General features: G+C 75.0%; 44 protein-coding genes and 1 pseudogene. 24 read left to right on the top strand and 21 right to left on the bottom strand.

The genetic code is table 11. The features are described from left to right. Window positions 1-135 precede the first annotated feature (135 nt). Window positions 136-1,020, top strand: a complete 885-nt coding sequence (locus tag ACIPLC_RS35365; protein ID WP_400477154.1) for a helix-turn-helix transcriptional regulator — start codon at window positions 136-138, stop codon at window positions 1,018-1,020. Window positions 1,021-1,101: 81 nt separating this feature from the next. On the opposite strand, the gene ACIPLC_RS35360 is transcribed toward ACIPLC_RS35365, so the two are convergent. The 5 genes from ACIPLC_RS35360 to ACIPLC_RS35340 all read right to left on the bottom strand — a co-directional run bounded on the left by ACIPLC_RS35360 (window position 1,102) and on the right by ACIPLC_RS35340 (window position 4,549). Beyond that, window positions 1,102-1,668: a DUF4253 domain-containing protein gene (locus ACIPLC_RS35360; protein ID WP_400477150.1), complete on the bottom strand. Its 567-nt coding sequence runs from the start codon at window positions 1,666-1,668 to the stop codon at window positions 1,102-1,104. 76 nt (window positions 1,669-1,744) lie between these two features. Continuing rightward, on the bottom strand, window positions 1,745-2,743 hold the full coding sequence (locus tag ACIPLC_RS35355) for an aldo/keto reductase (protein WP_400477149.1): 999 nt from the start codon (window positions 2,741-2,743) through the stop codon (window positions 1,745-1,747). Window positions 2,744-2,820: 77 nt separating this feature from the next. Next, window positions 2,821-3,651, bottom strand: a complete 831-nt coding sequence (locus tag ACIPLC_RS35350; RefSeq protein ID WP_400477148.1) for a S1 family peptidase — start codon at window positions 3,649-3,651, stop codon at window positions 2,821-2,823. Window positions 3,652-3,772: 121 nt separating this feature from the next. Further along, on the bottom strand, window positions 3,773-4,345 hold the full coding sequence (locus ACIPLC_RS35345; RefSeq protein WP_400477147.1) for a hypothetical protein: 573 nt from the start codon (window positions 4,343-4,345) through the stop codon (window positions 3,773-3,775). An 81-nt stretch (window positions 4,346-4,426) separates the two neighbouring features. Next, window positions 4,427-4,549 (bottom strand): hypothetical protein, encoded by a 123-nt coding sequence (locus tag ACIPLC_RS35340; RefSeq protein ID WP_400477146.1) that lies wholly within the window; start codon window positions 4,547-4,549, stop codon window positions 4,427-4,429. Window positions 4,550-4,748: 199 nt separating this feature from the next. Between ACIPLC_RS35340 and ACIPLC_RS35335 the strand changes: the two genes are divergently transcribed. The 3 genes from ACIPLC_RS35335 to ACIPLC_RS35325 all read left to right on the top strand — a co-directional run bounded on the left by ACIPLC_RS35335 (window position 4,749) and on the right by ACIPLC_RS35325 (window position 7,329). Continuing rightward, window positions 4,749-5,198, top strand: coding sequence for an XRE family transcriptional regulator (locus tag ACIPLC_RS35335; protein WP_400477145.1), 450 nt, complete (start codon window positions 4,749-4,751; stop codon window positions 5,196-5,198). A 182-nt stretch (window positions 5,199-5,380) separates the two neighbouring features. Beyond that, window positions 5,381-5,935: a ParH-like protein gene (locus ACIPLC_RS35330; protein WP_400477144.1), complete on the top strand. Its 555-nt coding sequence runs from the start codon at window positions 5,381-5,383 to the stop codon at window positions 5,933-5,935. Next, on the top strand, window positions 5,932-7,329 hold the full coding sequence (locus ACIPLC_RS35325; protein WP_400477143.1) for an MAB_1171c family putative transporter: 1,398 nt from the start codon (window positions 5,932-5,934) through the stop codon (window positions 7,327-7,329). The genes ACIPLC_RS35330 and ACIPLC_RS35325 overlap by 4 nt, the downstream gene beginning before the upstream one ends. A gap of 53 nt (window positions 7,330-7,382) precedes the next feature. On the opposite strand, the gene ACIPLC_RS35320 is transcribed toward ACIPLC_RS35325, so the two are convergent. From ACIPLC_RS35320 to ACIPLC_RS35310, 3 genes are all read right to left on the bottom strand, one after another. After that, the gene (locus ACIPLC_RS35320; RefSeq protein ID WP_400477142.1) at window positions 7,383-7,814 is read right to left on the bottom strand and encodes a sigma factor-like helix-turn-helix DNA-binding protein; all 432 of its coding nucleotides are present in this window, start codon (window positions 7,812-7,814) and stop codon (window positions 7,383-7,385) included. A gap of 79 nt (window positions 7,815-7,893) precedes the next feature. Further along, on the bottom strand, window positions 7,894-8,685 hold the full coding sequence (locus ACIPLC_RS35315; RefSeq protein ID WP_400477141.1) for a helix-turn-helix domain-containing protein: 792 nt from the start codon (window positions 8,683-8,685) through the stop codon (window positions 7,894-7,896). Window positions 8,686-8,701: 16 nt separating this feature from the next. Further along, on the bottom strand, window positions 8,702-8,938 hold the full coding sequence (locus tag ACIPLC_RS35310; RefSeq protein ID WP_400477140.1) for a hypothetical protein: 237 nt from the start codon (window positions 8,936-8,938) through the stop codon (window positions 8,702-8,704). Between the two features lie 628 nt (window positions 8,939-9,566). Here ACIPLC_RS35310 and ACIPLC_RS35305 point away from each other — a divergent pair. The 3 genes from ACIPLC_RS35305 (at window position 9,567) to ACIPLC_RS35295 (ending at window position 12,368) form a co-directional block, all read left to right on the top strand. Then, on the top strand, window positions 9,567-10,331 hold the full coding sequence (locus tag ACIPLC_RS35305; protein ID WP_400477139.1) for a hypothetical protein: 765 nt from the start codon (window positions 9,567-9,569) through the stop codon (window positions 10,329-10,331). A gap of 349 nt (window positions 10,332-10,680) precedes the next feature. Further along, window positions 10,681-11,286 carry a hypothetical protein gene (locus tag ACIPLC_RS35300; RefSeq protein ID WP_400477138.1) on the top strand — a complete coding sequence of 202 codons (606 nt, stop codon included), beginning with the start codon at window positions 10,681-10,683 and terminating at the stop codon, window positions 11,284-11,286. A gap of 269 nt (window positions 11,287-11,555) precedes the next feature. After that, the gene (locus tag ACIPLC_RS35295; protein ID WP_400477137.1) at window positions 11,556-12,368 is read left to right on the top strand and encodes a BPL-N domain-containing protein; all 813 of its coding nucleotides are present in this window, start codon (window positions 11,556-11,558) and stop codon (window positions 12,366-12,368) included. Between the two features lie 76 nt (window positions 12,369-12,444). Here the strand turns inward: ACIPLC_RS35295 and ACIPLC_RS35290 are convergent, their stop codons facing one another. After that, on the bottom strand, window positions 12,445-13,308 hold the full coding sequence (locus ACIPLC_RS35290) for an alpha/beta fold hydrolase (RefSeq protein ID WP_400477136.1): 864 nt from the start codon (window positions 13,306-13,308) through the stop codon (window positions 12,445-12,447). 48 nt (window positions 13,309-13,356) lie between these two features. On the opposite strand from ACIPLC_RS35290, the gene ACIPLC_RS35285 reads away from it, so the two are divergent. From ACIPLC_RS35285 to ACIPLC_RS35270, 4 genes are all read left to right on the top strand, one after another. Next, window positions 13,357-13,995 carry a TetR/AcrR family transcriptional regulator gene (locus ACIPLC_RS35285; protein WP_400477135.1) on the top strand — a complete coding sequence of 213 codons (639 nt, stop codon included), beginning with the start codon at window positions 13,357-13,359 and terminating at the stop codon, window positions 13,993-13,995. 174 nt (window positions 13,996-14,169) lie between these two features. Continuing rightward, window positions 14,170-14,955 (top strand): hypothetical protein, encoded by a 786-nt coding sequence (locus ACIPLC_RS35280; RefSeq protein ID WP_400477134.1) that lies wholly within the window; start codon window positions 14,170-14,172, stop codon window positions 14,953-14,955. Window positions 14,956-15,208: 253 nt separating this feature from the next. Further along, window positions 15,209-16,426 (top strand): FAD-dependent monooxygenase, encoded by a 1,218-nt coding sequence (locus tag ACIPLC_RS35275; RefSeq protein WP_400477133.1) that lies wholly within the window; start codon window positions 15,209-15,211, stop codon window positions 16,424-16,426. Window positions 16,427-16,674: 248 nt separating this feature from the next. Next, window positions 16,675-17,712, top strand: coding sequence for a PP2C family protein-serine/threonine phosphatase (locus ACIPLC_RS35270; RefSeq protein WP_400477132.1), 1,038 nt, complete (start codon window positions 16,675-16,677; stop codon window positions 17,710-17,712). A 45-nt stretch (window positions 17,713-17,757) separates the two neighbouring features. Here the strand turns inward: ACIPLC_RS35270 and ACIPLC_RS35265 are convergent, their stop codons facing one another. The 3 genes from ACIPLC_RS35265 to ACIPLC_RS35255 all read right to left on the bottom strand — a co-directional run bounded on the left by ACIPLC_RS35265 (window position 17,758) and on the right by ACIPLC_RS35255 (window position 21,719). Beyond that, window positions 17,758-18,585 (bottom strand): alpha/beta fold hydrolase, encoded by an 828-nt coding sequence (locus ACIPLC_RS35265; protein ID WP_400477131.1) that lies wholly within the window; start codon window positions 18,583-18,585, stop codon window positions 17,758-17,760. Between the two features lie 245 nt (window positions 18,586-18,830). Continuing rightward, window positions 18,831-20,153 (bottom strand): cryptochrome/photolyase family protein, encoded by a 1,323-nt coding sequence (locus ACIPLC_RS35260; protein ID WP_400477130.1) that lies wholly within the window; start codon window positions 20,151-20,153, stop codon window positions 18,831-18,833. 54 nt (window positions 20,154-20,207) lie between these two features. Then, entirely contained in the window at window positions 20,208-21,719 is a 1,512-nt protein-coding gene (locus ACIPLC_RS35255) for an SDR family oxidoreductase (RefSeq protein WP_400477129.1), read from the bottom strand. A 425-nt stretch (window positions 21,720-22,144) separates the two neighbouring features. Here ACIPLC_RS35255 and sigK (ACIPLC_RS35250) point away from each other — a divergent pair, with 425 nt between their 5' ends. From sigK (ACIPLC_RS35250) to ACIPLC_RS35235, 4 genes are all read left to right on the top strand, one after another. After that, the gene (gene sigK / locus ACIPLC_RS35250; RefSeq protein WP_400477128.1) at window positions 22,145-22,729 is read left to right on the top strand and encodes an ECF RNA polymerase sigma factor SigK; all 585 of its coding nucleotides are present in this window, start codon (window positions 22,145-22,147) and stop codon (window positions 22,727-22,729) included. Beyond that, a complete protein-coding gene (locus ACIPLC_RS35245) occupies window positions 22,726-23,475 on the top strand; it encodes an anti-sigma factor domain-containing protein (protein WP_400477127.1) in 750 nt (249 codons plus the stop codon). Before sigK (ACIPLC_RS35250) ends, ACIPLC_RS35245 begins: the two co-directional genes overlap by 4 nt. 277 nt (window positions 23,476-23,752) lie before the next feature. Beyond that, window positions 23,753-25,366: a molybdopterin-dependent oxidoreductase gene (locus ACIPLC_RS35240; protein WP_400477126.1), complete on the top strand. Its 1,614-nt coding sequence runs from the start codon at window positions 23,753-23,755 to the stop codon at window positions 25,364-25,366. Between the two features lie 73 nt (window positions 25,367-25,439). Continuing rightward, window positions 25,440-26,135 carry a fasciclin domain-containing protein gene (locus tag ACIPLC_RS35235; protein WP_400477125.1) on the top strand — a complete coding sequence of 232 codons (696 nt, stop codon included), beginning with the start codon at window positions 25,440-25,442 and terminating at the stop codon, window positions 26,133-26,135. Between the two features lie 448 nt (window positions 26,136-26,583). Here ACIPLC_RS35235 and ACIPLC_RS35230 read toward each other — a convergent pair whose 3' ends face one another. Next, entirely contained in the window at window positions 26,584-27,528 is a 945-nt protein-coding gene (locus tag ACIPLC_RS35230) for a MerR family transcriptional regulator (RefSeq protein ID WP_400477153.1), read from the bottom strand. Between the two features lie 277 nt (window positions 27,529-27,805). Further along, entirely contained in the window at window positions 27,806-28,399 is a 594-nt protein-coding gene (sigK, locus tag ACIPLC_RS35225; RefSeq protein WP_400477152.1) for an ECF RNA polymerase sigma factor SigK, read from the bottom strand. A gap of 334 nt (window positions 28,400-28,733) precedes the next feature. Here sigK (ACIPLC_RS35225) and ACIPLC_RS35220 point away from each other — a divergent pair, with 334 nt between their 5' ends. The 4 genes from ACIPLC_RS35220 (at window position 28,734) to ACIPLC_RS35205 (ending at window position 31,848) form a co-directional block, all read left to right on the top strand. After that, window positions 28,734-29,273 (top strand): SigE family RNA polymerase sigma factor, encoded by a 540-nt coding sequence (locus tag ACIPLC_RS35220; RefSeq protein ID WP_400477151.1) that lies wholly within the window; start codon window positions 28,734-28,736, stop codon window positions 29,271-29,273. Then, a complete protein-coding gene (locus ACIPLC_RS35215) occupies window positions 29,273-29,923 on the top strand; it encodes a PASTA domain-containing protein (protein ID WP_400477124.1) in 651 nt (216 codons plus the stop codon). The genes ACIPLC_RS35220 and ACIPLC_RS35215 overlap by 1 nt, the downstream gene beginning before the upstream one ends. 406 nt (window positions 29,924-30,329) lie before the next feature. Next, complete coding sequence (locus ACIPLC_RS35210) at window positions 30,330-30,962, top strand: carbonic anhydrase (RefSeq protein ID WP_400477123.1); 633 nt, start codon at window positions 30,330-30,332, stop codon at window positions 30,960-30,962. Between the two features lie 250 nt (window positions 30,963-31,212). Continuing rightward, window positions 31,213-31,848: a flavin reductase family protein gene (locus ACIPLC_RS35205; protein WP_400477122.1), complete on the top strand. Its 636-nt coding sequence runs from the start codon at window positions 31,213-31,215 to the stop codon at window positions 31,846-31,848. A gap of 318 nt (window positions 31,849-32,166) precedes the next feature. Here ACIPLC_RS35205 and ACIPLC_RS35200 read toward each other — a convergent pair whose 3' ends face one another. The 3 genes from ACIPLC_RS35200 to ACIPLC_RS35190 form a co-directional block, all read right to left on the bottom strand. Next, window positions 32,167-32,754 carry a hypothetical protein gene (locus ACIPLC_RS35200; RefSeq protein ID WP_400477121.1) on the bottom strand — a complete coding sequence of 196 codons (588 nt, stop codon included), beginning with the start codon at window positions 32,752-32,754 and terminating at the stop codon, window positions 32,167-32,169. Window positions 32,755-33,080: 326 nt separating this feature from the next. After that, window positions 33,081-33,293 (bottom strand): DUF4287 domain-containing protein, encoded by a 213-nt coding sequence (locus ACIPLC_RS35195; protein ID WP_063352910.1) that lies wholly within the window; start codon window positions 33,291-33,293, stop codon window positions 33,081-33,083. A 97-nt stretch (window positions 33,294-33,390) separates the two neighbouring features. Beyond that, the gene (locus ACIPLC_RS35190; protein WP_400477120.1) at window positions 33,391-37,368 is read right to left on the bottom strand and encodes a Pls/PosA family non-ribosomal peptide synthetase; all 3,978 of its coding nucleotides are present in this window, start codon (window positions 37,366-37,368) and stop codon (window positions 33,391-33,393) included. Window positions 37,369-37,687: 319 nt separating this feature from the next. Between ACIPLC_RS35190 and ACIPLC_RS35185 the strand changes: the two genes are divergently transcribed. Next, the gene (locus tag ACIPLC_RS35185) at window positions 37,688-38,398 is read left to right on the top strand and encodes a histone deacetylase (RefSeq protein WP_400477119.1); all 711 of its coding nucleotides are present in this window, start codon (window positions 37,688-37,690) and stop codon (window positions 38,396-38,398) included. A 185-nt stretch (window positions 38,399-38,583) separates the two neighbouring features. On the opposite strand, the gene ACIPLC_RS35180 is transcribed toward ACIPLC_RS35185, so the two are convergent. From ACIPLC_RS35180 to ACIPLC_RS35170, 3 genes are all read right to left on the bottom strand, one after another. After that, window positions 38,584-39,057: an NUDIX domain-containing protein gene (locus ACIPLC_RS35180; RefSeq protein ID WP_400477118.1), complete on the bottom strand. Its 474-nt coding sequence runs from the start codon at window positions 39,055-39,057 to the stop codon at window positions 38,584-38,586. Window positions 39,058-39,132: 75 nt separating this feature from the next. Further along, window positions 39,133-39,381, bottom strand: coding sequence for a hypothetical protein (locus tag ACIPLC_RS35175; protein WP_400477117.1), 249 nt, complete (start codon window positions 39,379-39,381; stop codon window positions 39,133-39,135). Continuing rightward, window positions 39,381-39,581, bottom strand: coding sequence for a hypothetical protein (locus ACIPLC_RS35170; RefSeq protein WP_363378178.1), 201 nt, complete (start codon window positions 39,579-39,581; stop codon window positions 39,381-39,383). Before ACIPLC_RS35170 ends, ACIPLC_RS35175 begins: the two co-directional genes overlap by 1 nt. Before the next feature lie 116 nt (window positions 39,582-39,697). Here ACIPLC_RS35170 and ACIPLC_RS35165 point away from each other — a divergent pair, with 116 nt between their 5' ends. From ACIPLC_RS35165 to ACIPLC_RS35155, 3 genes and pseudogenes are all read left to right on the top strand, one after another. Beyond that, window positions 39,698-40,537: a helix-turn-helix transcriptional regulator gene (locus tag ACIPLC_RS35165; RefSeq protein ID WP_363624006.1), complete on the top strand. Its 840-nt coding sequence runs from the start codon at window positions 39,698-39,700 to the stop codon at window positions 40,535-40,537. Beyond that, window positions 40,521-40,733 carry a DUF397 domain-containing protein gene (locus tag ACIPLC_RS35160; protein WP_400477116.1) on the top strand — a complete coding sequence of 71 codons (213 nt, stop codon included), beginning with the start codon at window positions 40,521-40,523 and terminating at the stop codon, window positions 40,731-40,733. The genes ACIPLC_RS35165 and ACIPLC_RS35160 overlap by 17 nt, the downstream gene beginning before the upstream one ends. 156 nt (window positions 40,734-40,889) lie before the next feature. Then, a pseudogene (locus ACIPLC_RS35155) lies at window positions 40,890-41,033 on the top strand (RidA family protein); the annotation flags it as partial. 214 nt (window positions 41,034-41,247) lie between these two features. Here the strand turns inward: ACIPLC_RS35155 and ACIPLC_RS35150 are convergent. Beyond that, window positions 41,248-41,520 carry a hypothetical protein gene (locus ACIPLC_RS35150; RefSeq protein ID WP_400477115.1) on the bottom strand — a complete coding sequence of 91 codons (273 nt, stop codon included), beginning with the start codon at window positions 41,518-41,520 and terminating at the stop codon, window positions 41,248-41,250. 263 nt (window positions 41,521-41,783) lie between these two features. Here ACIPLC_RS35150 and ACIPLC_RS35145 point away from each other — a divergent pair, with 263 nt between their 5' ends. Continuing rightward, the gene (locus ACIPLC_RS35145) at window positions 41,784-42,227 is read left to right on the top strand and encodes a GPI anchored serine-threonine rich family protein (RefSeq protein ID WP_400477114.1); all 444 of its coding nucleotides are present in this window, start codon (window positions 41,784-41,786) and stop codon (window positions 42,225-42,227) included. Window positions 42,228-42,318: the final 91 nt, after the last annotated feature.

The following is a 42,318-nucleotide window of genomic DNA, read 5'->3' as shown; positions in this document are numbered from 1 at the left end:
CCCACTGGAGACGTCGTCATCAAGCCCGTTCCCAGGCCAGTCACTACAGACGCCAAGCCGCGACCCAAGCATGATCGTGATCTACAGCTGGAGTATTAGACTGCGGGACGCGCTTACGGTGAGGGGATGGCCACGATGGATCTACGCGCCGAGATCCGGGAGTTCCTCAGTTCGCGTCGCGCCCGCATCACACCCGCGCAGGCGGGCCTGCCCGCTTACGGCGGCAACCGTCGGGTCAAAGGTCTGCGCCGCGAGGAGGTGGCGCTACTGGCGGGGGTATCGGTCGACTACTACGTGCGCATGGAGCGCGGCCGCCTCGTCGGTGCCTCCGATGGCGTGCTCGACGCGTTGGCCTCCGCCCTGCGACTCGACGAGGCCGAGCGCGACCACCTGTTCCACCTCGCGCGCCAATCCACGGCGCCCAGCGGCCCACGCCGGCGTAGGCCTGCCGTGACGGTGCGCTCGACGCTGCAGCAGGTGCTCGACGCGATCTCCGGTGCGCCGGCCTGGATCGGTAACGGCCGTTTTGACGTGCTCGCCACGAACCAACTCGCTCGCGCGCTGTATTCACCGGTCCTGGCCGACTCGCGACGGCCCGCGAACACAGCGCGGTTCGTCTATCTGAACCCCGAGGCGGCCAGAGATTTCTTTGTCGACTACGACCAAATCGCCGGTGCCGTGGCCGCGAAGCTACGTATGGAAGCCGGCCGCGATCCGCACGACGAGGAGCTGATCGCCCTGGTCGGCGAACTGTCGACGTCCAGTGAGCTATTTCGGCAGCGGTGGGCATCTCAGGACGTGCGGCTGCACCGATCCGGCCGCAAGCGTGTGCACCACCCGATCGTGGGCCAGCTCGACTTGGACGTCGAGTCCCTGGAACTGCCCGCCGAACCCGGCCTGCACCTCAACGTCTACACCGCGCCCGCAGGCACACCGGCCACTGACAATCTGGCGCTCCTGGCGTCGTGGGCGGCCACCCAACAGGCGCCGGCGACCGAGCTCGAAGCACACAACGGATAGTCCAACCCCTTCAGCCGTACTGGTCAGCGGAGACAAAAATCAGTGTGGATCCGGGCTCGGTGGCGGGAAAGGGTGCCGGGGTCAGTCCCACCAGAACGACCACTGGTGGGCGGCGACGAGGCGTTCGGCGTAGGCGGTCAGGGTGCCGGTGCCCTGGAAGACGAGGTCGGGGCAGAAGGCGGTGTGCTCGGCGGCCAGCGGGAGGGCCTCGATGCCGGGGGCGCCGTCGGGGACGGCCGCGGCGGGGGCGGTGCCGGGCCAGGCGGGGCCGTAGGGGGCCAGGGCGGCGCGGAGTTCGGCGGCGTCCTCGGGGCCGGGCTGGCCCTCGGGCGCGTCCTCGTCGGTGCCGCCGAGCTGCTGCCACCAGCGGCGCAGCAGGGCGTCGGGGTCGTAGAGGGTGGGGTCGGAGACGGGGGCCGGGAAGAGTTCGCCGGACAGCCAGGGGCGGTAGTCGGCGCCGTCGCCGAGGGGGACGAGCAGCAGCGGCCACAGGCCGGACTGCGGGTGGGCGCGGTGGAGTTGCTGCCACAGGCCGGCGGGGGCGGGGGCGTCGCTGATCCACAGCAGCGGCTTCGGCCCGTCCTCGCCGCCGACCAGGCGGCCGGGCGGGAGGGTGGCGGGCAGGAGACGGGACAGGTCCGAGCTCATGCGGCCACCGTAGAGGCGGTCACTGACACGGGAGTTCGGGCGGCGGGGTTCGGACCCGCGGTGCGACGGGGGCGGTTCAGGCCCAGGGCAGGGCTGCGCGGGTGCGCCAGTACTCCGGGGCGGGTTCGGCCAGGGTGGCGAGGGCGGCCAGGTCGTCGGGGGTGGGGTGCAGGGTGGCGGCGGTGAGGTTGGAGGCGAGCTGGTCGACGGTCGCCGCGCCGGACAGGACGAGGTCGGCCCAGGGCTGGGCGGCGGCCGCGGCCAGGGCGAGGGCGTCGAGGGGCGCGCCGGTGCGGGCGGCGAGGGCGCGCAGCGCGGCGGTGTCGTCCCCGGTGGCGTTGCGCCCGGCGAGGCGGCCGTTGGCCATGCCCTCCTTGACGACGACCAGCCAGCCGGCGGCGTGGGCTTCGGCCAGGGCGGGGGCGGCGGAGGGTTCGAGCAGGTTCCAAGTGGCCTGGACGGCGGTGAACAGCGGGCGGCCGTCCACGGTGACCGCCAGGGCGGCGCGGATGGTGTCCGCCTGGGCCGGGCCGCTGGTGGACAGGCCGACCCGCACGCCCTGCCCGGCCAGGTCGGCCAGGCGGGCGTGCAGGGCGGTGTCGGTCAGGGCGGGGCTGTCGGGGGTGACGGAGTGGACCAGGTAGACGTCCAGGTGCGGGCCCAGCAGGGAGCGGGTCTCGTGGAGCTGGCGGTCGAAGACCGCCGTGGAGTGCTCCTTGACCTCGTGCGCGGCCACCCCGGTGGTCTGCCAGCCGGCCGTGTAGGTGTAGCCCCACTTACTGCCGACCGTCATCTCGGCCGCGGCCGCGGGGTGTTCGGCGAGCCACTGGGCGACGAACTCCTCGGCGCGGCCGTAGGAGCGGGCGGTGTCGAGGTAGCGCACGCCCGCGGCGTAGGCGGCGTCGAGCAGGGCGTGGGTGCGGTCGCGCAGCGCCTCGACGGTGCGTTCGGCGGGCAGGTCGCCGTCACGCCCGAGGGTGATGTAGCCGGGCCGGCCGACGGCCGCGGTGCCCAGGCCGTACCGCGCGATCGGCGGGCGGTCGGCGGCGGCTCCGGTGGCGGGGTCGGTCGGCATGGCGGGGTCTCCTCGGGCGCGACGGTGCTCACCTGGGACTTTACCGGCGGGTCGGCCGGTGGAGTCCCGCCGTCGCGTCAGCCGGCGGCGATGGTGGCCCGGATCCAGTCGGCGTAGGCGCGCACGTCGGTGTACAGGCCCGGACCTCCGGTGCAGGGGACGCCCGGGGCGCCGGGGCCGGAGGTGGTGCCGATGAGCTCCCAGCGGCCGCCGCGGCCGCGCTGGAGCTGCGGGCCGCCGGAGTCGCCGACGCAGGCCATGGCCTTCGGGGTGGGGCTGGTCGTGCACAGGCGGGTGGGGCCGGCGTAGCCGGGGGCGCAGTCGGCCACGGCGCCGCGGCGGGTGTCGAGCTCCTGGAGGCGGTCGGGGAAGACCATCTCCTCGAACTTGGGGGTGTCGACGACGGTGCCGAAGCCGAGCAGCCGGGTCGGGGTGCCGGGCGGGCCGGGGCGCTGGGCGACGGGGATGGGCCGCTGGGCGACCGGGCGGTCCAGGCGCACCAGGGCGAGGTCGTCGTAGTTGGGGCGGGTCTGGCCGTCGCCGAAGCTGAAGCCGGGGTGGACCACGGTGCGGGTGATGGCCCGGACGGTGCCGCCGCTCTTGCGGTGCGCGCTGCCGATGCGCACGATGCCGTCGAGCTTCAGTTCGTTCTCCGGGGGGCTCGTGACGCAGTGGGCGGCGGTGAGGACCCACTGGGGGTCGATCAGGGTGGCGCCGCAGGTGCCGTCGTCTATCTGCTTGGCGCTCATCGGGATCGTGGCCATGAACGGGTAGCGCTCGGTGGAGTCGTGGCCGTTGACGATCGCCTGGGCGCTTCCGGTCATGGCGGTGGCGCCCAGGGCTGCGGCGAGGGCGGCGACGGCGGTGGCGCGGGCGGCGCGGCGGCGGACGGTCTTGCGCAGGAGCACGGGTGACGGCCTTTCGGATCGGTTGGTTCGGATGCGTCCAGCCAACCCTGCGGCGCCCGTCCGGAACATCCGGGCAGCGGGCCGCCGGGCCCGGGGGTTGTCCCCCGGGCCCGGCGGCTGGCTACCAGGGGGTCGCGGCGGGCCGGGCGTTGGTGCCCGGGGCCTGCGCCGGCCGGGACGCGGGGGTGGCCGGCCGGGACACGGGAGCGGCCGCGGGCCTGGAGGCGGGGGTGGCTGCCGGCCGGGACGCGGGGGTGGGCGCGCCGAGGCCGCCGGAGGAGGAGGTGCGGATGGCCCGGGGCGCGGAGGGCGGCAGGGCGTCGACGGGGCGCGCGGCCCGGACCGGGGCGAGGACGGGGGCCGGGGCGCAGCTCTGGTCGAGGCGGACGACGAAGTTGACGTAGTCCAAGGGCTTGTCGGGCCAGTGGCAGTCGTTGCTGGTCAGCAGGCGACTGCGGACGCCGTCGCGTTCGGTGACGGGACCGGGGGTGACGCGCAGGTTCGGCTGCCAGCTGCGGCCCCACAGGTGGTGTTCCAGGCTCAGCGTCCAGCTTTCCTCGTCGATTTCCAGGGTGGCGCCGACCCGGCCGGGCAGCAGCCGGGTGCCGTAGGGGCCGCGTACCACCGCGCGCTGGTCGAAGCTGGCGTTCTTGCCGACCACGGTGATCCGCCACGCGCCGTGGAACCTGAGCATGGCCGCACTCCTGACGTCCTGGCGCGCCGTCCGGGCGGGCGCGCATCCGTCGGGGTCAACGGCTGCGGGGCGGTGGGCGGCTCAAACGGCGGGCCGGGCGGGCAGGGCGGGCCGGTCCGGGCGGTCGTCGAAGGGGACGCCGTGGCGCCGGAGCAGGTCGAACAGTTCGGCGGATCCGAGGGAAGTGTCAAATGTCGTCGGCACGAACTGATCTGACGATTCGCCAGTTCGACCGGCCCGCCTGCCGTCCGGGATGTCGACCACCGGTGGAGGGGTCAACTGGCATGGATCAGCGGTAATCTTCTGATCCACGCCAGCTGATGCCATTGGGTTATCGTGACCTGGCCGGCCCTGCCCGCCCATCAGGAGGAGGCGCGCGGGGCCCCGGTGAGGAGGGCGGGCCATGGCGGAGGAGTCGAACCGGGAGGACGGGCCGGTGGAACTGTCCGGACTCGCGGCCAGGATCGAGGCGCTGTTCCACACCGTCCGCAGACCCGACCGCGAGCAGTACACCAACGAGGAGGTGGCCCGGGCCTGCCGCGAGGCGACCGGGGAGTCGTTCTCCACCACCTACCTGTGGCAGCTGCGCACCGGGCGCCGGGACAACCCGACCAAGCGCCATCTGGAGGCGCTCGCCCAGTTCTTCCAGGTCCCGCCCGCGTACTTCTTCGACGAGCAGCAGGGCGCCGAGATCGCGAAGGAGCTCGCCCTGCTCGGCGCGCTGCGCGACGCGGGCGTGCGCAGCCTGGCGCTGCGCGCGGTCGGCCTCTCCTCCGAGGGCCTGGACACGGTCAGCGAGCTGATCGACGTCATCGCCCGCCGGGACGCGGCCCGCCGGCACCCGGCTCCCTGACGCCGGCGGCAGGGGCCGCGGGCGGGACGGACGGGGACCGCAGGCGGGACGGACGGGACCGCAGCAGGACGGACGGGGTACGGGGCCGGGGCGCGGAGGCGGGGGCCGGGCACGGAGGCGGAGGCACGGCGATCGGGGGGAACGGGGGGAACGGGGCCGCTGATCAAAGAGGGGAACACAGCGTGCGGGACGACAGGCGCTACCGATCGGTGCTGCGCCGCTGCCGGCGGATGGCCGAACAGCTGGAGCTGCCAAGCCCGTTCGACACCACCGTGCTACTGGAGCAGCTCGCCCGCCGGCGGGGCCGGCCGATCGACCTGCTGCCGGTGGCCGCCCGGCCCAACACGCCCTGCGGGCTGGTGGTGTCCACCCGGGAGGCGGACTACATCCTGTACGCCGCCGACACCAGCGCGCTGCACCGCCGGCACATCCTGGTCCACGAGATCGCCCACCTGCTCCTCGACCACGCCGGCTCCGCACCCCTCGGCCCGGCCGCGGCCCTCCTGCCGCACCTGTCCCCCGACCTGGTCCGGCGGGTGCTCGGGCGCACCGGCTACGACGAACCCCAGGAACGCGAGGCCGAGCTGCTGGCCTCCCTCATCCTCAGCCGGGCCGCCAAGGCCGACGCCGCGCACCCGCCCGGCCCCGCCCCGCACCCGGACGCGCTGGACGTCCTGGACGTCCTGCTCGCCGGCGGGCCCGGGCCCGCCGGCGCGCGGGAGGCGGGGCGCCCGTGAGCGACCTCGCCCTCTACGGCGTCGCGCTGTTCTTCGCCCTGAGCGCCTGCCACTTCGCCCGCGGCCGCCGGACCAACCCGCGCGCCATCGCCCGCTACAGCTGCTACGCCACCGCGCTGCTCGCCGCCGCCCTGCTGCTGCTCGCCCCGGCCACCGTCCAGGCCGCCGACCGGCTGCGCCAGCTCGGGATCGCGCCCGCCCTGCCCGTCCTGCTCGGCGACACGCTGCGCATCGGCGCGGCCTGCGCGATCCGGCTGCTGGCCCTCGCCCTGCGCGCCCCCGAGGGCGTGTCCGAGAAGTCGCGGCGGATCGGCGCGCGGCGTCGGGCGCCCCTGGGGGCACCTCCCGGCCGCCAGGCTGGGGGAGCGTCGCGCGCCCGGCGGGAATCGTCGGACACGCCCGGGCCCGCCCGCCGCGCGGTGCGGCGCCAGCTCGCCCTGCTGGCCGGCGTCCTGGCGGTACGGGCGGTCCTGCTCGCCGCCGCCGCGCCGGGCCTGGCCGCCACCGACCTCACCGCCGCGCCCTCCACCGGCGCCCGCCTGGCGCTGGCCGGGTACACCGCCGCCGGCGTGCTCTACCTCGCCCACTGCCTCGCCGCCCTGCTGCGCCAACTCGCCCGGCTCGCCCGCGCCGCCGCGCCCGGCCGGCAGCGCACCGGGCTGCGGCTGCTCACCCTGAGCCTGGCCACGGGCCTGCTGTGGAACGCCTGGGGCGTCGACGACGTCGTCCAGGCGGCCTCCACCGGCACCCAGGCCGGCGCCGAGGACGCCCTGTGCAGCGTCCTGGGCCTGCTGTGCGTGGCGCTGCTCGCGACAGGCCTGGGCACCACCGTGTGGCCGGCCGCGCACGCCGCCGTCCGCGGCTGGCTACGCGCCCACCGCCGCTACCGGGCGCTGGCCCCGCTCTGGCGGGACCTGCACACCGTGCTGCCGGAGATCGCGCTCGCCCCGGCCCGCCGCCTGCCGCTGCTGCCGCCGCGCGACCCGCAGTTCGCCCTGTACCGGCGGATCATCGAGATCCACGACGCCCGGCTGATCCTGCGCCACCACCTCGACCCGCGCACCCCGCAGTGGCTCGTCGGCGCCACCCGGCGCTTCCCCCCGCCCGCCGCCCGGGCCGACGCCACCGCCGAGGCCGCCGCGCTGGCCGCCGCCCTGGAACGTGCGGCGGCCGGCGCCCGGCCCAACCCCGACACCCCGCGCACCGCCCTGGCGGCCGAACCGCCGCGCGCCCTGGGACAGGACCTGGAGTCCGAGGCCGACGACCTGGCCCGCCTCACCCGCGTCTACGCCACCTGCCCGGCCGTCGCCGAGGTCCGCACCCGCGCCCGCGCCGCCCGCACCGCGGCCCCCTCTCCCACCGCCCCCGACCCGATCGCGAGCCCCGCGCGATGAGCCGGGGCACCGGCCGGGGCACAGCGGGCGGGAGCAGGCCGGGGCAGCGACCGCTACCGGCGGACGGCCGCCAGCGAGCGCAACTGCACGTGGACGGCGCCCGGTTCGGTACCGGTCAGGGCGGCGACCTCGGCGGCGGGCAGGTCGAGGACCAGGTGCAGCAGCAGGACGTCCTGCTGGGGGGCGGTGAGGTGGGCGACCGGACCGAGCGGGCGCGGGCCGGCCAGGGCGCAGACGCGTCGGCGCACCGCCTGCCAGGCGCAGGCGGCCGGGCTGGCCGTGGCCAGGGCGTCGAGCCAGTGGCCGCTGAGGTCGTCGAAGGCGCCCTGGACGGCCAGCGGGGCGTCGGCCGGGGAGAGCAGCAGGGCGGCGTAGTCGAGGTAGTGGCGCAGGTGGAGGTCGTACAGCGCCCACAGGCCCAGCGCCGGTCCGGTGGCGGTGGTCGTGGCGGTGGTGGTGGTCGGCTGTCGTGGTGGTGTCGGCATGGTTGTTTCCCGAGGTGGCGCGGGTGGGTGCTGGTCCGCGGACGGGGCGCTGGTGGCGCGTTCCCGTCCGCGGACCCGGTCACACGAGCACCGGCGGGCTGTCGCCGGTGCCGTCGCGGCCCGCCGCGGCGGGATGGCCGGGGTGGCCGGCGTCCTCGGCGCGGTCGGCGGCCAGGCTGTTGCGCAGGGTCACCCACAGTTTGAACAGGATGTCCGTCGAGGTGCCGCTGCTGGAGGACTGCATGGCCCGGGTGAACTCCCGTTGATACGTACGGGAGTTCACCTGCACCGGGACACGGGCGCTGTTCGTCCGCTCCCAGGCCGCCGCCCACAGCGCGCGGCGGGCCTCCTTGACCCCGCAGACCTCCATGTAGGTGAGGAACACCGCCTTGCGCAGCGGGGCCTCACCCCTGAGGACCAGCGCCAGGGTGCTGGAGGGCAGGCGCCCTCCCCCGGCCCGGGCCCGGCGGTCCAGCTCCTCCAGGGAGGGCCAGTCGGCCTTGCGCCGCATCTCGTGCATCGCCCGTCGCAGGTCGGCGAGGGAGTCGACCTGCTCGGGGTTGAGCCGTCGGGGCGCTCGGCGCTGGGTCCCGGAGGGTCGCGGCACGTGGGCCCAGTAGTTGGCGTGGGTCCACTTGCGGCGGGCCGTCTTGAGGTCGCCGTCGCAGGCCCGGGTGAGGGCCTCGACGACCTCCCAGTTCGGCATGGTCCGGCCGCTGGTGGCCCGTTGCAGGGTGGTCGGATGGTAGTTGGTCCGGACGGCGAGCTGACGGTAGGTCAGTTCGGCCCGTTCACGCTGCTCGCGCAGCCACGCGGCGAGGCGGCCCAGGGCCGGCTCGGTCGCCGCGATCGGTTTCTCCTGGCGTCCCATCGCGGTCGGGCGTTCTCTACCAGGCCCGCTCCCGCCGGAGCCTGGCGTTCAACACCAGCCCGCCGGTGGCGAGTTCGAGCGCCGCTCCGACCGACATGCCCGCCCTCGCCAGGGCGGCGGCCACGACGACCACGACGACGACCACGGCCGTCTGCGCGGGGCCGGACGGCCAGGGCAGCCCCGGGCGCGGCGGCGCCGGGTGGCCTGCGGCACAGTGGGCGGGGGCGCGCTTCTTCTTCCGCTTCCTCGTCATCGAGGAGACCTCCTATATCACCGTCTACTCCAACGGACGGGCACTTCGGTGGTTGGCGTCACACGAGGAACCCGTTCGGGCAACACTCTGTCAGGCGTACGGGTGATTCCCAATCGGTTCGGTGAACATCGCGAAGATTGATGCGCCAGAATCCCGGGCCCGGCCCGCAATCTCGTCACAACCCTGTGATATCAGTGCAGTTCAGGAACTCGAAACCGGAATTTGATGCATTTTTGTGCAACTCGCCCTTGTAGCCGTCCTGGCTGAATGTGACGATGTGCAGCAGCGTCATCCAGACCTGCGGGTCAGGAGCCCGGGGGCGCTGTCTACTCCAAATTCTCGGGAACACCGGCAGCGGGCCGTGTTGGCGCATGGGCCCGTCCGAACAGCAGAGACCGCCCGGCCCCAACGGCCCGAGCGGTCTCTCTGCGTTTCCCGGCCGGGAAGGACGGCAGCCGCGAGGGCGGCGGTCGGCGCCCTCGGCTGAACCCGGCAACGGACGGAAGTCGAGTACGGCAGCGGATTGCGGGCCGGGCCGCCGCCGGGCCAGCCTGTGGGGCGGACGCCGCGACCCGAGCGGGCGCCACGGGGCCCGCGCGGCTCCCACGACCTGAGAGGACCCCGCCCGGTGAACGGCTTCGAGTACCTGGCCGGCCTGCTGCTGTCCCAGCCCGTCCGGGCCCGGGACGCGCTGCGCGCCCGCCTGCCCACCACCCGCCGGCTGCGCGCCCTGGCCTCCTCGCCGCGGGCCGAGGCGCTGCGGGCCGCCGAGCGCGAACGGATCCGCCGGCTGGTCGACGGCCTGGCGGCGGTGGAGGGCGTGGCGCACCTGCTGACCCGCGTCGCCGACCACTGCGACCGCCCCGCCTCGTTCGGCCTGCTCACCACCACCGCCGAGGGCCGCGGCGTGCTGGTCTGCCGGATGAGCGCCACCGCCTACTTCGCCACCGGCGAGGACATCACCGCCGTCCTGCCCAGGATCGAGGCGGCGGGCCTGGCCGACTGGGGCTTCCCGAACACCTGGGGCGACGAACCGCCGCACTCGCCGGGCACGGTCGCCTACGCGCTGCGCTACCACCGCGACGGCGGCCTCTTCCCCGACGGCCGGCGGATGCCCGTCCCGCACCTGTCCACCGCCGGCGCCACCCTGGCCTGGGACCTGCCCGGCCTCCCCCGCCCGGACCCGTCCTGGCCGCGCCTGCGCAGCGAGGTGCGCTTCCGGCACGAGCAGAGCCCGCCGGACGGCGACCCGGCCGCGCTGCTGCGCGCCGCCCGCGCCGAGGGGCGGGGCCCGGTGCTGGCGCTCACCTTCGGCCGGGACTGGACGGACACCTGCACGTACCACGCCGTGGCGCGCGGGCGCGGGCGCGGGCGCGGGCGCGGACCGGCCTGAGTGGCCGGTGCCAGGGCGACCGGGGCGACCGGGGCGGCCGGGGCCGGCGCCCCGGCCGCGCTCACGGTTCAGCGCTCAGCACTGGGGCCGGCGGCCGTGGTTGGCCCCGCGCCGGGCCCGGGCCTTCTTCTTGCGGCGACGCTTCGACGACATGGCCACTCCTCTCGCAACCAGGACACCCCCGGCTCCCACCGTTCCACACCCGGCCCGCGCCGGCCCGCCGGGAGCGGCCTTCACCCGGTGACGCCGCCCTCGATGCAAGACCGGAAAGACCAGTCGTCAACCGGCAGTTCCACACCACTTCCATGGGTCAATCACCGGGGTCGGCGCCGGCTGGCAGACTGACCCGATGACGACGGACGATCTTCTGCGGCACCAGGACGAACTGCAGGCCGAGGCCGAGGCCGTCAACGCCGACCTGGGCCTGGACGAGTTGCTGGGCGCCCTCGGGGAGCCAGTGCGGGTGGGCAGTTCGGCGCTCGGGCTGATGGTGCGCCGGGACCTGGACGTCACCGTGGTGTGCCCGCGCCTGGACGCGGCCGCGCACGAGCGGGTGGCCGCGCTCGGCGCGCGGCTGGCACTGCACCGGCGGGTGGGCCAGGTGCGCTTCCGCAACGACACCGGCACCTGGAACACCGACCCCGCCGCCTACCCCGACGGCCTCTACCTCGGCGTGGGCTACCGCTGCCCGCAGGGCCGCGACTGGACCCTCGACCTGTGGTTCGTCGACGAGCCCGCCCGCCAGCCCGACCTCGCCCACCTGCGCGACCTGCCGCCGCGCCTCACCCCGCAGGCCCGCGAGGCCGTCCTGCGGATCAAGCACGCCTGGTCCGAACGCCCCGAGTACGGCCGCGGCGTGCGCAGCTGGGACGTCTACCGCGCGGTCCTGGACGACGGCGTGCGCACCCCGGAGCAGTTCGACCACTGGCGCACCGCCCGCGCCGCATCCGCCTGACCCTCCCGGACGGGCGGCCGGCCGACGACCCCGTCGAGGCCGTCGACGTCCTGCTCGGCCCGCCTCCTGCCCGACCGGCGGTAGGCCGGCGACGCCCACCCCCCGGCCCGGCGGACCACGGCCGGGCCCGCGAAACCGTCAACGCGGGCGGCGCGAGGGCACCCGTTCGAGGGGGCTGGCGTGCGGTGCGGGCCGCTGTGCCCGTAGCGTCGTCGCTGCACACGGCGTAGGACCCGGGGAGGGTGTCGGCGATGGCGGGAGTGCCGGTCATGAGGGGTGGGCGACGGCCCGGGCGGGCCGCGGCGGCCCTGGCGGTGGCGGCGGCGGTGCTGACGGCGTCCGCCTGCGGCTCCTCCCCCGCCCCGGACGGCCCGGCCGACGACCCCGCCGCTGCCGCCGGCGGGCGGCCGCTCGCGCTGGTCTACCGGGGCCCGGCGGCCTGCGAGGGCTGCCCGGAGGCGGCGCGGGAACTGCTGGAACGCGACGGCTTCGCGGTGCGCTACGTCGGGCCCGAGGAGCGGCTGCGCTTCGGCGCGGGCGTGCTGGCCGGTGCCGCGCTGTACGTGCAGCCCGGCGGCACCAACGGGCAGGAGGTGAGCACCGCGTGGGGCCTGCTCCAGCGCGACCCCGGCTTCTCGCCGGAGCTGGTGCGCGACTACGTCCAGGGCGGCGGGCGCTACCTGGGCCTGTGCATGGGCGGCTACCTGGCCGGCGACCCGGGCTACGACCTCCTGCCGGGCGACTCCGGGCAGTACATCCGCTCCCGGGGCGCGACCGTCACCGACGAGCAGGACCGCCTCGTCGACGTGGCCTGGCGCGGGCGCCCGCAGCGGATGTACTTCCAGGACGGCCCGTACTTCGACGTCGACGGCCCGGGCGTGGACGTCCTGGCCCGTTACTCCAACGACCGCGCCGCCGCCGTCGTCGCCCCCTACGGCGCCGGGCGGGTGGCGGTCAGCGGCCCGCACCCGGAGGCCCCCGCGGACTGGTACCGCGACTACCACCTGCCCGACGAGTCGAAGGCCGGCCTGGGCCTGGGCGACGACCTGCTGCGCGACCTGATGGCAGCGCCCGAGTCATGACGCTCCGTCAACTCCCTTGCGGGCCAGGCTGCATCGTCATGCCTGCGCGCCGGGAGCCCGGGACGGGCCGGGGGCGCTAGCGCCCGGCCGGGTGGAGGACACGGTCGGCCACCAGGTCCGGCCGGTCGGTCGGCAGGGCGTGCCCGGCGCCGGGCACGATCTCCGTCCGGGCCGAGGGCACGAGCCCGCCGAGGCGTTCGGCGACCGCGTGCGGGTCGTGCATGGCGCTGCGCGCCCCGAGCAGGAACAGGGCGGGGACGTCCAGGCGGCGCAGTTCCTCGTCGGAGAGGACCGGGGGCACCGGGAGCGCGCGGCGGAATCCCATCGACGCGCGCATCAGGGCCATCAGTTCGGTCTCCAGGATGGTGCTGTTGCCGACCAGGCGGGCCAGCCGGGGGCGCAGCGGGCGCGGCGCGGTCGCGGCGAGGCCGCCGGCGATCACCCAGGCGTAGAACCGGGCGCCCACCTCGGCGAAGCCCGCGGGGTCCACCAGGGTGAGGGAGGCGGCCCGGCCCGGGTGGTGGATCTGGTGGTGGAGCGCCAGCCAGCCGCCGTAGGAGCAGCCGACGATCTGGGCGTCCGTCACCTCCAGTGCGGCCAGGAGTTCGTCCAGCCAGGCGGCCGCGTCCCGGCCGTCGGTGATCGGGGCGGTCTGCACGCTCGCGCCCGGTTCGCCGACCGTGTCGACGGCGATGACCGGGCGGTGGCGGGCCAGCGCGTCGATGTACCGGTGCCACATCAGTGCGTTTCCGCCCGAGCCGGGCAGCAGCACGATCGGCTGGCCGTGCTGCGGGCCGGTCCGGTAGACGCGGGTGGTCCCGAACGCGGTCGGGAGGTCCAGCGCCGTCCGCGGCCCGGGCCACAGTTCCGTCAGAGCCCGCTCGTAGGCGGCCCGAAACCGGTCCCTGGCCTGGTCGTTCTTGAACTGGCTGATTCGCATGATACATGTGTATCACGGCATGATACGGGTGTACCAGGGAGGTCGCACATGAACGCGCGGGTCGATCACGAGGAACGCCGGCGGCAGATCGCCGAAGCACTGCTGCGCATCGCCGACACCCAGGGGCTGCAGGCGGCCAGCATGCGGGCGGTCGCCACCGAGGCGGGCGTCTCCCTGCGGCTGGTGCAGTACTACTTCACGAGCAAGGAGGGGCTCCTGCTGGACGCGCTGGAGCGGCTCGGCGCCCAGCTCCAGGCCCGCATGGCGGCGTGGATCACCGCGGCCGGCACCCCGCCCACGCCGCGCGGCCTGGTGACCGCGGTCCTGTCCTGCATCCTGCCCACCGACCCGGAGAGCCGCCGGATCACCCGCACCTACGCCGCGTACTACACGCTGGTGCTCAGCGATCCCGCACTGGTGGAGAAGCACGGAACGCCCCAGCCCGACCTGCTGGAGGGTTTCCTCGCGAAGCAGGTCCGCGCGGCCCAGCAGGCCGGGCAGATCGACACCGCCAGGGACCCGGAGATGACCGCCGCCGGGCTGCTGGCCATGGTCAACGGCCTCGGCTCCAGCGTGCTCGGCGGCCAGCGCACCGGCGACGCCGCGCTGGCGGTCCTCACCCACCACCTGGACGAGCTGTTCCGCGGCCGCCCCCGCGGTGACGCCCGGGCCCTGCCGACCCCCTGACCGGCCGTTCCGCAGACGCGACACAGGCGCCCTGTCCGCCCCGCCGCCGGTGCACGAGAATGTGCCGGTCCCGCGCGAGGGGCTGGCGAAGCGGCCAACTCCCTTACCGGGCACTCCTTTTCCGCTAACGAATGGGGAGGTTCACCGACCGTGTACAGGAGACTTCCACAAGCCGTGTTGTCGGGTGTGCTGGCCGTGGCCTTCGCGGGGACGACCGCGTGGGCCACGACGACCACGGCGGGCACGGCCCCGGCGCCGGGTGTCGCCGCCGGGTGCGGGGCCGACCCCGCCGCCCAGGGACTGACCAGTACCGCCCTCCCGAACACCCTGGTGGAGACGCCGCGCTCCGACGGGCGGACCGAGCAGTTCCAGCAGTTCTACGACAGCTCGGCCGCCTCCCTCCTGCCCTTCGTCTGGCACCGCTCCCAGGACGCGCCAGGGGGCGCCTACGGCGACTGGGAGCGCGTCAGCGCCACCCCCGTGGGCCCGAAGCTGTACCAGGTGAGCGCCGTCGAGAACGGCGCCGGCGCCCTGGAGGTGTTCTTCGCCTCCTACGGCGGCTTCTGCCACACCGTCCTGCCCGCGCCCGGCGACTCCTGGACCCCGACCGAGAACTTCGAGCTGTCACCGCCGCCCTACCACGGCGGGCTCACGCTCTTCAGGGAACGCGACGGCCGGCTGCACGCCTTCGCCTCCGGCGCCGACACGAACGCGGCCATGGAGGTGCGCAGCCAGGACGGCGACGCCCGGGACTCCTGGGGCCCGGTGCGCCGGCTGCCCCGGCTGCCGGACCCCAACGCGGGCCTGGGCGCGCCGTCCTCGGTCGTCCAACTGCCGGACGGGCGGCTGCGGGTGACCGTCCGCGAGTGGAACCGCGACCGCTCCTGGCGGACCACCGAGGCGGACCGGTTCGCCTCCTGGGAGCCGTGGCAGCTCTGCGCGGACGGCAGCTGCGCCTGACGGCCGGGCGGCAGGCGGTCTGACGGTCGGGCGGCCTGACGGTCGGGCGGCCTGACGGTCGGGCGGCCTGACGGTCGGGCGCCGGACTCCTTGAGCCCGGCGCCCGGCCGGTGCCCTGGTGCACTACCCGCCGCCGACCTGCGAAAGTCGCCCCGGGCGCCCCGGGACCGCCCTAGTGCACTAGTGCATCAATCTCAAAAAGCCGCAGGACAAGGCTTGTTTACGCCGACGCGTACGACGTACATTCCTCGCCATGGAGAACACCGACATCCTCGTGTCCGGCGCCGGAATCGCCGGCCCCGCCCTCGCCTACTGGCTGCGCCGCCACGGCTTCTCCCCCACCGTCGTCGAACGCGCCCCCGCCCCGCGCCCCGGCGGGCAGGCCGTCGACCTGCGCGGCGCCGGCCGCACCGTGATCGAACGGATGGGACTCATGGAGCAGGCCCGCGCGCTCTGCGTCGACCAGCGCGGCCTGGGCCTGGTCGACCGCCGCGGGCGGATGACCACCCGCATACCCGTCGACCTGTTCGAGGGCGAGGGCATCGTCTCCGAGCTGGAGATCCTGCGCGGCGACCTCGCCGACCTCCTCCACCGGGCCACCACCGACGACGTCGAATACCTCTTCGACGACAGCGTCACCGCCCTCACCGAGGACGCCGACGGCGTCACCGTCACCTTCGAGAACGCCCCGGCGCGCCGCTTCGCCCTCGTCATCGGCGCCGACGGCCTGCACTCGGTCGTGCGCCGCCTCGCCTTCGGCCCCGAGGAGGGGCACTACCGGCCCCTCGGCGGCTACCACGCCTGGTTCACCGTCAAGAACCGCCCCGGCGACCGGCTCGACCTCGACGGCTGGTTCCTGATGTACAACGCCCCCGGCGGCCGCGTCGCCTCCGCCCGCCCCGGACGGCTGCCCGGCGAGATCAAGGCCTCCCTCGGCTTCCGATCCCCGCCCCTGCCCCTCGACCGGCGCGACACCGCCGCCCAGCAGCGCCTGCTCGTCGAGCGCTTCACCGGCGCCGGCTGGGAGGTCGACCGCCTGCTCGCCGGCCTGCGCGACGCCGACGACTTCGCCTTCGACTCCTTCGGCCAGATCCACCTCGACCACTACAGCCGCGGCCGCGTCGCCCTGCTCGGCGACGCCGGCTACAGCCCCAGCCCCCTCACCGGCCTCGGCACCAGCCTCGCCCTCGTCGGCGCCTACCTGCTCGCCGGCGAACTCGCCGCCGCCCACGGCGACCACCGCACCGCCTTCGCCCGCTACGAGGAGCGGATGCGCCCCTACGTCACCCGCGCCCAGGAACTGCCGCCCGGCGGCGTCAACGGCTACGCCCCCGACAGCGCCCTGATGATCCGCCTGCGCGCCGCCTCCATGCGCTGGATGGGCCGCTGGCCGCTGCGCAACCTGATGGCCGCCCAGTTCGCCAAGGCCGGCGACATCGCCCTGCCCGACTACGCCCTCGCCACCGCCTGAACACCGCTGCCTGAACGCCACTGCCTGAACACCACCGCCCGAACACCACCGCCCGGACCCGGCCGGCCGCCCCGGGCGGGTGCTCGCCCGTCCGGGCGGGCTGCGCTGGCGGCGGGGTGAGGGCGCCGGTATGCCTGGGGGGACGGCGAGGCGGCGGAGAGGACGGCGGGGTGGGCAGCGCGAACGGGGACGGGAGCGGGAGCGGGAACCGGGACGGCGGGGGGACGCGGGCGCCGGGGAACCGGGCCGTGGTGCTGGGGGTGCTGGCCTCCACCGCAGTGGTGCTGCTCGCACAGGCGGCGAGCGGCACCAGTACCCGGCTGGTGCTGCTGCTGGTGTTCCTGCCGGCGCTGCTGGCGGGGCTGGGGACCGTCGCGCAGACGGTCGCGGTCTCGGTGTGGGTGGCCGCGGTGGTGACGGTCAGCACGGTGCTGTTCCCGCCGACCTCGCTGGCCGCCCGGGTGGGCACCCTGGTGGGGGTGGCCTGCGCCGAGGCGGCCGTGGTCGGGCTGTGCGCGCGACGGGTGCGGCGCGAGCGGGAACTGTTCCGGATGCGGCAGACCGCCGTCGCCCTGCAACGCCAGCTGCTGCGCCCGCTGCCGGTGCTCACCCCCGGTGTCCAGTTGTACGGGCTGTACCGGCCGGTGGAGGAGGACGCCCTGGTCGGCGGCGACCTGTACGACGTCGCCGACACCCCGTACGGCACCCGGGTGCTGGTGGGCGACGTGCAGGGCAAGGGCCTGCCGGCGATCGGCGCGGGCTTCGCGGTGCTGAGCGCCTTCCGGGAGGCGGCCTTCCGGGAGGCCGCGCTGACCGACGTCGCGGACGCCCTGGAGGCGGCGGTGGATCGGCACAACGCGTACGCGGCGCAGGGCGGCGAGAGCGAGCGCTTCGTCACCGCGACCGTGCTGGGCGTGGAGCGCGGCACGGACGTGCAGGCCGTCAACTGCGGCCACCTCGCCCCCTACCTGCTGCACGACGGCCGGGTCGAGGCCGTGCCGCTGCCGGCCGGGGTGCCGCTGGGACTGGCGGAGCTGACCGACGAGGTGCGCACCGTACGGTGGTTCGCGCTGCCCGAGGACGGCGTGCTGGTGCTGCTCACCGACGGGATCACCGAGGCCCAGGACGCCGCCGGCGCGTTCTACCCCGTCGAACGGGGCCTGGCCGCCCTCGCCGACGCCCCCGCCTCCCTGCTGCCCGAGGCCCTGGACCGCGAGGCCCGCCGCTGGAGCGGGGGCCGCAGCCGCGACGACGTCACGGTGCTGTCCCTGCGCCGCACGCCCTGAGGCGCCCTCACCGCCTCAGGCCTCAGCGCCTCAGCTCCTCAGGCCTCACTGCCTCAGGAACTCCAGCAGGTCGGCGTTGAAGCGCTCCTTGTCGCCGGGGACCATCGCGATGCCGTGCGAGCCGTTCTCGTAGACCTTCAGGACGGCTCCGGGGATGATCCGGGCGGCGCGGCGGGCGGTGGCCTCGACGGGGACGATCCGGTCGTCGTCGCCGTGCACGATCAGGGTGGGGATGTCGAACCTGGCCAGGTCCTCGTGGAAGTCGGTGTAGCCGAAGGCGTCCACGCAGTCGACGCCGCCCTCGATGGTCTGGTGCATGGCCATGAACCAGAAGGCGTCCCGGTTGCCCTGGGTGGCGCGGGAGCCGGGGCGGTCGGCGGAGAAGAAGTTGACGGAGGTGTCCTGCCAGAACTGGGAGCGCTCGGTGAGGATGCCGGCCTTGATGTCGTCGAAGACGGTGCCGGGCACGCCGTGCGGGTTGTCGGGGCCCTGCAGCATGGACGGGGTGATCGCCGACAGCAGGACGACGGAGCGGATCCGCCCGGTGCCGTGGCGGCCGATGTAGCGGGCGAGTTCGCCGCCGCCCATGGAGTGGGCCACCAGGGTGGCGTCGCGCAGGTCGAGCCCGGTGAGCAGGCTGTCGAGGTCGTCGGCGAAGGTGTCGAAGTCGTAGCCGCCGTAGACCGGGGTGGAGCGGCCGTGGCCGCGCCGGTCGTGGGCGATGGCCCGCAGGCCGGCGTCCGCGACGGCCTTCAGCTGGTCCTGCCAGGCGTCGCCGTTGAGCGGCCAGCCGTGGATGAACACGACGGGGCGTCCGCTGCCCCAGTCCTGGTAGAAGATCTCGACGCCGTCGCGGGTCCTGGAGATGGGCATGCTCCTGCTCCTTCGGGTGGTACGCCGGGGGGCGGCCCGCCTGGGGGCCTGTCTGACGGCCCGCCTGGGGCCTGCCCGGGGCCTGCCCGGGGCCTGCCGGGGGCCTGCCGGGCCGCAGGTTCATCCAACGGGAGGCGGGTGGGGCCCGCATCCGCGCGGCGGCCGGGCCCGGACGGGGACCGGACGCGGCGCTACGCCGTTCGGGTGAGTTCGGGTGAGGGCGGATGAGTTCGGGTGAGGGCGGTTCAGCCGCTCTCGCGCAGGCGGGTGCCGAGGGCGTCGGGGGGCAGCAGGGGCGCCGGGTAGCCGGCCGGGGGCTCGGCGAGCTCCCAGGGGCGGTGGACGGCGCGGGCGGGCAGGTGGGCGAGCTCGGGGACCCAGCGGCGCACGTAGGCACCGTCGGGGTCGTAGCGGTCGGCCTGGCGTAGCGGGTTGAGGACGCGATTGGGGCGGGTGTCGGTGCCGGTGCCGGCGGCCCACTGCCAGTTGAGCTGGTTGTTGGCGAGGTCGCCGTCGACGAGCAGGGCGAGGAAGTGGGCGGCGCCGGGGCGCCAGTGGTGGCGCAGGCTCTTGGTGAGGAAGGAGGCGGTGAGCAGGCGGGCCCGGTTGTGCATCCAGCCCTCGTGGGCGAGTTGGCGCAGGCCGGCGTCGACGATCGGGTAGCCGGTGCGGCCCTCGCGCCAGGCCTGGAGCTCGCGTTCGTCGTCGTACCAGCGGACGGGGCGGGGGCGGTAGTCGGCGTGGGCGGCGTCGGGGCGGGCCGCGAGGACCTGGTGGTGGAAGTCGCGCCAGGCGAGCTGGCGCACCAGCGCGGCCGCGCCGGGGGTGTCGGACTTCCCGGCGCGGTGGGCGAGTTCGGTGGCGGACAGGCAGCCGAAGTGCAGGTACGGCGAGAGGCGGGAGGTGGCGTCGGCGGCGAGGTCGTCGTGCAACTGCTCGTAGGCGTCCGGGTTCCAGGCGCGCAGGCGGCGGCGGGCGGCGCTCTCGCCGCCGGGGGCGCGGCCCGGGGAGGTGCCGGCGGGGGCGGCGGGCAGCGGGGCGCTCGCGGGGCCGTCGGGGGTGGCGAGGGTCCGCGGGGCGGGCAGGACGGTGCGCCGGGGGGCCTGCTGCCAGGCGCGGTGGTAGGGGGTGAAGATGGCGTAGTGGTCGCGCCCGGCCGGGGTGACGAGGCCGGCGGGGACGATGGTGAGCGCGGCGTCGTACAGGTGCAGGCGCTCGCCGAGGGCACGGCGCAGGGCGTGTTCGCGGCGGGTGGCGAAGGCGGAGACGCCGGCGTTGGTGTGGACGGTGTCGGCGCCGCACTCGGCGGCCAGGCGGGCGGCCTGTTCGGCGGGGTCGCCGTGGCGCAGGACCAGGCGGGAGCCGGCGGAGCGCAGCGCCCGGTCGAGGTCGGCGAGGCTCTCGGCGAGGAAGGCCTGCCGGTTGGGGGCGGCGAAGCCGGCCCGGGCGATGGCCGGGTCGAGGACGAACAGGGGGACGACCTGGTCGGCGCGGGTGCGGGCGGCGTGCAGGGCGGGGTTGTCGTGCAGGCGCAGGTCCTGGGTGAACAGGACGACGGCGGTGCTCATCGGGGGCCTCGTGCGGTGGGGTTCGGTGCGGGTGCGGGTGCGGGTGCGGGGGTGTCAGCCGGCGGGTCGGGCGGGTCGGGCGGGTCGGGCGCGTTCGGTGATGTTGCGGGCCATGGCGCCGAACACCAGGGCGTGGAAGGGCGCCACCGACCACCAGTAGAGGTGGCCGGCCAGTCCGTGCGGGTGGAACAGCGCCCGCTGCTGGTAGAGCGCGCCGCCGTCGCCGTCGGGTGTCACGCGCAGTTCGAGCCAGGCCAGGCCCGGCAGGCGCATCTCGGCGCGCAGCCGCAGCAGGTGTCCGGGTTCGATCTCCTCGACCCGCCAGAAGTCGAGCGCGTCGCCGACCCGCAGCCGGTGGCGGTCGCGGCGGCCGCGGCGCAGGCCGACGCCGCCGGCCAGGCGGTCCAGGCGGCCCCGCAGGGCCCAGGCGAGCGGCAGGGAGTACCAGCCGTTCTCGCCGCCGACGCCCTCCACCACCCGCCACAGCGCGGCCGGGTCGGCGGCCACCCGGCGCCGGCGCAGGTCCTGGTAGAGGCTGCCGCCGGCCCAGTCGGGGTCGGTGGGCAGTGGGTCGCTGGGCGCGCCGGGCAGGGAGGCGGAGGACCAGCGGGTGGCGACCTGGGCGTCGCGGATGCGCCGCAGGGCCAGTTCCACGGCCCGGTCGAAGCCGGTCAGGCCCTCGGGCGGGTCGGGGATCCAGCGGGCGATGTCGTGTTCGCGGCACACCACCTCGTGGCGCAGCGACTCCACCAGCGGGCGGGCGAGCGAGCCCGGTACGGGGGTGACCAGGCCCACCCAGTGGCTGGACAGGCGCGGGGAGAGCACGGGCACCGGCACGATCAGGCGCCGGGGCAGGTCGGCGACCTCGGCGTAGTGGCGCATCATCAGCCGGTAGGTGAGCACGTCGGGCCCGCCGATGTCGAAGGTGCGGTCGACCTCGGGGGGCAGGGCGGCGGCGCCGACCAGGTAGCGCAGCACGTCGCGTACGGCGATCGGCTGGATGCGGGTGTCGACCCAGCGGGGGGTGACCATCGCCGGGAGCCGTTCGGTCAGGTGGCGCAGCATCTCGAAGGAGGCCGAGCCGGAGCCGATGATCACCGCGGCCCGCAGTTCGGCGGTGGGGACGCCGCCCGTGCGCAGGGCGCGGCCCACTTCGGCGCGCGAGCGCAGGTGGGCCGACAGGTGCGGTTCGGGGACCCCGGCGGGCAGCAGCCCGCCGAGGTAGACGATGCGCCGGGTGCCGGCGGCGGCGGCCGCCTCGGCGAAGGTCTCGGCGGCCTGCCGGTCCCGGGTCTCGAAGCCGGGCCCGGTGCCCAGGGAGTGGACCAGGTAGTAGGCGGCGTCGATGCCGTCGAAGGCCGCGGGCAGGGTCTCGGCGCGGGTGACGTCCCCGGTGACGGCCTCCACGTCGGCCCGCCAGGGCTGGTCCCGCAGCCGGAGCGGGTCGCGGACCAGGCAGCGCACCCGGTACCCGGCGGCGAGCAGTTCGGGCACCAGGCGCCCGCCGATGTAGCCGGTGGCGCCGGTGACCAGGCAGTGCGGGCGCGTCCGGGTCGGCTCGTCCACCTGCGGCTCCTCTCGTGCGGGCGGGTGCGGCCCCCGTGCCCCGCCAGGCGCGGGGGGCGCTGCCGGGGTGTTCGGAGCGGACGCGGCCGGGGATTGGACGGGGTCGGATCGGCTGGGGCAGAGACGGGGCCGGGGATCGGGGTGGAACGGGCGGGTGGGTGGGCGGCCCGTGGCTTCGAGTCTTCCAGGGGTCTCCTCCGAGCGCCCGTGCGTGCGCGGGCCGGAAATCCGGGTGTGCGCGGGGCCGGGAATCCGGTGTCCTTCGCGGGCAATCCGCGCCGGGTGCGGCTTCGAACGCCTGACGTCGCCGTGTTCCGTCAGCCCGGCCGGGTGTCCGCCCGGCCGGGATTCCCTGGAGGTCGTGCCATGCCCACCGTCCACTGGCCGGGGCCGTCGCCCGGGTGTTGCGAGCGCGAGGCGGCCGGATGAGTACGGTCGTTCACCTGTCCGGGCCGGGGCGTCCGGGCGCTGACCTCAAGGAGTTGCTGAGCAGGACCGCGCGCGGCGACCGGGAGGCGTTCGGGCGGCTGTACGACGCGGTGGCGGGCCCGGTGCTGGGGCTGGTCCGCCGGGTGCTGCGGGATCCGGCGCAGTCCGAGGAGGTCGCGCAGGAGGTGATGCTGGAGGTGTGGCGCACCTGTGCCCGCTACCGGCCCGAGCGCGGGGAGGTGCTGGCGTGGGTGCTGACCATCGCCCACCGCCGCGCCGTGGACCGGGTGCGGGCGGCTCAGGCGGCCGCCGACCGCGACCGGCGGGCCGCCGCCGCCTCGCACGCGCCGGCGTTCGACGAGGTCGCCGAGCAGGTCGAGGGGCGGCTGGAACGCGAGCAGGTGCGGCGCTGCCTGAAGGGGCTGACCGAGTTGCAGCGGGAGTCGATCACGCTGGCCTACTACCGCGGGTACACCTACCCGCAGGTCGCCGAACTGCTCGGCACCCCGCTGGGCACCGTCAAGACCCGGATGCGCGACGCGCTGATCCGGCTGCGCGACTGCCTGGGAGTGGGAGCATGAGCGGCGCCGACCTGCACACGCTGACCGGCGCCTACGCCGCGCACGCCCTCGACGCGGACGAGCGCGCGCAGTTCGAGCGCCACCTGGCGCAGTGCCCGGCCTGCGCCCGGGAGGTGGCCGAGTTCACGGCGACGCTGGCCAGGCTGGGCGCCGCGCAGGCCGTCGCGGTGCCCGGGGAGCTGAAGTCGCGGGTGATGGGCGCCCTGGACACCGTCCGGCAGGAGGCCCCGCGCGCCGCGGCCGGGCCCGACGGCGCCCGGCGCCCCGGGCGGCTGGCCCGCGGCTGGCCGCGGCTGGCGCTGGCGGCCTGTCTGGCGGCGGCCGCGGCCCTCGGCGGCGTGGCCGTCCAGCAGCACCGGGAGGCGGACCGGGCCAGGGCCCTCGCCGCCGCGCTGCAGCGGCACCAGGACCAGGTCACCGGGCTGCTGGCGGCACCCGACGCCCGGCGGGCGAGCGGCCCGGCGGCCGGCGGCACCGGCACCGGGGCGGTGGTCTGGTCGCACGGCCGGGGCCGGGCCGTCCTCCTGGCCTCCGGCCTGCCCGCCCCGGCGGACGGCACGGCGTACGAGCTGTGGTTCGACGACGGCGCCGCGATGCGCCCGGCGGGGCTGATGCCCCGGGGCGACGGCGCGTTCCTGCTGGACGGCCCCCTGGCCGGTGCGCGCGGTATCGGGGTCACGGTGGAGCCCTCGGCCGGCTCCGCGCACCCCACGGGGGCGCCGGTCCTGCTGATCCCGTTCACCTGAGTGGGAGGGCCGGGCCGGGCGGCTGGCCCGGCGGAAGGCCGGGTCGACCGGGATCAGGAGACGGTGAGGGTGCCGCTCAAGGGCGCCACGGGCGTCCCCGGGCGCCCTTGAGCGGCCTCGGCCCGGGGCGCCGGGCCGGGCCTCCCGGCGGTCCGGCCCGTTCCGCCGCCCGTCCGCGGCCCCCAGCCCTGGCCGGGAGGTGTCACCCGGCCAGGGCAGTGTCACCCGATCGGGGGGTATCCGGACTCGCACCCATCCGGTGGAGCCGGACCGCCGAATGAGGACCGTGACCGATGAGACGAGCAGCAGCCCGCCGGGCGCCCTCCCCCGAGCACGCACCCGTGCCGCCGGGCCGGCCGTGGCGGCGCTGTGCGGGCTGGCGGCCGCCGCCACGGCCGTGGGAGCCGGTGAGGCGGCGGCGGCGTTCACCCGCCCCCAGGCCTCACCGGTGGTGGCGATCGGCTCGGCGGCGATCGACCTCGCGCCCACCGCCGTCAAGGCGTGGGCGGTCCAGCGGTTCGGCACCGGCGACAAGACGGTCCTGCTGGGCGGGATCTACACCGCCATGGGCCTCGTGGCCGCGGCCCTCGGCGTGCTGGCCGGACGCCGTCGCGGCGCGGCCGCCGCCCTGTTCACGGCCTTCGGCGGCCTCGCCGCCTGGGCCGCGCTGGCCCGCCCGCAGGCCCTCCCCACCGACCTGCTGCCCTCCTCCGCCGCGGCCGGCGGCGCGGTCGCCGTGCTGTGGTGGCTGGCCGGACCCGCCCTCTCCCCCGGCCCTTCCCCCGGCCCTTCCCCCGGCTCGGGCCCGGTCCGGCCGGCCGGGCCCGAACGGCGGCGCGTCCTGGCGGCCGGCGCCACGATCGGCGCGGCCGCCGCCCTCGGCACGGCCGGACGCGTCCTGTCCGACCGGCGTGGCGACGTCAGCGCGGCCCGCGCCGCCGTCCGTCTGCCGCCACCGCTGCGCCCGGCGCCACCGCTGCCGCGCGCCGTCGGCGCCACGGTCCCCGGCCTGCCCCCGTTCATCACCCCCACCGCCGACTTCTACCGCGTCGACACCGCCCTGACCCTGCCGCGCATCGACCCGCGCGCCTGGTCGCTGCGGCTGCACGGCCTGGTCGACCGCCCGCTGCTGATCGGCTTCGACGACCTGCTCGCCCTCGGGCTGGAGGAACTGGACCACACCCTGTCCTGCGTCTCCAACGAGGTCGGCGGCCCCTACGCGGGCACCACCCGCTGGCTCGGCGCCTCGCTGCCCGCCCTGCTGCGCCGCGCCGGCGTCCGCTCCGGCGCCGAGCAGCTCGTCGGCCGCTCGCAGGACGGCATGACGATCGGCACCCCGGTCGAGACGCTCCTCGACGGGCGCCGGGCGCTGCTCGCGGTGGCGATGAACGGCGAGGCGCTGCCCGTCGAACACGGCTTCCCGTGCCGCACGGTGGTGCCCGGCCTCTACGGCTACACCTCGGCCACCAAGTGGCTCGTCGACCTGGAGGTGACCACCTTCGCCGCCCGCGACCCGTACTGGGTGCGGCGCGGCTGGGACCGCACCGGCGAGGTCCGCACCGCCTCGCGGATCGACGTGCCCGCGCCGTTCGCCCGCGTGCCGCCCGGCGACGTGACGGTGGCCGGCACCGCCTGGGCCACCCACCGCGGCATCGCCGCCGTCGAGGTGCGCGTCGACGGCGGGCCCTGGCGGCAGACCGAACTGGCCGCCGACGCCGGGCCCGACCTGTGGCGCCAGTGGACCCACACCTGGACCGGCGCCGCCCCCGGGACCCACCGCCTTGAGGCCCGTGCCACCGACGGCACCGGGGCCGTCCAGCCCGAGACCCGCACACCTCCCTACCCCTCGGGCGCGACGGGCTGGCACAGCGTCGTCGTCACCGTCACCTGACCCCACCTCACGACCTCCCCACCCCTTCGGCATCCGGGATCCGCCCGATGCCCCCTGACAGGAGAATCCGTCCATGAACACGACCGTCCTGGTCCGCAAGCCCTTCGCCGCCGTCCTCGCCGCCGGCCTGCTGGCCGCCTCCCTGAGCGCGTGCAGCAGCGGCGGCGGCGACGCGAAGTCCTCGGACACGGCCAAGAGCACCACCGCGGCCGCCGCGCCCACGCCGTCCGTGACCAGCGGCCCGTCCACGGAGGCCCCGTCGGTCGGGGCCCCGTCCGCCGAGCAGGTGACGGCCGGGCAGCCGTTCGGCACCGCGTGCGCGGCCGTCCCCAAGGACGGGGCGGGCAGCTTCACCGGCATGGCCAAGGACCCGGTCGCCACCGCCGCCTCCAACAACCCGCTGCTGTCCACCCTCGTCACCGCCGTCAAGCAGGCCGGCCTGGTGGACACCCTCAACTCCGCGAAGAACATCACCGTCTTCGCCCCCACCGACGACGCCTTCGCCAAGCTCCCGAAGAAGGACCTCGACGCCGTCCTCGCCGACAAGGACAAGCTCACCAAGATCCTCACCTACCACGTCGTCCCCCAGCGCCTGGCTCCCGCGGCACTCGCCGGCGGGCACAAGACCCTGGCCGCCGCCGACCTCACCGTGACCGGCGCCGCCCCGGACTTGACCGTCAACTCCGCCGCCAAGGTGCTGTGCGGCGACGTCCAGACCGCCAACGCCACCGTCTACATCGTCGACACCGTCCTGATGCCCGCCTCCTGAGCCGGCATCAGCCCATGAACCGCGGTCCCCGGTGAACACACCCCCCCCCGGTAGCCGGGGGCCGCATCCCCATCTCCCCCGCTCGCTTGCCCGGCGACTGAATATGTAGACCGACCGGCATATTTCTCCTGCGCCACGATTCCGGCCGCGCGAGAAGTCGACAGATCCGACTTCTCGCGCGCGCTTCCCGGCTCCCCGCCCGCCGTGCGCGCAGTCGAATATGTAGACCGACCGATATATTTTTCCGTTTCGCAGGCCCGCTCGCAGGCCCCGCCACGTGGCGAAGCCGAGGGCGAGGCGCCCCGCACAGGAAGTCGGGCAGGCCGACTTCCTGTGCGCACCACGGGCGCGATCAAATCTGTAGACCGGTCGGTATATTCATGCTCGAAGCCAGCGGCGCGAGCCAGCCTGCGAAACCGCGCCACATGACCACACCGGCAGACGGGGTTCAGCGCAGCAGGTACTCCAGCTGGTCGAGGGCGGTGGGCAGGTCGCGGGGGCGCAGGGCGCCCGGGGGGCGGCGAGGGCCGGTCCAGCCGGGGCCTGCGGTCAGGACGACTGGACGGGTGCGGGCACCGTGGGGGCCCCAGGCGGTCTCGGCGACACGGCGGACCAGAGCCCGGTCGGCGGTGCGGGCGACTTGGGACCACAGCAGGACGGCGGGCGGGCCGGTGCGACGGACCGCTTCCAACAGGGCTTCGGTCGGCAGGGCCGGGCCGAACATCCGAAACGGCAGACCCCGTTCGGCCAGCCCCGCAGCCAGCGCCTCCAGCGGCAGGGCATGCAGTTCTGCGGGCATGCCCGCGAGCAGGACGGCCGGACCCTGCGGCGGCTCGACCCGGTCGGCGGCTCGGCGCAGAGCGGCGGCGACGTGCCAGGACAGCAGGTGCTCGACCTCGACGTAACGCTCGCCCTCGGCGGCCCACTTGCGGCCGGCGGCGCGCAGGGCGGGCATCATCACCTCGGTCCAGGCGGCGACCGGGCCGAGGGTGTCGACGCTGTGTCGCAGGATCCGGGCGAGCTCGGGGGCGTCGAGGCGAACGGCCGCGCGGGCCAGCCCCCGGCATTCGGGGCGGACGGTGCCGACGGGCAGGGTGTTCCCGCCACCGGGAGCCGGCCCGCCGGCAAGCGGCCCCGGCTGCTCGGACGGCCCGGCCACCTCGGACCTCTCCGGCGGCCCGGACAGCCCGGACGGTCCTGGAGCCTCGGCGGCGAGGGCGAGGCGGGCGGCCTCGGCCGGGGTGACGCCGCGGGCGGTCAGGCGGCACATCTCCGCCAGGACGGCGACGTCCCGCGGGCTCCACTGGCGGTGGCGCCCGGGGTCGCGCTGGGCGGGGCCGATGCCGTAGCGGCGTTCCCAGGAGCGGACGGTGGCCGGGGAGACGCCGAGCATGCGGGCGAGGGCACCGGTGGTCAGGCTGGCCTGGGCCGGCAGCCGGCCGGCGGAGGCAGACACGGGGACGGGGACGGGCACATGCGTGAGCCTATGCGGGGCAGGACGGGGCAGCGGGCGTCGCGGATGCGGGCGGCAAGCAGGGCTCGTTCCGCGAAAGCCATCGGCGCGCGCAGGAAGTCGGACCCGTCGACTTCCTGTGCGCACCACGACCGCGGGTCCGAGGGGAATATGTAGGTCGGTCTACAGATTCGACGGGTAGGGTGCGGGCGCGGGGCTATGCCGGGTGGGGCGAGGGGGCGGCGAGTTGGGTGCGCAGGCGTAGCAGGGCGTCGCGGATGCGGGTCTTGACGGTGCCGAGGGGGGCGCCGAGGGCTTCGGCGGCCTGGGCTTGGGTGCGGCCGCCGTAGTAGACCAGCAGCAGGCATTCGCGCTGGACGTCGGTGAGGGTGGCCAGGGCGCGGCGGACCCGTTCGCGTTCCCGGCCGCGGTCCAGGTCGCGTTCGACCTGGTCGGCGACCTCGTCGAAGACCGGGGTGTAGGCGCGCAGGGCGGCGGTGCGGTCGCGGTCGGCGGCGGCCTGGGCGGAGCGGACCCGGTCGACGGCGCGCCGGTGGGCGAGGGTGAGCATCCAGGGCAGGACCTCGCCGCGTTCGGGACGGTAGCGCGCCGCCTCCCGCCACACCTGCAGGAACACCTCCTGGGTGACCTCCTCGGCCTGGGCGTGGTCGCGCAGCACCCGTAGCACGAGGCCCAGGACGGTTCCGGCGGTGGCGGCGTACAGCTCCTCGAAGGCCCACTCGTCGCCGCCGGCCACGCGTGCCGCCAGGGCGCGCAGCCCGGCATGTCCGCCGCCGCCCGGGGGTTCGATGCCGGGGGGTTCGGTGCCGGGCGTCTCGTCTGACGGGGGCCGGGGTGCCGGGGGTCGGGGTGCCGGCGGGTCGATCAGTGCGTGCACACTGCGACCGTCCCGGAGCGGCCACCGCCCGGGCTACTCGCATCGTTTGCGCATCGTTGCGCCCGCGTGTGTGCTCCCCGGGCTGCCGCGGTGGTCCGGCCCGTTCGGCCCGTTCGGCCCGTTCGACTTCGAAGCGTTGTGAGGCGCGTCACTTTCGCGGTGGCGGTGCAGCAGGGCGGTGCCGGGGGCCGTCATGGGGGCGAAGGTGACGGCGGAAGAGCGAAGAGAGCGAGGGCGGCGGGTGAGGCTGCGCAGGGCCAGTCCCGGGATCGACTTCGTCGAGTTCGTACAGCAGCGTTCGGGCGCGCTGTTCCGGACGGCGTACGTGCTCACCGGGGACGCGCACACCGCGGAGGACCTCGTCCAGGAGGCACTGGAACGATCCTGCCGCAACTGGCGGCGGGTGGCGGCCGCGGAAGCGCCCGAGGCGTACGTGCGCCGGATCCTGGTGAACCTGGTCAACGACCGCTGGCGGCGGCTGAGCCGCTCCGGCGAGCGGCCCGCCGCAGCGCCCGGCGCCGAGCGCGCCGACCCGCGCGACGCCTACCGGTCAGTGGAGTTGCGCGCGGAGCTCGTCACGGCGCTGCACACGCTGCCGATGGGGATGCGCACCGTGGTCGTCCTGTACTACCTCCACGACCTGGGGGACCAGGAGATCGCGCAGACGCTGGACATCTCCCCCGGCGCCGTACGCTCCCAGCTCGCCCGCGGCCTCGCGAAACTGCGGGCCGCACTGCCCCGGCAGGACGTCCCGTCCGTGCCGCCGATCTCGCGCGGAGGTGCGTGATGACCCGCTTCCCGTCCCCCGATCCCGACCCCGACCACACCGCCTCCGCCCCCGGCTTCGACCGCGACTTCGGCCCCGACTTCGACAAGGAACTCCTCGCCGCCATGACCGCATTCGCCGACAACACCCCGGCCCCCGTCATCGACGCCCTCGCCGTCCGGCGCACGGTACGCCGTCGCACCGTGCTCAGCGGCGCGGTGGCGGCGGCCGCGGTGGTCGCCATCGGCACGGGCGCGACGCTGCTCGCACCGGGTTCGGGCCCGTCGCCCTCCGGAGGCCTGCCGGCGGGCCCCGCGAACGCCTCGGCACCGATGTCCTCCGGCACGCCCTCCCCCAGCGCGTCGTCCGGCGCGCCCTCCCCCGCCGGGTCCGCTCCCGCCCCCGGGCCGTCGATGGCCTTCGGCACCCCCTCGCCGGCGATGCAGCCGACCGACGGGGTGCAGGTGAGCGTGCCGCCGATCACCGGCCTGACCAAGGACGCGGCCGTCAAGCTGCTGGAGGCGGCGGGGCTGCGCTACGAGATCCACGAGTTCACCGACTGGAACGTGCCCGCCGGTTCGGTCATCAACTCCGAGCCGCAGGCCGGCCGCACCGCGTCGGCGCACTCGACGGTCCAGGTGTTCGTCTCCAAGGGCACGCCGGGCCACTGACCGGCCCTGCCGCCCCAGGGCCCGCCCGCCCTTCGTACGCAGGGCGGGTGGCTGCGGCGGCGCCAGGGTCGGTGCACCGGAAGGCGCCGACAGCGAGGCAAGCGCGCCCAACACCGCGACGCAGACCGCGAGTTGACGACACCCCCCGACCCCGCCGCAGCACCCGGCCCAGGCCCTGCTACGCCGGTTGCGGATCGCGGCCCCGAGGAGCCGCACGAAGAGCCGGCACCACCAGGGCCAGGGGCGCAGCATGCCGACGACCTCGCGCAGTGGTGGGCCGGGCAGGTTCGCAGGCGGTCGCGGGCCGTGGACCGGCCCGACCGGGTGAGGGGCGGCGCGGCCCCGGGCGGCCGGTCGCGCGGCCCCCCTTCTGCGGGCCCCACCTGCGGCGATCTAGGGTGCAGGCATGATCTCCTCACCGATATCCGGCCCCGACCAGGCGATGCGGGTGCTGATGGAGGGCAATGCCCGTTTCGTCGCGGGCAGCCCGGAACATCCCAACCAGGACGCCGGGCGCAGGGCCGCCCTCGCGCCGGCGCAGCGGCCCTTCGCGGTGCTGTTCGGCTGTTCGGATTCCCGGCTGGCGGCCGAGATCATCTTCGACCGTGGGCTGGGTGACCTGTTCGTGGTGCGGACGGCCGGGCACGTCACCGGGGCGGAGGCGCTGGGCAGCGTCGAGTACGGGGTGAGCGTGCTGGAGTGCCCGCTGGTGGTGGTGCTGGGGCACGACTCGTGCGGCGCGGTGGGCGCGGCGATGGATGCGCTCGACCGGGGGCGGCTGCCGGGCGGGTTCGTGCGGGACGTGGTGGAGCGGGTCACCCCGAGCGTGGTGTCGGCCCGGGCCGCGGGCATCGAGGACCCGGACGGGATCGTCGACGAGCACATCCGCCAGACCGTGGACCTGCTGCTGGAGCGTTCCCAGTTGCTGGCCGCCAAGGTGGCCGAGGGTGCGGTGGCCGTCGTGGGCCTGTCCTACCGGCTGCGCGACGGCCAGGCCCGTACGGTGGCCGCCCGCGGCCCGGGCGGCGCCTCGCTCTGACCGACCGGCCGGACCGGCCCGCGCGGCTGCCGAACCAGCCCGTACGGCCGAACCGACGTGCGCGGCCGAACCAGCGCGTAGGGCCCGATCCGCGCGTACGGCCGATCCGCGCGTACGGCCGATCCGCGCGTACGGCCGGCTGCCGCCGGCGGGGCCGGGAACGCCGTGTCCGATCACCGCCAGCGCCCCGACCCGGGCGGGGGCAGAGTCGGAGATCGGCAACGGTTTCCCACCCAAGGACGGCATTCCCGTGCACAAGGCCACCGACCTCAAGGTCCTCTACTTCGGCACCCCGGTGGTGCTGATCAGCTCGCGCAACGAGGACGGCGGCGCCAATCTGGCGCCGATGTCCTCGGCGTGGTGGCTGGAGCGGTCCTGCGTGCTGGGCCTCGGCAACAGCGCCCAGACCGCCATCAACCTGCGACGCGAGGGCGAGTGCGTGCTCAACCTGCCCTCCTCCGGGCAGGTCGACGCCGTCGACGCCCTCGCGCTGCTGACCGCCAACCCGGATCTGACCGAGCGCCGGCGCCAGCAGGGCTACCGCTTCGAACGGGGCAAGTTCGCCGCCGCCGGGTTCAGCGAGCAGCCGTCGGAGCTGGTGCGCGCGCCGCGCGCCGCCGAGTGCCCGGTCCAGTTGGAGTGCCGGTTGGAGGCGGCCACGCCGCTGGCGGGCAACCCGCACTGCACCGCCTTCGAGGTCACCGTGGTGCGCGCGCACGTCGAGGAGCGCCTGCTCGTGCCCGGCACCGACCACTACGTGGACCCGCTCGGCTGGGATCCGCTGATCATGAAGTTCTGCGAGTTCTTCGGCGACGGGCGCCGGCTCGCCCCCTCCCGCCTCGCCGAGGGCTGGCGGATGCCGGGCCGCCTGCCCGTCGGCGTCTGAGCCGCGCCACCGACCGTGCTGGTCGCAGCCGTCAACGAGCGGCTGCGACCAGCACTTTCACAACAGGCCCTCGCAGGGGGCTACTTCCAGGCGTCGTTGACCGTGGCCGCGTACCGGTCGTTGTTGGTCAGCGGGTTGAGGCCGAGCGCGCCGTCGATGGTGCGCAGCAGACCGTACTGGTCGGTGCGCTGGCTCGACTGGTAGCCGGGCTTGACGGTGTCCTGCGAGCCGAGCAGCAGGGTCGGGGTCTGGTTGGGGTAGTTCGGGCCGTAGGCCTTGGTCGAACCGGTGCAGGCCGGGCGCTCCTGCCCGGTGGTCCTAGGCGCTGGCCCCGCAGGAGTCGCAGATGCGGGTGGCGGGCAGCTGGAGGAAGCAGGAGGGGCAGATCGCCGGGGGGCGGGGCGGGGTGGCGGCGGCCGCCTTGCGGGTGACGGAGGCCTGGAGGCGCGGGGCCAGGGCGGGGGTGCCGCCGTCGGCGGGCAGTGGTGCGCCGAAGTGGCGGTAGCAGGCGAGGCGGGCGGCGGCGGCGTGGTGTTCGCGGTCCATGTCCGCTGCCAGCGGCGGCTGTCCGGCCACCGCCAGCACCTCCTGGTAGCCGACGCCGACCATGCCGTCGGTGGAGTGGACCACCAGTGCGGTCAGCGGCGGGTCCCCGCGGCGGTGTGCCTCGCGCACCACCAGGGCCAGGACTTTGCCGATCCAGGTGCGCTGGTGCACCTTGGTGCGCACCCCGGCCGCTTCCTGCACGGTCTCGGCCAGTTCGGCGTAGGTGATCACCGCGTGGTAGCGGCGGGCCACGTCCACCAGGGCCGGGTAGGCGGCCCTGGTCCAGGCGACCTGGGCCTGGGTGGAGCTGACCGCCGAACCGTCCGCGACCCGCCAGTAGCCGCGCTGTTGCTGTTCCATTCGACCGCCCCTGAAACCTCGTCCGAACCTCGCCCACCGGTCCCCGCCGGGAGCGAGGCTACCCCTCCCTCCGGCGCCTCGGGCCGCCGGGGGCTTGACTTCAAGTGCTGTTGAAGTCGTCGAATGGGTCCCGACCGCAGCCGTACGGGCATCGCGGTCGATGCCCCGCCCGTACGGAACGACCCGGGTCCGGGGCCGTCTGCTTCCCGATCGTGCCGCAGGCGGCCCCGGCCCCGCCGTCGTCCGCCGGCCCGCCATCCGCCACGGGGCGCAGGCCGGACGTCACCAGCAGAACCGGACGCCACCAGCAGAACCGGGCGACGGGCTCAGGCCGCGGCTTCGGCGAGGGTGTGGGCGACGAGGGCGTTGGCGTGGCCGTGGCCGAGGCCGTGCTCGGTCTTGAGCCAGGCGACGAGCTCCATGTGCTTGCCGAGCGGGGAGGCGCGGATGAGGTCCTTCCACTCGGCGACGGGTCGGCCGTACTTCTTCTCGATGGACGGGAAGTAGCTGGCGGGGCCCTTGGCGGGGGTGGCGGTCATGGTCGGTACGCCCTTTCGGGAACGGATGCGGTCGCGGTCTACACAGGGAGGACCGCGACCGCATCGTCAACTCATCGCCCAGCCGGAGTGATCCGCGTCACACCCCGACCTTGCGCTTGGCCCGGCGCCCGGCGGGCGGGGCGGGGTCGGCGTTCCAGGCGGCGACGGGGTTGCCGAGCCAGCGGGTGGTGCCCGGGACGTTCTCGCCGCGCATGACCAGGGAGGCGGGGCCGACGGTGGTGCCGGCGCCGAGGGAGGAGTTGAGCAGGACGATGGAGTGCGGGCCGGTGGTGGAGCCGGGGCCGAGGTGGACGGGGCCCAGGCGCATGACCCGGTCGTGGAAGAGGTGGGTCTGCAGGACGGTGCCGCGGTTGACGCTGGCGCCGGCCTCGACGGTGACGAGGTCGCTCTCGGGCAGCCAGTGGGTCTCGCACCACACGCCGCGCCCGATGTGGGCGCCGAGGCTGCGCAGCCAGGCGTTGAGGTAGGGCGTGCCGGTGATGCTGGAGCCGCCGAAGGGCATGGCGAGTTCCTCGACGAAGCTGTCGTAGAGCTCGTTGCGCCACACGAAGGTGGACCACAGGGGGTGTTCGGCGACGCGGAAGCGCCCGACGAGGAGCCACTTGGCGGCGGTGGTGACCAGGCAGGCGACGACGGCGGCGCCGATGAGGACGAGGCCGGCGGCGGCCAGGGCGCGCGGGAGGCCGTAGTCGTCGCGCAGTTCCTGGAGGGTGGCGAGGACGAGGTCGCCGAGGAGGGCGGCGAGGACGATGGGCAGCAGGCGGCACAGCTCGACGCCGGCGCGGGCCCACATCAGGCGCCGGGGCGGGTTGTAGGTGCGGGCGTCGCCGCCGGCGGCCGCGACGCGCGGCAGGGCGAAGGCGGGACGGCCGAGCCAGGAGGAGCCTTCGGGGGCGTTGACGGGGGTGTCGGACAGGACGCCGACGAGGGAGTTGTCGGGCAGTCGGCGGCCGGGGCCGACGATGCCGGAGTTGCCGACGAAGGAGCGGCGCCCGACGTGCGAGGGGCCGATGTGCAGCCAGCCGGCGCGCAGCTCGTAGGGGGCGACGAGGGTGTCGTCGGCGAGGAAGGCGCCGTCGTCGACGCGCATCAGGCCGGGCAGGGCCAGGACGGTGGAGGCTTCGACGCGGCGGCCGACCTTGGCGCCGAGCAGGCGCAGCCACACCGGGGTGAAGAGGCTGGCGTAGAAGGGGAAGAGGGTGCGCCGGGCGGTGTCGCTGAGCCGGGTGACGGCCCAGGCGCAGAAGGCGACGCGGCCGTGGGCGGGGTGGAAGCCGGGGCGCAGCGGGATGGACAGGAGGCGGACCGTGGTCGCTATCAGCGTGGCGTGGCACACCAGGGTGAGGGCGGCCAGCGGGATGGTGGCGGGCAGGAGCTGGAGGAGGGCCGCGGTGAGGGTGCGGTCGGTGTCGACCATCGTGAAGACGATGGCGAGCGCGGGGAGGGCGGCGATGATCGGCAGGAGGCCGAAGACGGTCAGGCCGACGCCGTAGGCGAGGTTCCAGAAGCGGGAGCGGGGGGTGGCGGCGGCCGCGGGCCAGGTGGTGCGGGCCTCGGTGGAGGGCCGGGCCGGGGAGCCGTGCCAGTGTTCGCCGGCGGGTACGGCGCCGGTGACGCAGGAGCCGGGGGCGATGTCGGCGCCGGCGCCGATGCGGGCGCCGGGCATGAGGGTGGAGCGGCCGCCGATGCGGGCGCCGTCGCCGATGTCGATGTGGCCCAGGTGGAGGGTGTCGCCGTCGAGCCACCAGCCGGCGATGTCGGCTTCGGGTTCGACGGTGGCGCCGGCGCCGATGCGGGCGAGGCCGGTGACGGGGGGCAGGGTGTGCAGGAGGACGCCGGCGCCGATGCGGCAGCCGAGCGCGCGGGCGTAGCGCAGGGCCCAGGGGGTGCCGGCGAGGGCGCCGACGCCGAAGAGGGTGACGGCGCGTTCGGCGGCCCACAGTCGCAGGTGGGCCTGGCCGCCGCGGGGGTGGCTGCCGGGGCGCAGGCCGGCGGTGAGCAGGCGGGCGGTGCCGGCGGCGAGGAGGGTGCGGCCGGGGGCGCTGTAGAAGAGGAGGAGGCCGGCGGCGACGGGCCACCAGGAGCTGTGCGGGGCCCAGCTGAGGTGGTTGCCGATGAGGTTGTCGAAGGCGGTGAGGGCGAGGATCCAGCGCAGTCCGGAGATGCCGAAGACGCCGAGCAGGATGAGGGTCTGCCACAGGCCGGCGCTGGCGGGGGTGCGGCGCACGGTGCGGACGGGGGCGGGGGTGGGGGTGCGCGCGGCGCCGCCGGCATGAGGGGGGCCGGCGAGGTTGTCGAGGTAGTCGGCGAGGTCGCCGAGGACGGGGTGGGCGTAGAGGTCGGCGACGGAGACGCCGGGGTGGCGGGTGCGCAGTTCGGAGACGAGGCGAGCGGCGGTGAGGCTGGAGCCGCCGAGGGCGAAGAAGTCGTCGCCGTGGCCGGGGGCCATGCCGAGCATGCTCTCCCAGCGGCCGGCGAGCCAGCCGGCGGTGCCGTCCAGGGGGGCGGCGGTGCCGGGGGTGGCGGTGCCGGTGGTGGCGAGCGGCCAGGGCAGGGCGTTGCGGTCGACCTTGCCTGAGGTGCGGGTGGGCAGGGAGTCGACGAGGGCGAGGACGGGCACGAGCGGGGCGGGCAGGCGTCCGAGCAGGTGCTGGCGGGCGGCGGTGAGGTCGGGGATGGTGCCGGGCTGGGCGACGAGGTAGCCGACCAGCAGGTCGGCGCCGGCGGGGCTCTTGCGGACGGCGGCGGCCGCGGCGCGGATGCCGGGCAGGGCCTGGAGGGCGGCGTCGATCTCGCCGAGTTCGATGCGCCGGCCGCCGAGTTTGATCTGGTCGTCGGCGCGGCCGACGAAGACGAGGCCTTCGGGGTCGTTGCGCACGAGGTCGCCGCTGCGGTAGACGCGCGGGGAGGCGAGGGCGGGGTGGGCGCTGAACTTCTCGGCGTCCTTGGCGGGGTCGAGGTAGCGGGCGGTGCCGATGCCGGTGATGAGGAGTTCGCCGGTCTCGTACCAGGGCACGGGGTGGCCGGCGGCGTCGACGACGGCGATCTCCCAGCCGTCCAGGGGGGTGCCGATGCGTACGGGCTGGCCGGGGAGCATGCGGGCGGCGGTGGCGACGACGGTGGTCTCGGTGGGGCCGTAGGTGTTCCAGAACTCGCGGCCGGGGGTGGCGAGGCGCTCGACGAGTTCGGCGGGGCAGGCCTCGCCGCCGACGATGATCAGGCGCACGGCGTCCAGGCACTCCTGCGGCCACAGGGCGAGCAGGGTGGGGACGGTGGAGATGGCGGTGATGCGGCGTTCGACGAGCCAGGGGCCGAGGTCCGTGCCGGCCTTGACGAGGGAGCGGGGGGCGGGCACCAGGCAGGCGCCGTGGCGCCAGGCCAGCCACATCTCCTCGCAGGAGGCGTCGAAGGCCACCGACAGGCCGGCCAGGACGCGGTCGCCGGGGCCGAGCGGCTGCTGCCGGAGGAAGAGGCGGGCCTCGGCGTCGACGAAGGCGGCCGCGGAGCGGTGGGTGACGGCGACGCCCTTGGGGCGGCCGGTGGTGCCGGAGGTGAAGATGATCCACGCGTCGTCGGCGGGGGTGGGCCAGGCGGGGTTGCCGCGGGGCTCGGCCCCGGAGCCGGGGGCGAGTCGGCGTTCGGCGCCGAGGACGGCGCACACCTGGGCGTCCTGCCAGATCATGTCGGCGCGCTCGTCGGGGTCGTCGGCGTCGACGGGCACGTAGGCGGCGCCGCAGCGCAGCACGGCGAGGATGGCGACGTACAGGTCGGCGGTGCCGGAGGGGATGCGCACGCCGACCCGGTCTCCGGTGCCGATGCCGTGCCCGGCGAGGACGCCGGCGAGGGTGTCGACCTCGTGCATGAGGGCGCGGTAGTCGAGTACGGCGGTGCCGGTGTCCAGCGCGGGTGCGTGCGGGTGGGCGTCGGCGGTGGCGGTGACGATGTCGAGCAGGCTGCGGGGGTGCGCGGGCCGGACCGCCGGCCAACCGGCGGCGTGGGCGGGCCCGGGACGGTTCAGCGTTCCCGGGCCTGCCATGTCCTGGCGTGCGTCCATAAGGGGTGTCCTCGGTTGAAGGTCATAGGGATGAGTACGGGGAGTCACCTTGCGTGGTGCCTCACTCACCATGACTCGACTGGGAGCCCGCTGGATGCCGTGAAGGTGTAGTCAAAGGAACTTTTCATTTTCGGCGACATATGGGGGCATCAAGGAACGATTCGAAAGTCATTTCGGGGTTTTTCGATCGCTTTCAGTGGCGAAGGGTAATCGTCTGAGGCAGGAGACGTATGGCGGGAAGGCGAACAGTGGTCTACGCCATAGCGGCGGGAACGCTACCGGTAGTGAAAGCGGACCCACCAAATCTGGAGGTTTAGCGATGATGGTGGCCGGATCCCGCCGGTGGCCCGGCGACGCGGGGAGCGGCGCGGACGACGGCGGCCCCGGCGGCCCGTCTGGCGGCGCGCGGCTCGTCTGGTACGCGGCGTACGGGTCGAACCTGCACGCCGCCCGGCTCGCCTGCTACCTGCGCGGCGGCCGCCCCGACGGCGGCGCGCGCACCTACCCCGGCTGCCGCGACCGCCGACCGCCGCGCCGGGACGTGGCCGCGGTGCTGCCCGGCACGCTGTACTTCGCGCGGGAGTCGGCGGTGTGGGGCGGCGGCAGCGGCTACTACGACCCGGATGTGCCCGGTGAACTCCCCTGCCGCGCCTACCTGGTGACGGTTGGTCAGTTCAGCGACATCGCCGCCCAGGAGATGCACCGCTCCCCCGGCGCCGACCTCGACCTCACCCGCGCCCTCGCGCACGGACGCGACCGGCTCGGGCCCGGCCGGTACGAGACGCTGGTGCACGCGGGCGACCTGGACGGGCACCCGCTGCTGACCTTCACCGCCCCCGAAGGCCTGGCCGGCGCCGCACTCAACCCGCCCTCGGCCCCCTACCTGCGCACCCTGGCCGCCGGCCTGGCCGAGTCCCACGGCTGGAGCGCGCGCCGCTGCGCCGACTACCTGGCCTCCCGCCCGGGCGCCGCCGGGCACTGGAACGCGGCGGACGTCCTCGCCGTACTGGGCGGTGGTCTGGACCTTTAGGTGCCGTTCACCAGGTGGTGACCGTACGGTGACAACTACGTGGGTTCCGGCCACATCAGGCAAAGGAAGCGCCAGGCCACCGCACGGGTGAACCGGCGCTTCCCGCCCGCGGGTGGCGGCGGCCGGCGGCGGCCGGCGGCGGCCACCCGGCGGCTTCGTCAAAGGCGGTTTTAAGATCGCGCCCTTCAGCTTGAGCGTTGGCCGTGGAGGAGGAGGGGGACGGCGCGGTTGGCGAGGGCTTCGGCGGCGCGGGCGGCCTGGGCGGGGGCCATGACGTCCGGGAGTTCGTGGGCGGGGACGAAGCGGGCGCCGAACAGGCCGCTGCGGTGCCGGGGCGGGACGGTCAGGCGGGCGGCGGCGTGCTCGGTGACGGTCCCGCCGTCGAAGACCAGGTTCAGGCGCTCCAGGTAGCGGTCGGCCGGGGTGAAGTCGACGGCCAGGACGTCCGCAAGGCGCAGGTTGAGGCCGGTCTCGGCGTGGAGGTGACGGGCGGCGGCGAGGTTGGGCGGCTCGTTGGGCTGGGCGGCGCCGCCCGGGAGGATCAGGCCGTCCATGTAGTCCGGGTCGACGAGCAGGACGTCGCCGCGCGGGTTGCGCACGAGGACGAGGCAGCCGAGCCGACACACCGGCGGCTTGGCGAGGAGACGGGGGTCGCGCATCGGGCGGTTCACTTCCTGAGGGCGGCGAGGAGTACGAGGGAGAAGCCCGCCCACCAGAGCAGGCGGACCAGGAGTTCAGCCGTCATGCGTCAGGCGCTCGTAGCGCAGCCCCTTGCGCAGCAGGTCGACGACCCGCAGGAGTGCGGACGGGCAGGCGCAGCCGAGGCTGATCAGGTAGCAGCCCGTCCTGCGGCCGTGCTCCCAATCCACCTCGACGGACGGCAACTTCACTCCACCCAGGGCAAGGACGGCCGTCAGGTCGTCGACAACGTCGGCCGCCTGCCGCCGCTGATCGGCCGTGGCGCGGTTGAGGACGGATCCCATCACGCCCCCACCTGCCGCCGAACCTCGAACCCCCGCCAGGCGCTGAAGGCGGCGGAGAACGAGGAGAAGGAGGCCAGCTCACCCGAGGTACCGCTGCGCAGCCACTCCCCCGTCGTCTCGTTCCGCACCCGGTAACACCGGCCCTCCGGGTCCCAGCGGACCCCGTAGCCGTGGAGCCGGGGCACTTGGACATCGCCCATGGGAGTAACCTTCCGCGATCAGAGTTTCACGTTCTGTGCACATGGTGGCTCTGTGTCGCCTAGCATCGGAAGTGGCAGACGACTTGACCTCGGTGGTCTGGAGAGTTGGAGCAGCCATGGTGAACATCAAGGAAATTGACCCGCAGTCATCTCCCTGGGCTCCGTTCGGGGTCCAACTCCGCAGGTCACGCAGGGCGATGGGGCTCAAGCAGGAACAGCTCGCGCGCAAGATCGGAGTCCACCCGTCCTACGTCTCGTTCGTCGAACTTGCGCAGCGACCGCCGAGTGAGAAGTTTGCTACCAAGGCCGACGAAGTCCTGCAGACCGGCGGGACCCTGCTGCTGATGTACTGGCAGCTCAAGCACACTGCCCTGGTCCCGGGCTTCCCCGAGTACGCCAACTACGAGAACCGTGCCGCCGAGGTCAGGCTGTTCTCGATCGACATCGTGTCTGGCCTGCTGCAAACCCCGGCCTACGCCAGCGCTTGGGAAGCGGGCAACGTCCGGCGTGGCAACGCCACCCCCGAACAGGCCGAGGAGCGAGTGAACTTCCTCATGACGCGCCAGCAATTCCTGAACCGCACCCCTCCGCCTCTCCTTCATGCGGTTCTCGACGAGAGTTGCCTGCGTCGGACTGTCGGAGGAACAGAGGTGATGATCGAACAACTGCGGCACCTCGATGAGTTGGCCGCAAACCCGAACATCCTCCTCCAGGTAGCCCCGTATTCTTTGGGTGAGGACCGGCCTTTCAGCTCACACGTGACGTTGCTGACCATGCCGGACCGCAAACTGCTCGGATACACAGAAACCGAGCTGCGCGGGTACCTCGACCGCGATATCAACGCTGTCCTTCCGCTAGCCAGGGACTACGATCGGCTGCAGATCGGGGCACTGAATCAGGCCGCATCCGTGAAGATGATCCGTGCGGTACGGAAGGACTATGAGGATGGACGTTGACCTGGCTAGCGCCGGCTGGCGTAAAAGCACGTACAGCGGCGGGCAGAACGGCTGCGTCGAGGTCGCCGACGGCTTCACCGGTCTCATGCCCGTCCGCGACTCCAAGGACCCCGACGGGCCCGCCCTCCTCTTCTCCTCCTCCGCCTGGCAGGCCTTCGTCACCGCCGTCCGCGCCGACGAGTTCGACGCCCGGTAGCAGCAACTCCCGGCCCCGCCACCCCGATCCAGGGCGGCGGGGCCTTCTCAACCCCTCCGCCCGGTTCAGCCCGCCCGCCGCGAGACCTTCGAGGAGACCGGAATCGCCATCGGTGTCCACCGCCAACTGACCGTGCGTCCTCGATGCTTCCGAGGTAGCGCCGCGGCGGCGATGGCGGGCAACCTGGCGTACTTCGGCGCCCACCGCCCGGCCAGCACGGTCCTCGGCGTCACCGAACTGGCCTTCCCCGGGCAGGTCGTCGAGATCAGCTTCATCGCCGACACGAAACTGCCCGTCTGAGCCCGCCTGAGCCCGGCCCCGCCCGGAAGAGGTCACCCCGACGACCGGCGGAGTGGGGGGGGGGGGCCGCCCCCCGCCCCCACCCCCCCCCCCCCCCCCCCCCCCCCGGCCCGCCCCCCCCCGCCGGGGGGGGGGGGGCGCGCCGCCCCCCCCCCCCCCCCCCCCCCCCCCCGCCCGTCCCGCGCCCTGCGTACCGGCGAACCCGGTCGCGCGCTCAGGGAGAGCCTTCACCTCGGATCAGCCGCAGCGCGGGCGCTGCACGCCCGGCCTGCTCCCGCCCGGTTTCCTTCTCGGCTTCCTTCTCAGCTTCCTTCTCGGCTTCCTGCTCGGCCACCAGGTCCGCCGCCGCGCGGGCGCCCATCGCCCGCAGCTCGGCCTTGAACTCCTCGTCGGCCTCCTCATCGCCCGGGTAGGCGGCCACGTACTTGATGCCGTGCTCGTCCTCCCAGGCATAGCAGTGGTACTGCGTCGTCGCCTCATCCCCCACAGGGAACCTCCGCTCCTCGCCTTCGGGGTGACCACCGTAGGCGACCGGCCCGCACCGGAGAAGGAGCCTGGTCGCCGGCACTCCACACCCCGCCACGCTCCTGGCGGGCCACTCATCGCCTGCCGGCCGCGCGTTACCGGCCCCTATCCCCTGCCGCCCCTGCCCCCTCGCGAGCTGCCCGACCCTGATGACCGTTCCCCCGATCGAGGGAAGGGGTGCCAGTCCGTGCGCTCGTTCCGGGCCGAACCGAGACACTGAAAGCCATGAGGATCTGGAACAGACCCATCCTGGGCGTGGTCGCACTGGCTGCCGCGGCCATGCCGAGCCTGCTCGCCACGGTGCCGGCTCAGGCGACCGGTCCGGCGGTGGCCACCCACTCCACCGAGCGCACGTCCCGGCGCGACGTCTTCGTACCGCGCATCCTCTCCCCCCGCGCGGGGACGGTCTGGCGAACCGGCGAGCGGGTCGACGTCACCTGGGACGTCTCGGATCCGCCGACGCAGATCACCAACCGCACGGGGCTCATCGCCTTGCGCGTGGGCGACGTCACCCTCCTCGACCGGATCCTCGCCAGCGACTTCGACATCCTGCTGGGACGCGTGGAGGTGACCGTGCCGGACGTTCCCCCCGGAGACGACTACCGGGTCGTCCTGTCCGGCGACTCCGGCAACTGGTCCGAGCCCTTCACGATCACCTCGGACGGCTAGTACTCCAGCTGTAGATCGCTCTTTGGGCTGCTGGTGCCTACGCTTTCCGCGGTTTGCGGCGCTTGCCCCAGCTGCCGTGTGGCCGGTTCCG

This window comes from Kitasatospora sp. NPDC086801 (genome assembly GCF_044745805.1).
In the GTDB taxonomy this organism is placed as follows: Bacteria; Actinomycetota; Actinomycetes; order Streptomycetales; family Streptomycetaceae; genus Kitasatospora.
Note: the sequence above shows the minus strand (reverse complement) of the source record. Positions and strands in the feature narration are given on the sequence as shown.

Excerpts from the sequence above, each read along its gene's own strand:
- ACIPLC_RS35195 (WP_063352910.1), bottom strand. The coding sequence starts at position 33,293 with ATGACCGCCACCCCCGCCAAGGGCCCCGCCAGCTACTTCCCGTCCATC.
- ACIPLC_RS35365 (WP_400477154.1), top strand. The coding sequence starts at position 136 with ATGGATCTACGCGCCGAGATCCGGGAGTTCCTCAGTTCGCGTCGCGCC.
- ACIPLC_RS35170 (WP_363378178.1), bottom strand. The coding sequence starts at position 39,581 with ATGGGCGATGTCCAAGTGCCCCGGCTCCACGGCTACGGGGTCCGCTGG.
- ACIPLC_RS35165 (WP_363624006.1), top strand. The coding sequence starts at position 39,698 with ATGGTGAACATCAAGGAAATTGACCCGCAGTCATCTCCCTGGGCTCCG.
- ACIPLC_RS35320 (WP_400477142.1), bottom strand. The coding sequence starts at position 7,814 with ATGCCGACACCACCACGACAGCCGACCACCACCACCGCCACGACCACC.
- ACIPLC_RS35310 (WP_400477140.1), bottom strand. The coding sequence starts at position 8,938 with ATGACGAGGAAGCGGAAGAAGAAGCGCGCCCCCGCCCACTGTGCCGCA.
- ACIPLC_RS35260 (WP_400477130.1), bottom strand. The coding sequence starts at position 20,153 with ATGAGCACCGCCGTCGTCCTGTTCACCCAGGACCTGCGCCTGCACGAC.
- ACIPLC_RS35245 (WP_400477127.1), top strand. The coding sequence starts at position 22,726 with ATGAGCGGCGCCGACCTGCACACGCTGACCGGCGCCTACGCCGCGCAC.
- ACIPLC_RS35145 (WP_400477114.1), top strand. The coding sequence starts at position 41,784 with ATGAGGATCTGGAACAGACCCATCCTGGGCGTGGTCGCACTGGCTGCC.
- ACIPLC_RS35355 (WP_400477149.1), bottom strand. The coding sequence starts at position 2,743 with ATGCCGACCGACCCCGCCACCGGAGCCGCCGCCGACCGCCCGCCGATC.
- ACIPLC_RS35180 (WP_400477118.1), bottom strand. The coding sequence starts at position 39,057 with ATGCGCGACCCCCGTCTCCTCGCCAAGCCGCCGGTGTGTCGGCTCGGC.
- ACIPLC_RS35215 (WP_400477124.1), top strand. The coding sequence starts at position 29,273 with ATGACCCGCTTCCCGTCCCCCGATCCCGACCCCGACCACACCGCCTCC.
- ACIPLC_RS35360 (WP_400477150.1), bottom strand. The coding sequence starts at position 1,668 with ATGAGCTCGGACCTGTCCCGTCTCCTGCCCGCCACCCTCCCGCCCGGC.
- ACIPLC_RS35275 (WP_400477133.1), top strand. The coding sequence starts at position 15,209 with ATGGAGAACACCGACATCCTCGTGTCCGGCGCCGGAATCGCCGGCCCC.
- ACIPLC_RS35185 (WP_400477119.1), top strand. The coding sequence starts at position 37,688 with ATGATGGTGGCCGGATCCCGCCGGTGGCCCGGCGACGCGGGGAGCGGC.
- ACIPLC_RS35230 (WP_400477153.1), bottom strand. The coding sequence starts at position 27,528 with ATGCTCGGCGTCTCCCCGGCCACCGTCCGCTCCTGGGAACGCCGCTAC.
- ACIPLC_RS35235 (WP_400477125.1), top strand. The coding sequence starts at position 25,440 with ATGAACACGACCGTCCTGGTCCGCAAGCCCTTCGCCGCCGTCCTCGCC.
- ACIPLC_RS35345 (WP_400477147.1), bottom strand. The coding sequence starts at position 4,345 with ATGCTCAGGTTCCACGGCGCGTGGCGGATCACCGTGGTCGGCAAGAAC.
- ACIPLC_RS35200 (WP_400477121.1), bottom strand. The coding sequence starts at position 32,754 with ATGGAACAGCAACAGCGCGGCTACTGGCGGGTCGCGGACGGTTCGGCG.
- sigK (WP_400477128.1), top strand. The coding sequence starts at position 22,145 with ATGAGTACGGTCGTTCACCTGTCCGGGCCGGGGCGTCCGGGCGCTGAC.
- ACIPLC_RS35210 (WP_400477123.1), top strand. The coding sequence starts at position 30,330 with ATGATCTCCTCACCGATATCCGGCCCCGACCAGGCGATGCGGGTGCTG.
- ACIPLC_RS35175 (WP_400477117.1), bottom strand. The coding sequence starts at position 39,381 with ATGGGATCCGTCCTCAACCGCGCCACGGCCGATCAGCGGCGGCAGGCG.
- ACIPLC_RS35265 (WP_400477131.1), bottom strand. The coding sequence starts at position 18,585 with ATGCCCATCTCCAGGACCCGCGACGGCGTCGAGATCTTCTACCAGGAC.
- ACIPLC_RS35190 (WP_400477120.1), bottom strand. The coding sequence starts at position 37,368 with ATGGACGCACGCCAGGACATGGCAGGCCCGGGAACGCTGAACCGTCCC.
- ACIPLC_RS35285 (WP_400477135.1), top strand. The coding sequence starts at position 13,357 with ATGAACGCGCGGGTCGATCACGAGGAACGCCGGCGGCAGATCGCCGAA.
- ACIPLC_RS35240 (WP_400477126.1), top strand. The coding sequence starts at position 23,753 with ATGAGGACCGTGACCGATGAGACGAGCAGCAGCCCGCCGGGCGCCCTC.
- ACIPLC_RS35300 (WP_400477138.1), top strand. The coding sequence starts at position 10,681 with ATGACGACGGACGATCTTCTGCGGCACCAGGACGAACTGCAGGCCGAG.
- ACIPLC_RS35290 (WP_400477136.1), bottom strand. The coding sequence starts at position 13,308 with ATGCGAATCAGCCAGTTCAAGAACGACCAGGCCAGGGACCGGTTTCGG.
- ACIPLC_RS35315 (WP_400477141.1), bottom strand. The coding sequence starts at position 8,685 with ATGGGACGCCAGGAGAAACCGATCGCGGCGACCGAGCCGGCCCTGGGC.
- ACIPLC_RS35160 (WP_400477116.1), top strand. The coding sequence starts at position 40,521 with ATGAGGATGGACGTTGACCTGGCTAGCGCCGGCTGGCGTAAAAGCACG.
- ACIPLC_RS35295 (WP_400477137.1), top strand. The coding sequence starts at position 11,556 with ATGAGGGGTGGGCGACGGCCCGGGCGGGCCGCGGCGGCCCTGGCGGTG.
- ACIPLC_RS35335 (WP_400477145.1), top strand. The coding sequence starts at position 4,749 with ATGGCGGAGGAGTCGAACCGGGAGGACGGGCCGGTGGAACTGTCCGGA.